The organism is Herbaspirillum sp. NPDC101396 (assembly GCF_044767365.1).
Classification (GTDB): Bacteria; Pseudomonadota; Gammaproteobacteria; order Burkholderiales; family Burkholderiaceae_D; genus Herbaspirillum.
In genome coordinates this window covers 51,412-109,082 of record NZ_JBIWNT010000003.1, presented here as the reverse complement: position 1 = coordinate 109,082, position 57,671 = coordinate 51,412, and the positions used below count along the sequence as shown (strand labels likewise).

Sequence of the window (57,671 nt, the reverse complement as noted above, 5' to 3'; positions counted from 1 at the left end):
CTGCTGGAGCATTTGATGTTCAAGGGCACGCCGCAGCACGGCGCGATTCCGCAAGAGTTCAGCAAGCGCGGCATGAGCTTCAACGGCACCACCTCGCTGGACCGCACCAACTATTACGAATTCTTCCCGGCCGGCGATGAGAACCTGCAATGGGCCATCGCCATGGAAGCCGACCGCATGCTCAACTCCTTCATCGCCCAGAAGGATCTCGACAGCGAAATGACGGTGGTGCGCAACGAGTTCGAAAGTGGTGAAAACTCACCAAGCTCGGTCATGGTCAAGCGCATGCAAAGCGTCGCCTTCGACTGGCACAACTACGGCAACTCGACCATCGGCAACCGCAGCGACATCGAGCACGTGAAGATCGAGAACCTGCAGGCCTTCTATCGCACCTACTACCAGCCCGACAATGCGGTGCTGCTGGTGGCCGGCAAGTTCGATCCGGCCAAGGTGCTGGCATGGGTCGACCGCAGCTTCGGCAAGATGCCGAAACCGGCGCGCGCGCTGCCGACGTTCTGGACGGTGGAACCGACCCAGGACGGCGAGCGCCAGTTCACCATCCGCCGCAGCGGCGACGTGCAGCTGGTCTATGTCGGCTACAAGATACCATCCGGCATCCATATCGACTCCGACGCCGCCGGCGTAGCCGCCGACATCCTGGCCGACACGCCCAACGGCCGTCTGCACAAGCTGCTGGTGGAAACCGGCAAGGCCAGCGCGATCGTGCAATTCCAGTTGAGCGGTTATGCACCCGGACTGCAGATCATCGGCGCGGTCGTCAAGAAGGGCGAGCCGCTGGAGCCGGTGCGCAAAGCGCTGACCGACGCTATCGAATCTTTCGCCACCACACCGCCGACCGACGCCGAAATGGCGCGCGTGCGCGTGTCCAACGCCAACGGCTATGAACGCCTGCTGAGCGACCATCAGCGCATCGGCATTTCGCTGTCGAACGTGCTGGCGCTGGGCGACTGGCGTCTGCTGTTCGCCGGACGCGACCAGGTCGACGCGATGAGCGCACAGCAAGTCGCCGACGCCGCCGCACAATACTTCCGCCGCGACAACCGCACGGTGGGGCTGTTCATTCCTGAAGACCAGCCGCAGCGCAGTGAAATCCCGGTCGCACCGAGCGTGGAAAGCGCACTGCAATCGTATCGCCCGCGCGCCGCGATCGCGACCGGCGAAGCCTTCGATACCTCACCCGCCAACCTGGACCTGCGTACTACGCAATTGCACGTGGGCGGACTCAAGCTGGCGTTGCTGCCCAAAAAGACGCGCGGCCAGACCGTGTCGGTGCGCATCAAACTGGACTGGGGCGATGAAAAAACCTTGTTCGGCAAGAAGACCATCGCCGCCATGACCGGCGAGATGCTGTCGCGCGGCAGCATGTCCATGACGCGCGAACAACTGGCGGATGAATTTGCGCGCCTGAAGATCGCCGGCGGTGTGAACAATTTCCAGACCACGCGCGACAATCTCGATGCCGCGTTGAAGCTGATGGCCGACATCCTGCAACATCCGCGTTTCGATCCGGCCGAGTTCGAGCAATTGCGCAAGCAGATTCTCGTCAGCCTGGAGTCCTCGCGCAATGATCCGACCGAGCGCGCCTCAGAAGCCTTGTCGCTGCACTTCGACCACTACCCCGCCGGCGACTGGCGCGCGGCGCGCACGCTGGACCAGCGTATCGCGGCGGTACAAGCCTTGACGCTGGATGACGTGAAGGCCTTCCATCGCGATTTCTACGGCGCCTCCTCCGGACAGATCGCCATCGTCGGCGACTTCGACCCCGATGCAGCCGCACGCGTGATCCAGCAAAGCCTGGCCGGCTGGAAGAGCGCCACGCCTTATCAACGCGTGCTGCAAGATTATTCCGAGGTCGCCCCGACGCGCCAGTTCATCAACACGCCGGACAAGGAAAACGGCACTTACCTGGCCAAGCTCGGTCTGGATATCCGCGACGAGGACGCCGACTATCCGGCGCTAGTGGTAGCGAATTACCTGATCGGCGGCGCCAGCATGAAGTCGCGCCTGGCCGACCGCGTGCGCCAGCGTGAAGGCCTGTCGTACAGTATCGGCACCTCGCTGTCGGTCGGCGCGCTCAGCAACGCCGGCCAGTTCGGCATCGGCGCCATCGCCGCTCCCCAAAACCTCGGCAAGGTCGACGCCGCCATCCGCGAGGAATTACAGCGCCTGATCACCGAAGGCTTCACAGCGGAAGAACTGGAACGCGCCAAATCCGGCATCCGCCAGCAACGCGAACAGTCGCGCGCGCAGGACGACACCATCAGCAACGGCTGGGTCAACCTGCTCGACCTCGATCGCACCTATGCCTGGGCGGCGCAACTGGATGAGCGCATCGCGGCACTGACGCTGGACCAGCTCAACAGCACGCTGCGCAAGAGGATAGTGCCGGCGAACATGAGCGTGGCGATTGCGCGGGATGAGGGGAAGGCGAAATAGCCCTAGCCTTGAGCACGTAACGACGCCCAAAGAAAAAGCCGCCCGATGAGGGCGGCTTTTTCTTTGGGCGTTCCAATCAAAGGCTGATCAGAACTCCAGTTTCTTCACCCCATCCGGCGTACCCAGCAGGCAAACATCGGCGCCTTGACGCGCGAACAAGCCCACCGTCACGACGCCGACAATGTTGTTGATCGCGGCTTCAATCTCAGCCGGCTCGGTGATGCTCAGTCCCACCGCGTCGAGGATGTAGCAGCCGTTGTCGGTCACCAGCGGCTTGCCGTCCTTCAGGCGCAGCTTCGCCTCGCAACCGAGCGCGGACAATTTGCGCGCGGCCACGCTGCTCGCCATCGGGATCACTTCCACCGGCAGCGGGAACTTGCCCAGCACGTCGACCAGCTTGGAGCCGTCGGCGATGCAGACGAACTTCTGCGCAACGGAGGCTACGATCTTCTCGCGCGTCAATGCCGCACCGCCGCCCTTGATCATCGCGCCCTTGGCATCGATCTCGTCGGCGCCATCGATGTAGACCGGCATGGTTTCGACGTCGTTGAGGTCGAATACCTTGATGCCGTGGCCGCGCAGGCGCTCGGCGGTAGCTTCCGAGGACGCCACGGCGCCCTTGATGCGGTCCTTGATCCTGGCCAGCTCATCGATGAAGAAGTTGGCGGTCGAGCCGGTGCCGACGCCGATGATTTCGCCGTCGACCACGTAGTCGATGGCGGCGCGGGCTACCGCTTGTTTGAGTTCGTCTTGAGTCATGACAATGGGCAATGAATGGTTAAAACAATTAGTGGGAATCTTCAGGCTTCTCGTCCAGCGTTTCGAACAGCGCGATCTGCAGGCGCGAATGCAGCTTGACCAGCTTGCTCCACAACAACCACAGCAGCCCGGCCACGCCCAACAGCACGAAGGCCAGCAGGTTGAGCGGCGGCAAGATGCTGGCGCTCAGGACAAAGATCAGCAACATGATACCGAGAATCGACATCACCGGTATCACTTCGGAAATCACGCGGCGCACACCGGTTGTGTAGGCTCCGGCAAATTCCGGCTTGACCCCGACCTCGGCCAGCAGCATGGCCAACGCCTGCAGCTTGCGATAAGTCGCAATCAGGAACGGCAGCGATAATACCAGAGCGCCGCCCCAGATCACGGCCTTGCGTACTTGTTCATCGCCGATCCAGGTCGACAGCCAGCCGCCGATGCCGTCCACGAAGAAGGCGCCGCACAGGAAGATCGCCACCACCAGCGCGATGTTGACCAGCACCTGCACAAGGATGCGCCGGATGATCTTGCTGATCTCGGCCTTCTCGCCTTGCGGCTGCAGGCTTTCCAGCCAGCTGGCGTACATGCCGAAGATGCCGGAAATCTTTTTCGGCACCAGCTCCACCGCCTTGGCCGACAGCGGATCGGCGGCCTTGATCAGGTAAGGCGTGAGCAGCGCGGTCACGGCCGACACCGCCACCACGATCGGGTACAGGAAATCGCTGGTGACCTTGAGGCTGACGCCGAGCGCGGCGATGATGAAGGAGAACTCGCCGATCTGCGCCAGGCCCATGCCCACGCGCATCGGCGTGCGGCCGCCATGGCCGGCCAGGAACGTGCCGATGCCGCAGCTGAACAGTTTGCCGAACACCACCGCGAAGGTGATGACCGTGATCGGCAGCCAGTATTTGGCCAGTACGTTGGGATCGAACAGCAGACCAATGGCGACGAAGAAGATGGCGCTGAACATGTCGCGGATCGATTCGATGATGCGTTCGATGCGATGGATCTGGCGCGATTCGGCCATTACCGCGCCGACCAGGAAGGCGCCGAGCGCGACGCTGTATTCCAGCTTCATGACCAGCAGGCAGAAGCCGAACAGGATGCCCAGCACCGTCACCAGCAGCATCTCGTTGCTCTTGAAGCGGGCGACGTAGTTGAGCAGGCGCGGCACGATCAGGATGCCGACCACCAGCGACACCACCATGAACAGCAGCAGCTTGCCCACCGTGTTGACGACTTCGCCGGAATCGACCGAGCCGCTGGTGGCGATGCCCGACAGCAACGCGATCATGCCGATGGCGAGGATGTCTTCGACGATCAGGATGCCGAAGATGATCTGGGCGAACTTCTCATTCTTCATGCCCAGCTCATTGAGCGCCTTGACGATGATGGTGGTTGACGACACCGCCAGCATGGCGCCGAGGAAGACGGCGTCCATGGTCTTCCAGCCGAAATAGATGCCGATCTCGTAGCCGATCCAGATCATCAGCATGATCTCGGCGACGGCGGCCACGACCGCAGTGGCGCCGACCTTGGCCAGCTTCTTGAGGCTGAATTCCAGGCCCAGCGAAAACAACAGGAAGATCACGCCGAGCTCGGACAGGATGTGGACGGTCTTGTCGTCCTGGATCAGGTTGAACGGCGGCGTGTGGGGGCCGATGATGACGCCGGCCACGATATAGCCCAGCACCACCGGCTGCTTGAAACGGTTGAACACGACGGTGACGACGCCGGCGATCAGCATGATCACAGCAAGGTCCTGGATAAACAGTTCAACAGCATGCATGCGTACGATTCCCCTTCAGGTCTGCCGCCAGGCGGCATGGTGGATGATGTGCGGCTGGCTTTTAGCAGATGCCTGGCCAGTTTTCGGATTGGACGCACCCTGCTTGCCGTCTGTGCGGCAATGCGTCGAAGCGTCGATGACTCAATTGGATTTGCGCCTTGACCGGGCCAGCGCAAGGCTGAATCCCGACCGGGTTCGCGGATATGGTTCGCCGGTGACAACGGAGCTGCAGTTTGTTTCGGCTTGTTCGACTTAGTCAGACTAGCTGCAGTCGATAGTGAATGCGACGATTGGATTTGGTGCACCGAACAAAGTTGCTGCACCGTATCGTCGCTGGCAGGCGCAAAGTTAGCACAGACGAGGAGCGCTCTGCAAATTTTATCGAGATGCGGGCAGTCAATATCGGCGCGGGTCGGCGCATTTCCTGCCGAGGGAGCGCCGCATAAAAACGGCGCAGGCACAGAAAGTGCTAAGAAGTTGGCTTTGCTGCTGCGCCCTACTCCGGCACACGCACCTGAATTTCGGCAGCTTTTTCGTCAAACGCGATCCGTGTGGCGAACTTGGCTCGCTTCATCGGGAAACGCGACTGGAAGTGGCGTACATTTCCGGAACCGGAAATGACGCGGCGCACGAACTGATAGTACGCGTCCATATCGATCACATGCACCGCCAGAAAATAGTCATATTCGCCCGACACGAAGTAGCACTGCATCACTTCGGCCTCCTTGGCCATGCGCTGCTCGAACTCCTGCATATGCTCGTCGGACTGGTTATTGAGCGAAATCTCAAGGAAAGCCAGCATGCCGTAGCCCAGCGCAAACGGATCCACCATCGCCACTTCGGCGTTGATGATGCCGGCTTCGCGCAGCTCGCGGATGCGCCGCAGGCAGGTCGGTTGCGATATATGCAATTTCTCCGCCAAGATACGAGTCGGAATCTGATTGTCCTTTTGCAGCAGGTTCAGGAGCTTGCGATCAACCTTGTCAAGCGTATGGTATTTAGGCATAAAAACGAAAGTTCAATTTTTTTCAATTCGGCACTCAAAAAACCTTTGCAAGCCGTTTCTTATGTTGTACCGTCTGCATTATTCGGAAACCGACGTTGAATAGTACAGGGTGTTTTGTATCTGCGAAACGTCTCTGAATAAGCAAAAAAGAGGCTGTTGCAAAATCAGGAACATCGGCCGCTTCGGAGGAAGACATCGAAGGATGCGAGCCGGAAGAGATTTTCAGCAGTCCTGAGCAAGCGTAGTTTATTTCAATCTACAGAGGGAATTTATGAAACTCAAGAGCACAATTATTCCATTGACCGGCGCCATTGCACTCGCTTTTGCCGGCGCAGCTTATTCACAGGAAGTCATCAAGATCGCTCACGTCGGTCCACTCTCCGGCCCGAACGCCCACATGGGCAAGGACAATGAAAACGGCGCCCGCATGGCGATTGACGAACTGAACGCCAAGGGTTTCACCATCGGCGGCAAGAAAGTCAAATTCGAACTGGTCGGTGAAGACGACGCATCGGATCCGAAGCAAGCGACTGCCGTCGCTACCAAGCTGGTCGACCAGAAGGTCGCCGCAGTTATCGGTCACTTGAATTCCGGCACCACCATCCCGGCTTCGAAGATCTACAACGACGCAGGCATCCCGCAAGTGTCGCCATCGGCTACCAATCCCAAGTACACGCAACAAGGCTTCAAGACCGCCTTCCGCGTAGTCGCCAACGATGCGCAACTGGGCGCCGTGCTGGGTAAATACGCCGTCACCGCACTGAAGACCAAGAACGTCGCGGTCATCGATGACCGTACTGCGTACGGTCAAGGCGTTGCTGAAGAATTCGCCAAGGGTGCACAAGGCGCGGGCGCAACTATCGTCGGCAAGCAATTCACCAACGACAAGGCGACCGACTTCAATGCGATCCTGACTTCGATCAAGGCCAAGAAGCCTGAAGTCGTGTTCTTCGGCGGCATGGACGCTGTCGGCGGCCCGATGCTGCGTCAGATGAAGCAACTGGGCATCACTGCCAAGTTCATGGGTGGTGACGGTATCTGTACCGGTTCCCTGCCAGGTCTGGCCGGCGATGGCCTGATCGACGACCAGGTCGTCTGCGCTGAAGCAGGCGGTGTGGATGAGTCCGGCAAGAAGGGCATGGACGACTTCCGCGCAGCTTACAAGAAGAAGTTCGGCATCGACGTGGTCTACAACGCTGCCTACGCTTACGATGCAACCCTGACTGTCGCCGATGCGATGAAGAAGGCAAACTCGGCCGATCCGGCCAAGTACCTGCCTGAACTGGCAAAGATCAGCCACAAGGGCGTGACAGGCACTATCGCCTTCGACGCCAAGGGCGACATCAAGAACGGCTCGCTGACGCTGTACACATACAAGAAGGGTGAACGCACCCTGCTGGCTGTGGTCAAGTAAGCTTCCGCTTCTGTAGCTTTTGCATGAAGAACGCGCCTGATGAAAGTCAGGCGCGTTTTTTTGTTGCCTGAACGATTTGCCGTCAATGGCAGCGGGCAATAAAAAAGCGCCCTTGCGGACGCTTTCGATACGGCTTGCTTCAGTGTTTACTTCAGGCTCAGCACCCATTTCACCAGCGTGCGCGCTTCAGCTTCCGACACTTGCGCGTTGGCCGGCATCGGGATTGCACCCCACACGCCGGAACCGCCCTTGAGCACTTTTTGCGTCAGCTTGTCTTCGGCATCCTTCTGACCGGCGTACTTCTTCGCCACGTCCTTGAAGGCCGGACCGACGATCTTGGTCTGGATCGAATGACAGGCCATGCAGTTCTTTGCCTTGGCCAGGTCGGCATTGGCGGAAGCCTGGGCGGAGACACCAAATGCCAGCACAGCTGATGCGATGAATAGAAGCTTTTTCATTATTACCCTCCAAGAAGTTCTGCGTATTCTACAACCGATTGGAATGGCAACTGTATGCGCGAGCGCATATAAACATCATGTTTTTTGATGCGCATCAAACAGATAAAAACGAGATGCATTTACCTATGAAGGACGCGTTAAAAAAGCCGGATCGTTCCGGCTTTTTTAATTGCTTGCGGTCTACGTCAGAAGAACGCCATCACCCCGTGACGGCGCCCTTGCTGGCAGTCGACGCCAAGGTCGCATATTTGGCCAGTACGCCGCGCGTATAACGCGGCGCCGGCTGCTTCCAGTGGCTGCGGCGGCGTTCGATTTCGGCGTCGTCGACGTTGAGCTGGATCAGCAGCTGGCGCGCATCGATAGTGACCGAGTCGCCCTCTTCCACCAGGCCGATGACGCCGCCGACAAATGCTTCCGGCGCGACGTGACCGACCACCATGCCCCAGGTGCCGCCGGAGAAACGGCCGTCGGTGATCAGGCCGACCGATTCGCCCAGACCCTTGCCGATCAGCGCGGAAGTCGGTGCCAGCATTTCCGGCATGCCGGGGCCGCCCTTCGGTCCGAGGTAGCGCATCACGAGCACGTCGCCGGGCTTGATCTTGTCGGCCAGGATGGCGTCCATGGCGCTGTATTCATCATCGAACACGCGCGCGGGGCCGGTGATGACCGGGTTCTTGAGGCCGGTGATCTTGGCCACGCAGCCTTCCGGCGCCAGGTTGCCCTTGAGGATGGCCAGGTGGCCTTGCTTGTACAGCGCTTTGTCGATCGGACGGATGACGTCCTGGTCGGCGCGCAGCGCAGGGATGCTTTCCAGTTCTTCGGCCAGGGTCTTGCCGGTGATGGTCAGGCAGTCGCCGTGCAGCATGCCGGCTTCGTGCAGCACCTTCAGCACGGCCGGGATGCCGCCGGCCTTGTGCAGGTCGGTGGCGACGTATTTGCCGGACGGCTTGAGGTCGCAGATGACCGGGACTTTCTGGCGCACGCGCTCGAAGTCGTCGATGGTCCATTCGACTTCCGCTGCGTGGGCGATGGCCAGGAAATGCAGCACCGCGTTGGTCGAGCCGCCGGTGGCCATGATCAGGCTGACGGCGTTCTCGATCGACTTGCGCGTGATGATGTCGCGCGGCTTGATGTCCTTCTTGACGGCTTCGACCAGCACGCGCGCCGACTCGGCGGCGGAGCCGGTCTTTTCGTCGTCGGGGTTGGCCATGGTCGAGGAATAGAACAGGCCCATGCCCAGCGCTTCGAACGCCGACGACATGGTATTGGCGGTGTACATGCCGCCGCAGGAGCCGGACGACGGACAGGCGTTGCGCTCGATGCCGTCGAAGTCTTCCTGCGACATGCGGCCGGCGGAGAACTCGCCGACGGCTTCGAAAGCCGAGACGATGGTCAGGTCCTTGCCCTTCCAGTTGCCCGGCTTGATGGTGCCGCCGTAGACATAGATGCCCGGCACGTTGGTGCGCGCCAGCGCGATCATGCCGCCCGGCATGTTCTTGTCGCAGCCGCCGATGACGACGACGCCGTCCATCCACTGGCCGTTGACGGCGGTCTCGATGCAGTCGGCGATGACTTCGCGCGAAATCAGCGAATACTTCATGCCTTCCGTGCCCATCGACATGCCGTCGGAAATGGTCGGCGTGCCGAACACCTGCGGATTGGCGCCGGCCTGCTTGATGGCGGAAATCGCAACGTCCGCCAGCTTTTGCAGGCCCGAATTGCACGGCGTGATGGTGGAATGGCCGTTGGCGATGCCGATCATCGGCTTGTCGAAGTCTTCCTTTTCGTAGCCGAGGGCGTAATACATCGAGCGATTGGGGCTACGCGAAACGCCTTGCGTAATGTTCTTTGAGCGGCGGTTGAATGACATGCTGGTCTCCTGGTTGATACGAATTGCCGACGGAACCCTTGCGGTCCACACCAGAAGCCAAACTGGCGCGAACCTGTCCGATTGTTCGATTGTTCGATGATGGCGCGGACGCGGTTCTGGCTGCCGCTTAGATTGCCTTGCGCAATGCCCGCTGTCAAATATATGATTCATTGCCGATAAATATGAATTAGATATTACCAACCGCATGAACACCGAATCCCGCCTGGAGCTGCGCCAACTGCGCTATTTCGTCGCCGTTGCCGAGGAAAAACACTTCGGCCGCGCCGCCGTGCGATTGCACATGACCCAGCCGCCGCTGTCCCAGACCATACAGGCGCTGGAGGAAATGCTGGGTACGCCTCTGTTCGCGCGCACCAAGCGCAGCGTCGCGTTGACGCCTGCGGGACTGGCGCTGTTGCCCGAAGCGCAGCGCATCCTGCAACAGGCGAACGCCCTGCCCGACCTGGCGCGGCGCGCAGCCAGCGGCGCTTCCGGACTGCTGTCGCTGTCATTCATTTCGACCGCCGACTACAGCATCCTGCCGCCGCTGCTGCAACGCTTCCGCGCGCGCTATCCGCAGGTGCAGATCGACCTGCGCGAAGCCACCACCGACATCCAGCTGGAAGACCTGATGCAGGGCAAGATCGACGCCGGCCTGCTGTTACCGCCGCTGCCGGAAAAATCCCAAGCCGCGCTCGATTACCTGCCGCTGCTGTCGGAACCGCTGGTGGCGGCCGTGCCAAGCGGCGTGGTGCGCAGCAAGAACGCCGTGACGCTCAAAAGCCTGCGCGAGCTGCCGCTGATCATTTTCCCGCGCCGTATTTCGCCGGCCTTCCACGACACCATCCTGAGCTGCTTCCGCGACGCCGGCGTGACGCCGCATATCGGCCAGGAAGCCATCCAGATGCAGACCATCGTCGGCTTGGTGTCGGCTGGCATGGGCATGGCACTTGTGCCACAATCCGTGTCTAACCTGCAGCGTCCCGGCGTGGATTACCGCCCGCTCAGCGGCAAGACGCCGCTGATCGAAACCGGACTGGCCTGGCGGCGCGACAGTGCGTCGCCGGTGCTGCGCGCGTTTCTTGACATGGTGGCGACACCGCCGGCATAGACCGGTCTGTCCCGACATCATCACCCCAATTGTTCTGAAAGAGTTTCCATGCTGATCCACCCGATGCCCGACCCCATCGCCTTTTCCATCGGCCCGCTGCAGGTGCACTGGTACGGCCTGATGTACCTGCTGGCGTTCGCCCAGTTCATCGCGCTCGGCCGCCTGCGCATCAAGCAACCGCACATCGCCGCAGTCGGCTGGAAGAAGGAAGACCTCGACGACATGCTGTTCTACGGCGTGCTGGGCGTGGTCATCGGCGGGCGTCTCGGCGAAGTCCTGTTCTACAACCCCAGCTACTACTTCGCCAATCCGGCCGACATCATCGCGGTATGGAAAGGCGGCATGTCCTTCCACGGCGGCTTCCTCGGCGTGCTGATCGCGATGTACATCTGGGGTCGCAAGCGCGGACGCCATCTGATGGACATCATGGACTTCATCGCGCCGATGGTGCCGCTCGGATATGCGGCCGGCCGCCTGGGCAACTTCATCAACGCCGAACTGCCGGGTCGCGTCGCCGATGCGTCCTTGCCGTGGGCCATGATCTGGCCCAACGTCGACAACCTGCCGCGCCATCCTTCGCCGATTTACCAGATGCTGGTCGACGGCATTCTGCTGTTCATCATCCTGTGGTTGTTCGCGCGCAAACCGCGTCCGCGCATGGCGGTGGCCGGGATGTTCTCGCTGCTGTACGGCTGCGCGCGCTTCTTCACCGAATACTTCCGCACGCCGGACTACAACGTCAGCTTCGGCGGCATCACGATCTCGGCAGGACAGATGCTGTCGGTGCCAATGATTATTCTTGGCATCGTCCTGCTGGTGGTCGCATACCGAAAGAAGAGCGCGGCGGTGTCACCGGCCTGACGTCTGCTGAACATCCGCTGCCGCAAACGACAACGCCCTTGCTGGAATCAGCAAGGGCGTTGTGCATTGTGGCGCCGTGTTATCACAACGGCGCCACCGGGATTACATCAGGATTACGGACGCAATGCGCTGGCCGCCTTGGCCAGTGCAGTGATCTTGTGCCAGTCGCCGATTTCGATGGCGTTCTTCGGCGTCAGCCAGGAACCGCCGACACAGGCCACGTTCTTCAGGGCCAGGAATTGCGACGCGGTCTCTTGCGAGATCCCGCCGGTCGGGCAGAACGTGATGTCGCCCAGCGGACCGGCAATCGCGTTGAGCATGCCGATGCCGCCCGCCTGCATCGCCGGGAACAGCTTCAGCTGGCGGAAACCGGCTTCGCGCGCGGCCATCACTTCCGACGGCGTCATCACGCCCGGCAGCAAAGGCAGGCCGCTGGACTTGGCGGCGGCGATCAGCGCTGCCGTCAGGCCGGGGGAGACGCCGAACACGGCGCCGGCATCACGCGAGGCGGCGAATTCTTCCGGGCTGGTCAGGGTGCCGACGCCGACGATGGCCTCCGGCACTTGTTCCGCGATGGCGCGGATCGCCGGCAGGCCGTGTTCGGTGCGCAGGGTCACTTCCAGCACGCGGATGCCGCCTGCCACCAGCGCCTTGGCCAGCGGCACGGCGTGTTCCAGTTTGTCGATGGCGATCACCGGGATGACCGCCGAAGTACGCATGATTTCCAGGATATTCATACTGTCACTTTCTCATTTTCGAGGATTGGGGGCAGACCAAAGCTGGTACCGCCCTCTTCTGCCGCGCTCACGTTGGCGCGGAAGACACTGAACAATTCACGGCCCATGCCGGTCTGGTTGCCTGCCAGGTTGGCGGTATCCGAGGTGCGTGCAGCCCATTCGGTTTCCGACACCAGCGCTTCCAGGATGCCGGCTTCGGCGTCCAGACGAATCATATCGCCAGTCCGCACAAAACCCAACGGTCCGCCGGCCAATACTTCCGGCGTCACGTGGATCGCCGCCGGCACTTTGCCCGACGCGCCCGACATGCGGCCGTCGGTGACCAGCGCCACGTGGCGCCCCTTGTCCTGCAGGATGCCCAGCGCCGGCGTCAGCGCATGCAGCTCCGGCATGCCGTTAGCGCGCGGGCCTTGAAACGTCAGGACGGCGACGAAATCCTTGTCGAGTTCACCGGCCTTGAAGGCCTTCATGAAGGCTTCCTGCGAATGGAACACGATGGCCGGCGCCTGCACGGCGCGGTGTTCGTGCTTGACCGCCGAGACCTTGATGACCGAACGGCCGAGATTGCCTTGCAACAGCTTGAGGCCGCCGTCTGCGGAAAACGGGTTGGTCGCGGGACGCAATACGGTGTCGTCGCCGCTGTCTTTCGGCGTCGCCTTCCAGGTGACCTTGCCGGCGTCGTCGAACAAGGGCTCGGTGGCGTGGGCGCGCAGACCCTGGCCGAGGATGGTCATGACGTCATCATGCATCAGACCGGCGTCGATCAGCTCGCGCAACACGAAACCGGTGCCGCCGGCCGCGTGGAAATGATTGACGTCGGCAGTGCCGTTCGGGTAGATGCGCGTAACCAGCGGCACGACCGAGGACAGCTTCGAGAAATCGTCCCAGTCGATCACCAGGCCGGCCGCCTTGGCGATGGCGACCAGATGCAGCGTATGGTTGGTGGAGCCGCCCGTCGCCAGCAGCGCGACGATGGCGTTGACGATGGACTTCTCGTCGACCAGGCGGCCGACCGGCGTGTATTGCTGGCCCTGCGCGGTGATCTTCAGCGCCTGTTTGGCGGCGGCGGCAGTCAGCGCGTCGCGCATCGGCGTATTCGGCGTGATGAAGGCGGCGCCCGGCAGATGCAGGCCCATCGCTTCCATCAGCATCTGGTTGCTGTTGGCGGTGCCGTAGAAAGTGCAGGTGCCGGCATCGTGGTACGACTTCGATTCGGCCTCGAGCAATTCGGCTCGACCGATCTTGCCTTCGGTGTACAGCTGGCGGATCTTGACCTTTTCGCTGTTGGTCATGCCGCTGGTCATCGGACCGGCGGGAACAAATACCGCCGGGATGTGGCCGAAGTGCAGTGCGCCAATCAGCAGGCCCGGCACGATCTTGTCGCAGACGCCCAGATACAACGCCGCGTCGAACATGTTGTGCGACAGCGCGACCGCGGTGCCCATGGCGATGGCGTCGCGCGAGAACAGCGACAGCTCCATGCCGGTCTGGCCTTGCGTGATGCCGTCGCACATGGCCGGCACGCCGCCGGCGAACTGCGCCACGCCGCCGTCTTCACGGACCGCGTCGCGGATGATTTGCGGATAACGTTCAAAAGGTTGATGCGCCGACAACATGTCGTTGTACGACGAAACGATGGCCACGGAAGGCGCCCGATCCTGCTTCAGCTTGAGCTTGTCGTTGGCGGGGAAAGCAGCAAAGCCGTGCGCCAGGTTGGTACATGACAGCGCCCCGCGCTGCACGCCCTCATGACGCGCAGCGTCAAGGCGGGCGAGATAGGCGGTGCGATAAGGCCGACTACGTTCGGCGATGCGTCGCGTGACGCTGGCTAAGGTAGCGTTAAGAGACATGTTGGGTTCCTGATAGCGTTAACAAATGTAATTTTACTACAAAATTTTAAATAAAACTTCTTCTTTCGCTTGTTTTACCTGACTACATTTAATTGAAACCATTTTGCATTTCCAACCACTAACGACTGTAAACAGGCGCTGTACGAGATACTGCCGGCATTGCACAACAATCAATATTGTAGTGAAATTACCATAAAAGTAGTAAATCCTGTATAGTAAAGATTCTTCCCGACCCCTCACTTCAGCCAAGATTGCAGAACATGCCGCATACAGCACTTACCGCGACCGCAGCCTTCCAAGCACTTTTGTCTCACCATGCCGAGGTCCGCGACCGGCACATGCGCGACCTCTTCGCCGCCGACGCCAAACGCTTCGACCACATGACCGTCAAGGCCGCCGGCATTTTGTTCGATTACTCCAAAAACCGTGTCGACCATACTACGCTCAAGTTGCTGTTCGAGCTGGCGCGCGAACGCGGCGTGGAGCGGCAGCGCGCCGCCATGTTCAGCGGCGAGAAGATCAATTTCACCGAACACCGCGCGGTTCTGCACACGGCCCTGCGCGCACCGCGCGGCCAGGCGCTGCAAGTTGATGGACAGCACATCGGCGAGGACGTTCATGCCGTATTGGATCGCATCCACGGCTTTACCGAGCGCGTGCGCGAAGGCCAGTGGCTGGGCCTGAGCGGCAAGCCGATCACCGACATCGTCAACATCGGCATCGGCGGCTCGCATCTGGGCCCGCAAATGGCCTGCACGGCGCTGCGCACTTTCGCCCATCCGCGTCTGACGATGCACTTCGTCTCCAACGTCGACGGCCATGATCTGCACGACGTTCTGCAGCGTGTTGATGTTGAGACAACCCTGTTCATCGTCGCCTCCAAGACCTTCACCACGCAGGAAACCATGATGAACGCCGGTTCGGCGCGTGACTGGTTCCTGCAGCGCGCCGATCAGGCCGAGTTGGCGAAACATTTCGTCGCGGTGTCGACCAATACCGAAGCCGTACGTGCTTTCGGCATCGACACCGACAACATGTTCCCATTCTGGGACTGGGTCGGCGGACGCTATTCGATGTGGTCGTCGATCGGACTGTCGATCGCGCTGGCGATCGGATTCAAGAATTTCAGTGAACTGCTGGCCGGCGCCCATGCGATGGACAAGCATTTCTGCGAAGCGCCGCTGGAACAGAACATGCCGATCATCCAGGCGCTGATCGGCATCTGGAACCGCAACTGCTTCAACAGCGAATCGCTGTCGATCGCGCCTTACCATCACGACCTGCGCCACTTCCCCGCTTACCTGCAACAGCTGGAAATGGAAAGCAACGGCAAGCGCATCACGCGCGACGGCAGCGCCGTCGGTGTGGCGACCTGTCCATTCATCTGGGGCGATGTCGGCACCAACGGCCAGCACGCGTTCTTCCAGCTGCTGCACCAGGGCACCGACATCACGCCGATCGACTTCATCGCCGTATTGCACGCGACGCACGACTTGCCCGGCCATCATGCGGTGCTGCTGGCCAACTGTTTTGCGCAGTCGGAAGCCTTCATGCGCGGCAAGCAAGCCGAGGAAGTGCGCGACGACCTGAAGAAGCTGGGCGTCGACGACGACGAAGTCAATTTCCTGCTGCCGCACAAGACCTTCAACGGCAATCGTCCGAGCAACACGCTGCTGCTCGATGCGTTGACGCCGGCCACGCTGGGCGCCCTGATCGCGCTGTACGAACACAAGACCTTCGTGCAAGGTACGATCTGGGGCATCAACAGCTTCGACCAATGGGGCGTGGAACTGGGCAAGGTGTTGGCCAAGACCATCCAGTCCGAACTGTCCGGTGAAGCGGTGCCGGCGCGCCATGACTGCTCGACCAACGCGCTGATAGCACTGGCGAAGAAGGCCTTGTCCGATACCCAGGATTGATGCGCGAACTGACGTTTACCCGAACAACAAACCAACAAGAAGACTGCTATGGCTATTTCCGATTTTGACCTGGTTCTATTCGGCGGCACCGGCGACCTGGCGATGCGCAAGCTGTTGCCGGCGCTGTACGCCCGCGACCGCGCCCGCGACCTGGTGCCGAGCGCGCGCATCATCTGTATCGGCCGCGACAACAAGAGCAATGAAGACTTCCTGCAGATCGTCGAGAAGAATTCCAAACCGCACGTCAGCAGCGCCACCATGGATGCCGAGGTCTGGCAGCGCTTCTGCGGTCGCATACAGTACGTCTCGCTGAACGCCAAGGAACCGGCGACCTACCAGAACCTGGTGGCCGCCATGCGCGACGCCCCGGAGATTTCGCGCGTGTTTTACCTGGCCACCCCACCGACGCTGTTCTCGATGATCTGCGACAACCTGTCGCAAGCCGGCCTGGCCACGCCGAACGCCCGCGTGGTGCTGGAAAAGCCGCTCGGCCACGATCTCGAAAGCGCCAAGGACATCAACAAGCAGGTCGGCCGCTATTTCAACGAATCGCAGATCTTCCGTATCGACCACTACCTCGGCAAGGAGGCGGTGCAGAACCTGCTGGCGCTGCGCTTCGGCAACGTGCTGTTCGAGCCGCTGTGGCGCCGCGAATGGATTTCCGACGTGCAGATCACCATCGCCGAAGAACTCGGCGTGGGCGGTCGCTTCGATTATTACGACACCTCGGGCGCGCTGCGCGACATGCTGCAGAACCATCTGTTGCAGCTGCTCTGTATCGTCGCCATGGAGCCGCCGGTATCGAATTCGGCCGACTCCGTGCGCGATGAAAAACTCAAGGTGCTGCGTTCGCTCAAACGTTTCACGCCAAGCACGCTGGCCATGAACGTGGTGCGCGGCCAGTATCGCGCCGGCCACGTCAACGGCGTCGCGGTGCCGGGCTATCGCAAGGAAGAAGACGCCAATCCCGATTCGCGCACCGAGACCTTCGTCGCGGTCAAGGCCGAGATCGACACCTGGCGCTGGGCCGGCGTACCGTTCTACCTGCGCACCGGCAAGCGCATGGCCGACAGCCTGGCCGAAATCGTGGTGCGCTTCAAAAGCGTGCCGCATTCGATCTTCGCGCAAAACAGCCGCAGCACGCCGAACTGCCTGGTGATCCGCCTGCAGCCGGATGAAGGCCTGCACATGAACCTCATGGCCAAGACGCCGGGCGACGGCATGCGCCTGAAGCCGGTGGAACTGGAACTGGATTTCCGCGAAAAATTCAAGACGCCTCGCATGGAAGCCTACGAGCGCCTGCTGCTCGACGTGCTGCGCGGCCAGCTCACGCTGTTCATGCGCAGCGACGAACTGGAAGCGGCGTGGGAATGGGTCGAGCCGATCCTGGAACACTGGGACCAGGAAGAAAGCGACCCGATCCCCTACAGCGCCGGCACCTGGGGTCCGGCCGCAGCCAGCGCGCTGATCGGTCGCGACGGCCTGCAGTGGCGTGAAGAAGCGCTGCCGGAAGTTTAAGTTTCAATCAAGCTGCGGGACAACGACATTGTCCCGCAGCGTTCCACATCAGAGGCCCGACCACGTCCATGCTACTCGACTCCATCCGCACGCACATCAACTCGCTCTCCAAGTCGGAGAAGAAGGTAGCGGCTGCGATCCTCGCCAATCCGCAACTGGCGCTGCAGGAAAACCTGACCGCGCTGGCCAAGAACGCCGAGGTGTCGGAGCCGACCGTGATCCGCTTCTGCCGTGCCATCGGTTATGAAGGCTGGCACGACTTCAAACTGAAGCTGGCGCAAAGCCTGGCGCTGGCCCTGCCCGGCGCGGACGAGTCGCTGGCCCAGGACGACCTCGCGGTGGACCTGGTCAACAAGATCTGCAGCCGCTCGATCAACACGCTGCTGGACCTGCGCAATCATCTCAATCCGGACGCCATCCAGCTGGCGCTGGACGTGCTGGCGCGCGCCAGCAAGATCGAGTTCTACGGCCAGGGCACCTCGGGCATCGTGGCCAACGACGCGCAACACAAGTTCTTCCGTTCGGGCGTGCCGACCGTGGCCTACTCCGATCCGCACATCCACAGCATTGCAGCCTCGCTGCTCAAACCCGGCGACGCGGTGGTGGCGATCTCGCAGCGCGGCGGCAACGCAGCGCTGCTGCGCAGCGTGCAACTGGCGCGCAAGGGCGGCGCCGACATCATCGTACTGGGACCGAGCGGCACGCCGCTGGCCGAATTGGCGACCGTGCTGGTGCCGATCGACCTCAGTTTCAACATCGACCCGTATACGCCGATTTCGGCGCGCCTGGCGCATCTGGTGGTGATCGACATCCTCGCGGTAGGACTGGCGCTGCGGCGCGGTCCAGAATTCCGCAAGAAGATGCAGAACGCCCAGAAGTCGCTGCAAAAATTCGACATGCAATTCGATTCGTTCTTCCGCTGATTTTTTGACCTGATCCTCAAGCTGACTTTTACGCCGAGCTTTTTTCATGAATTCGACTACGACGCCAACTACTCCTTTCCGCACCCCCGCCTTCCTGCACGAGCGCCTGCAACGCGACATCGGCTTCTTCACGCAACATGCGTTCGACCCGGCCGGCGGTTTCTTCCATTACCTCAACGACGACGGCAGCGTCTACGACAACAGCCGCCACCTCGTCAACAGCACGCGCATGGTGTTCTGCCACGCGCTGGCCTACCGTTTCAACGGCAAGGAAGAACACCGCGACGCCGTGCGCCACGGCCTCGAATTCCTGCAAGAGCAGCACTGGCAGCCGAGCTACGGCGGCTACGCCTGGGTGCTCAAGGACGGCGCACCGGTCGACCGCACCCAGCATTGCTATGGCCTGGCCTTCGTGCTGCTGGCGTATGCCCATGCGCTGGAGATCGGCATAGAAGAAGCGCGTACACACATCGACGCCACCTTCAACCATATGGAAAAGCTGTTCTGGTCCGAACAGCATGGCCTCTACGCCGATGAAGCGACACCCGAAGGCGTAGTGTCCGACTACCGCGGCCAGAACGCCAACATGCATAGCTGCGAAGCCTTGCTGGCCGTCTTCGAGGCGACCGGCGAACCGCGCTTCCTGCATCGCGCCGAACGCATCGCACGCAACATCACGGTCCGTCAGGCGGCGCTGGCCAACGGCTGGATCTGGGAACACTACAGCGCCGACTGGAAGATCGACTGGGAATACAACCGCCACGACAACACCAACATGTTCCGCCCCTGGGGCTATCAACCGGGCCACATGACCGAATGGTCCAAGCTGCTGCTGATCCTCGAGCGCCACGCCGAGCACTTGCAAGACGACGCAAGCTGGCTGGCGCCGCGCGCGCGCGCGCTGTTCGACGCCACCATTCCGGTGGCCTGGGACGAAGAACACGGCGGCCTGTTCTACGGCATCGCGCCCGACAACAGCGTCTGCGACGGCGACAAGTATTTCTGGGTGCAGGCCGAGTCGCTGGCCACCGCCGCCTTGCTGGCGCAGCGCACCGGTGAAGGTATTTATTGGGAAGTCTATGACCAACTCTGGCAGTACAGCATGCAGCACCTGATCGATCAGGAACGCGGCGGCTGGTATCGCATCCTGCAGCGCGACAACACACGCTACGGCCCCGAGAAGCCGCCGCACGGCAAGACCGACTTCTACCATCCGCTGGGTGCGTATCTGGAGTCGCTCAATGCTATTGGTGCGCCGCTGCCGAAAAAACGGTGAGACCAACGTCCCACGTTAGAATGTCATTTAATTCATCACATCGAGATTGATTGCCATGACTCAGCTAGACCAACTCAAGCAATACACCACCATCGTGGCCGACACCGGCGACTTCCAGGCGATGAAGGCATTCGCGCCGCAAGATGCGACGACAAATCCCTCGCTGATCCTCAAGGCTGTGCAAAAGGACGAGTACAAGCCGCTGCTGGAAAAGATCGTGCGCGAGCATGGCAAGCTGAGCACCGACGGCATCATCGATCAGTTGCTGGTGGCCTTCGGCCTGGAGATTCTGAAATTGATCCCCGGCCGCGTCTCCACCGAAACCGATGCGCGCCTGTCATTCGACACTGAAGGCACTATCGCCAAGGGCCGTGCGCTGATCAAGCTGTACGAAGCAGCCGGCATCAAGCGCGAGCGCATCCTGATCAAGATTGCCTCGACCTGGGAAGGCATCCGTGCGGCGGAAGTATTGGAAAAGGAAGGCATCCGCTGCAACCTGACGCTGCTGTTCTCGCTGCCGCAAGCAATCGCCTGCGCCGAAGCCAAGGTCCAGCTGATATCGCCGTTCGTCGGCCGCATCTATGACTGGTTCAAGAAATCGTCCGGCCAGGAATATACCGGTGCCGACGATCCGGGCGTGCAATCGGTGCGCAGCATCTACACCTACTACCGCAAGTTCGGCTACACCACCGAAGTCATGGGTGCGAGCTTCCGCAATACCTCGCAGATCGTCGAGCTGGCCGGTTGCGACCTGCTGACCATCAGCCCGGACCTGCTGCAAAAGCTGGCGGAAAGCGATGCGCCGGTGGAGCGCAAGCTGAGCAAGGAAGCCGCACAATCGGCCGACCTCAAGAAAATCTCGCTGGACGAGAAGAGCTTCCGCCTGGCGCTCAACGACGACGCCATGGCCTCCGAAAAGCTGTCCGAGGGCATCCGCCAGTTCTGCGCCGATGCGGTCAAGCTGGACAAGATCGTGGATGGTTTGCGCTGATCTTGCTATTGCAGACAAAAAAAGGGACGCATTTGCGTCCCTTTTTTATTGGCTACGGTCGATTGCAGTCTCCCTCCCGGCTTCCATTTCAGCCCTGCAGTTCGGCCGGCACCTTGCCGCCGTTCTCGGCGAACCTGGTCATGACCTGTTTGTGCAACCAGATGTTCATCGCGGCCGAATCGCCAACATCACCTTGATAGGCAAGTTCGGTAGCCAGTTCCTTGCGTGCGGCCAGGCTGCTGTCGAGATCGAGCAATTTCATCAGGTCGACGATCGAGCTGCTCCAATCGAGCTTTTGCGGGTTCTTTGCAGCCATCCCGTCGAGGATCGCGGCGACATCCACCAACGGCATCGTCTGGCCAGGGAGCGCTCCGGAATTGGGTGCGGTGGTGTTGGGAGCATCGTTTTGCGCGGGATGGGAAGAAGGAAAAATCTTGCTGAAAATAGTGCTCAGAATACCCATGCTGTTCTCCTGAATTGGTTGAAAGAACGTTGCTTTTAAGACGAGGTAATGCAAGCAACGGCCAGTTCTGAGAACCCTCGCCGGGCGAAGTTCCTGAGCCTTTTGCGAGACGCCGACAAGTGTCCGGCTTTCAAAAGATATTCGAGAAGTACAACGATTTTTCTGCTGCTAAAAATAAAAAGAGGCGGAATCTCCGCCTCTTTTTTTCCATGTCGGCCAGCGCCGACCATGCTGCGCCGATTACATTTTCTCGGTCTCACCTGATTTCGGCTGCCACTTCATCAGGCGCTTCTCAATCACGCCCACGGCCACATCGAGCACCAGCGCAAACGCCGTCAGCACGACGATGCCGGCGAACACGGTATTGATGTCGAAGCTGCCCTCGGCCTGCAGGATCAGATAGCCGACGCCGCGCGCCGAGCCCAGGTATTCACCCACCACGGCGCCGACGAAGGCCAGGCCGATAGATGTGTGCAGACTCGAAAACACCCACGAGGTCGCCGACGGCAGGTACACCGTCCGCAGCAATTGCCGTGCGTTGGCGCCGAGCATTCGGGCGTTGGCCAGCACCACAGGGCTGACTTCCTTGACCCCCTGGTAGACGTTGAAGAACACGATGAAGAACACCAGCGTCACCGCCAGCGCCACCTTGGACCAGATGCCGAGGCCGAACCACATCGCGAAGATCGGCGCGAGAATCACGCGCGGCATCGAGTTGGCGGCCTTGACATAAGGATCCAGGATCGCCGAGGCCAGCGGCGACAGCGCCAGCCACAGACCGATGCCCAGGCCCAGCACGGTGCCGATGCCGAAGGCCAGAACGGTTTCTGTCAGCGTGACCAGCAGGTGCGAATAGATTTCCGCCGGGAAGTTCAGCGTGAAAAAAGTAGTGTCGCCGAAACCGACTTCCAGCGAGCCGCTGCCGACGGTGAACCACTGCCAGATGCGCACGGCGACCTTGAGCGGCTCGCCGAAGAAGAACGCGGTCTGTTCGTTGCGCGTGGCGATGTGCCATACCGCAAGGACCACGACCAGCACCAGCAATTGCCAGAAGCGCAGGTTTTTATGACTAGGTTTGAGGAGTTTCCACATGATGTTTCTTTGCCCGAATTTTTATAGGTGCCGGCCGCCGTTGGCTTAAATCTAAGCCGCGGTCTTCTGTTGTTGATATCCCTTGAGCACTTCATCGCGCAGGACCGACCAGATCTGCTGGTGCAGTTCGACGAAGCGCGGATGCGTGCGGATCTCGGCGACGTCACGCGGACGCGGCAGGTCGATCGTGAATTCGCCGATGGGATGCGTCGCAGGACCGGCCGACAGCACCACCACGCGGTCCGACATGGCGATCGCTTCGTCAAGGTCATGGGTGATGAAGAGCACGGCCTTTTTCTTGGCGTTCCACAGGTCGAGCACTTCGTTTTCCATCAGCTGGCGAGTCTGGATGTCGAGCGCCGAGAACGGTTCATCCATCAGGATGATGTCCGGATCCATGATCAGCGTCTGCGCCAGCGCCACGCGCTTGCGCATGCCGCCGGACAGCTGATGCGGATAACGGTCGCCGAAGCCCTTGAGACCGACGCGCGCCAGCCATTGTTCGCCGAGCGCCTTGGCTTCACCGTCTTCCAGGCCGCGGTATTGCAGGCCGGCGATGACGTTTTGCAGCGCGCTGCGCCACGGCATCAGCGCTTCGGCCTGGAACATGTAGCCGGCACGCTGGTTGATGCCGACCAGTTCTTCGCCGAACACCTTGATGCTGCCCGAGGATGGTTGCAGCAGGCCGGCGCCGACGTTGAGCAGAGTTGACTTGCCGCAGCCGGTAGGACCGACCACCGAGACAAACTCGCCCGGCGCGATCGCCAGCGTGGTGTTGGCGACGGCGGTATAGCGCTGGTTGCGATCGTCCTTGGAAACGAAGGTGCAGGTAATGTCGTCGAGGAAAAGTGCTGGCGTCATAGCGAGGAGTCTCCGGCCAGGCCGAATTCTTGTATGTTGAAAAAAGATATCGAGAGCGACATCGGATGGTGCATCGGTTTGGACATCGTCATGGCAAAAAATACGGTACTGAAAATTGCAGACGGGCACCCGAAGGCGCCCGTGTGTTTTGCCTTATGTTCAACGCTTACTTGTGCTTGGCGTTGGCCTTCTTGGCGAACTCGTTGGTGTAAGTCTTGGACAGATCGATCTTCTTGCTGGCCAGGTCAGGCTCGAACGCTTGCAGCGTCCGCAGCGCGGTGGCAGGACCGGCGTCCGGGAAGATGCCGTCCGGTGACATCGCTTCACGCACTTTCAGGAAGGCCGAGATGTACAACGCGCGGTCGCCCAGCAGATAGCTCTCCGGCACCGCCTTGATGATGTCGGAAGGACCGGCTTGCTGGATCCACTTGAGCGCGCGCACCATGGCGTTGGTCAGCGCCTGGGTGGTGTTCGGATACTTCTTGATGAAGGCTTCCGGTGCGTACAGCGTGGCAGCCGGCATCGGGCCGCCGAATACGGCGTCGGTGTCCTTCAGCGTACGTGTGTCGGCGACGGTCTTGATCTCGTTCTTTTGTTCCAGCATGGAGATGACCGGATCCAGGTTGGCGATCGCATCGATCTGACCCGAACGCAATGCCGACAACGCTCCTGCTGCGGCGCCAACGCCGATGAAGGACACGTCCGTCGGCTTCAGTCCGGCCTTGGCCAAGACGAAGCTGGCCATGATGCTGGTCGAGGAGCCCGGCGCGGTGACGCCGATCTTCTTGCCCTTCAGGTCAGCCACGCTCTTGTAGTTCGGCATGGTCTTGTTGCTGACAGCCAGCACGATCTGCGGCGCGCGGCCTTGCAGCACGAAGGCGACGATGGGCTGGTTCTTGGCCTGCATGTTGATGGTGTGCTCGTAAGCGCCGGACACCACGTCCGCGCTGCCGCCGACCATGGCCTGCAGCGCCTTGGCGCCGCCGGCGAAGTCGGAGATCTCGACTTGCAGGCCTTCATCCTTGAAGTAGCCGAGTTGCTCGGCCACCGTCAGTGGCAGGTAATAGAACAGGTTCTTGCCGCCGACGGCGATGGAAACCTTCGGCTTTTCCAGCGCCTGAGCGAACAGGTTGGTGTTGAATGTCAGGTAGCCGGCCAAGAACAGCGCCAGCGCAATGGCGAATTGCTTCAGGTTGAATTTCATGTGGTCTCCTCCTATGAACTTTGCAATATCAGGGCAGTTTTTCACTGCCTTCAAATGACCTTGTCTTGGCGCAACTGCGCAATTTGTGCGTCATCATACCCCAGCGAACGCAAGATTTCAGCGTTATGCTGGCCAAGCTCCGGGCCGATCCATTTGGTGCCGCCCGGCGTCTCCGACAACTTCGGGGTCACCGCAGGCAATTTGATCGGCGTACCATCGGCAAATGCATGCTGTTCGAACATGTTGCGCGCCAGGAATTGTGGATCGCTCATCATGTCGCGCACCGAATAGATCTTGCCGACCGGTACGTCGGCCGCCTGCAGAATCGCCAGCGCATCATCGATGGTTTTGCCGCTGCACCACGCCTGGATGGCGCGGTCGATTTCTTCCGTGCGCGGCACGCGGCCGTCGTTGCGCTCCAGTTGCGGGTCATTGGCCATGTCCGCACGGTCGATGGCCAGCATCAGGCGCTTGAAGATGGCGTCGCCGTTGCCGGCGATCACGACGTTCTTGCCATCGGCGGTGGTGTAGGTGTTGGACGGCACGATGCCGGGCAAGGCGCCGCCGGTGCGCTCGCGCACCACGCCGGCCTGGTCGAATTCGGGCACCAGCGATTCCATCAGGTTGAAGACCGATTCGTACAGCGCGACGTCGACCATCTGGCCCTGCCCTGCCACCCGCAACTCGCCATCCTTGCCGTTCCAGCGACCGCCGGTAACGTCCCGGTGGCGCAGCGCCATCATCGCGCCGATGACGCCATGCAAGGCGGCAACCGAGTCGCCGATGGAAATGCCGATGCGCACCGGCGGGCGGTCCTGATGGCCGGATACATAGCGGATGCCGCCCATCGATTCGCCGATCGCGCCAAAGCCCGGCAAGTCCTTCAGCGGCCCGGTCTGGCCGTAGCCGGACAGGCGTACCATGATGATGGCGGGATTGAGTTTCTTCAGGTCTTCGTAGCCCAGATTCCACTTCTCCAGCACGCCGGGGCGATAGTTTTCGATGATGATGTCAGCTTCCAGCGCCAGCTTGCGAGCAATGTCCTGGGCCTTCGGATCCTTCATGTTGAGCGTCAGGCTTTTCTTGTTGCGTGCCTGCACCGACCACCACAGCGAGGTGCCGTCCTTGAGCACACGCCACTGGCGCAGCGGGTCGCCGACGCCGGGCGCTTCGACCTTGATCACGTCGGCGCCGAATTCGGCCAGCATGCGCGAGCAGAACGGCCCGGCGATCAGCGTGCCGAGTTCGAGTACTTTGATGCCGGCCAGCGGGCCGGGGGATGATGTCGTGGTTGTCATGAATGAGGTGTGGCAGGTTATTTCATCAATCCGTTCTTGTCCATCCAGGCCTGCACAAGTGCAGCGACCTGGTCGGAGTTGCGGTCCATCATCAGCATGTGGGAGTTGCCCTTGATGCCTTGCTGCGGCAGGTCGAGCCGGTCGGCCACGCCGCCTTGTGCGCGCAGCGCCCGCTGAAATTTGTTCGGCGCTACGGTGTATTGCTTCCAGGACGTATTCTGATCGATGAAATCGCCCCACACAAACAGGAAGGGAATATTTTTCAGCGCCGAGATATCGACCTTGTCGGGATCGGGCGCGCCGGATCCTTCGACCGCCACGATGGCCTTGATCTTGTCCGGTGCATGCAGCGCGGCATTGATGGCGAAGTTGCCGCCCTGGCTGTGCACCACGATCACGCAGGGACAGACCTGTTGCACCAGCGCATCGTAAGCGGCCTGTGTGGCGACGTCGTTGGTGGCCCAGCGCGGGATGCCCTGTTTGGAAAACTGGTCGTAGGCGGCAACCGGAAACTGCGTGCCGGCATAGGCGAGGCGTTTGGCAGGATCGCTGTCGTAGGACCCTGCAGCACCGATGCGGAACAGCTCCCAGCCTTCCTGCTTGGTGCGGAAGAACGGCTCGGTTTTATAGACTTCGGGATAGCGCGACCAGGAGGCGCGGCCGCGCTCCACGGCATCGGTAACGTAGACGGTGTGCCCCTGCGTCAGGAAGAACTGCTGCCAGCCGGGTGAGCCGTCCGGCTTGGTTTCCCAGGTCGTGCCGGCAAGACCGCCGCCGTGCCACATGAGCAGCGGATAACGGGCACGGGGATTTTTCAGCCGGACGTATTGGGCGTACATCTGGCCGGTTTCAAAGTCGCCGTTGGGATCGACCTTGCGCGGTGCGGCGCCTTCGGTAAACACGATCTCGCGCGACGGCAATCCTGCCAGCGTCACTTGCCCGCCGCCGACATGGAAGCTGCCGACTTCCGCGACCTCATAGCTGCGCTGTGTCGACGAGGCAGCACAGCCGGCCAGGATCGAGGCGGCCGTCAGCAAGGACGCCAGCAAGCTCAAGCGGGTGGTTCGACGTGGAAGAAATTGCATGTTTGTCTCCTGCATGGATTTGATCATCACTGGCGTCTGCTCTGTGGCAGATCGTCCATCATGATGCGCTGATCAACGCGGCGTCAGATGATCAGGTGGTACGTCGGTCCAGCATGGCGCGCGCGATGGTGCCTGCGTCCACGTATTCCAGTTCGCCGCCGACCGGCACGCCGCGCGCCAGGCGGCTGACCTTGAGGCCGCGCGCCTTGAGCGTCTCGCTGATGTAATGCGCGGTGGCTTCGCCTTCGTTGGTGAAATTGGTGGCCAGCACAACTTCGGCGACCACGCCGTCGGTGGCGCGCGTGATCAGCTTTTCAATGTGGATGTCCTTGGGGCCGACGCCGTCCAGCGGCGACAGGCGTCCCATCAGTACGAAGTACAAACCCTTGAAGGTCAGTGTCTGCTCGATCATCAACTGGTCGCTCGGCGTTTCCACCACGCACAGGGTCGTGGCGTCGCGCTCGCCGTCCTGGCAAGTGTCGCAGATAACCTGTTCGGTGAAGGTGTTGCACAGCGCGCAGTGACGGATCGTCTCGGCCGCCTGAGCCAGCGCGCGACTCAGTTGCAGGGCGCCGTCGCGGTCGTGCTGCAGCAGGTGATATGCCATGCGCTGCGCCGATTTGGGACCGATGCCCGGAAGGGTGCGCAGGGATTCCGTGAGCTGGGTGAGACTGGACGGGGTTTTCAATTTCGGTCTGAGGTATGCCGGAAGACGGACAGCGCTTCGGCCGTCATGGATGGAACAAATTCGGTGATTTCATATTCGGCGACGCCGCCGATGTAGAACGGATCGGTTTCGATGATTGCTTCTACTTCAGCACGGTCGGCAGCATCGGCGATGATGATGCCACCGCTGCGCGGGACTTTGCGGCCGGACATCAGGAATACACCGTCGGCATACTGCTCGTTCAGGAATTGCTTATGCGCGGTCAGCAGCGCATCGATTTCGCTCGCCGACTTGGTATAGGTAATCGAGATCACGAACATGATGCCTCCTCATGAAAGCAGCCTGCAAAATCGTCGCGACTTCGCTGTCGCGTCAGAACGGCATCTTGAAGCCCGGCGGCAAAGGCATGCCGGAGGTCATGCCAGCCATCTTTTCCTGCGAGGTTGCTTCAGCCTTGCGTACGGCGTCATTGAAGGCAGCGGCGACCAGGTCTTCCAGCATGTCCTTGTCGTCGGCCAGCAGCGACGGATCGATCGAGACACGCTTGACGTCATTCTTACAGGTCATCACGACTTTGACCAGCCCTGCGCCGGACTGTCCTTCGACTTCGATCAATGCAAGCTGGTCCTGCATTTTCTTCATGTTGTCCTGCATCGCTTGAGCCTGCTTCATCAAGCCTGCCAGTTGGCCTTTCATCATGGTCATACTCCTTGGTAACTAAGTTGATTCATCTTGGTTCAGCCGTGGCGGAAATGGAACATTCGGCACAGTCACTACATTCCCCGTTTCCTGCCCGGCAATCTGCTTTTTACAACGGCCGGATCGATCCCGGCACGATGGAGGCGTCGAATTCACGCATCATGACTTGCACGAACGGATCGTTGTGCACGGTCTGCTCGGCTTCGCGTTGCCGCTCGGCGCGATCGGCTTGCGCCCTGGCGTTGGCCGTGAGCGCCACCGCACCGATCTCGGTTTCGATGCGCACGCTCTTGTTGAACCGCTCACCGAGAACCGCCGTCAGTTTTTCAATATTTCCCGAGGCACGCAGAGTTTCCACCGGGATGCGCAAATGAAAAACCACGCTGTTGCCGCTTTGTTCGCAGCGCACCAGTTCGCTCTGCTGCGCCATCTGCGCAACCATGCCGCGCAACGACAGATCGGCGGCCAGTTGCGGCCAGTTGCCGTCCCAGCCAAGTTCGGCGGCGATCTTGGCGGTCTGCGCCGCCATCTCGGGCGTTACCGTGCTGGCCGGTGCCGCTGCGACGATAATGGCCTCGTCTGCGGCAAGTGCAGCCGGCGCAACAGCTGCCATCCCGGCTACGGCGTTGCTTGCTGAATATTGCTCAGTTTTTTTTTGAGCAGCGGCTGCTGCCGGCTCTTCATCCCACGGTGGCGGGGCCCGTTCGTCCAGAGCTGCCGGAACCGCAGATGCGGCAGGTGCCGGCGCGGCGACTGCCGGTGCGGGTGCAACAGGCTGCGCCGCCGGACGCGGCGAACTCTTGCCGGAGGCGGCGCGAGCTGCTTCCAGTGCAGCGGCGCGCGCGGAGTTGGCAGGCCCCGCCGGAGCAACTGCGGCAGGACGCGCAACCGGCGTGCTGGCGGTGGCAACTTGCGGCGCTGCGCTCAAAGGCGCGACGGCGGGATTCTGACGCGAAGGCGCTGCGGCCTGAGGCCGTGCCGCCGCTGTCGGTGCGGGCGCACTACCCGCAGCTGCCGCATTGGCAGCCACCGGACGGAACGCCAGCATGCGCAACAAGGTCATGCTGAAACCGGCATATTCGTCCGGCGCGAGGCCGAGTTCGTTGCGGCCATGCACCACGATTTGATAGAACAATTGCGCCTCCTCAGCGCTGAATTGCGACGCCAGACGCACGATGTCTTCTCGCTGCGGCAGATCTTCAGCCAACGCCGCCGGCACGGTCTGCGCCAGTGCGATCTGGTGCAACAACGTCGCCAGGTCTTGCAATGCGGCGTTGTAGGACAGGCTGCGCGTGGCCATCTCGTCGGCCACGGCGAGCAAGCCGCTTCCATCTTGTGCAGCCAGCGCATCAAGCACACGGATCAGATATGACTGATCGAGCGCGCCAAGCATGCCCTGCACTGCCTCCAGCGTCACTTTGCCGGCTGCGTAGGCGATCGCCTGGTCGGTCAACGACAGCGCATCGCGCATCGAGCCGTGCGCGCCTTGCGCCAGCAGGCGCAGCGCCGGGGCTTCGAATTCAATGTTTTCCTGTCCGAGGATATTGTCCAGGTGGCTGATGATGTGGCCCGGCGGCATCTGCTTCAGGTTGAACTGCAGGCAGCGCGACAGCACGGTCACGGGAATTTTTTGCGGGTCGGTCGTCGCCAGGATGAACTTGACGTGCTCCGGCGGCTCCTCCAGCGTCTTCAGCATGGAGTTGAAGGCATGGTTGGTGAGCATGTGGACTTCGTCGATCATGTAGACCTTGAAGCGCGCATTGGACGGCGCATAGACCGCCTGCTCCAGCAATTGCGCCATCTCGTCGACGCCGCGATTGGAGGCCGCATCCATTTCGATGTAATCAACGAAGCGGCCGGCGTCGATCGCCACGCAGGCATCGCAGACGCCGCACGGTTGAGCCGTGATGCCGCCATTGCCGTCCGGCCCCTGGCAATTCAGCGATTTGGCCAGAATGCGCGACAAGGTCGTCTTGCCGACGCCGCGGGTGCCGGTGAACAGGTAGGCGTGATGCAGCCGTTGCTGTTCCAGCGCATGCGTCAGCGCCCGCACGACGTGCTCCTGCCCGACCAGCGTGTCGAAGCTGCGGGGGCGGTATTTACGGGCGAGGACTTGGTAGGACATAAACGTGAGTTACCTGCGTTGGTTCAGACGGGCATTTTATTCTATTTCGCGCCCGTCTTTGCCGACTATCGCCGAATTGCCCTGATTCCCCCGCCTGAACAGGACGAGACCGGCTTACTTGCGGCCGTAAGTATCGTCGAAGCGCACGATATCGTCTTCGCCGAGATAGCTGCCGGATTGCACTTCTATCATTTCCAGCGGGAATTTTCCGGGGTTCTCCAGCCGGTGCGTCACGCCCAGAGGGATGTAGGTCGACTGGTTCTCGGACAGCAGGAACACCTCGTCGCCGCGCGTAATGCGCGCCGTGCCCTTGACGATGATCCAATGCTCGGCGCGATGATGGTGCATCTGCAGGCTCAATGCGCACCCGGGATTGACGACGATGCGTTTCACCTGAAAGCGCTCGCCGCCGTCAATCGAGTCGTACCAGCCCCAGGGGCGATGAATCTTGCGGTGCGTCAGCGCCTCGTCGCGCCGCTGGGTCTTGAGGCGGGCAACAATACTCTTGACCTCCTGCATCTTGTCCTTGTCGGCCACCAGCACCGCGTCCGGCGTTTCGACCACGACCATGTTGTCGATGCCGACGCACGCGACCAGTCGCCCTTGAGCGAACACCAGATTGTCCGACGCTTGCTCCAGCATGACGTCGCCCCGCGTCACGTTGCCGGCGCCGTCCTTTTCGGACACTTGCCACAAGGCGTCCCAGGCGCCGACATCGGACCAGCCGGCCGACAGCGGAATGATGCGGCCCTCGATGCCCAGATCCGGCGTATCGACCAGCTTCTCCATCACGGCGTAGTCGATCGAGTCGGCTGGACAGGCCTCAAACGCCGCTTTGTCGATGCGATAGAAATCGTTGTCCTGCTTGCCGCCGTCGAAAGCAGCGCGGCAGGCCTTGCCCATCGCGGGCTGCAGACGCTCGATGGCGCGCAGCCAGACGCTGGCGCGCACCATGAACAAGCCGCTGTTCCACAAGTAGTCGCCGGAGTCGATATAAGTCTGCGCGGTGGCCGCGTCGGGCTTTTCCACGAAACGGGCGATCGCATGCGCACCGTCGACTGGCGCGCCGCGCTGGATGTAGCCGTAACCGGTTTCGGGACGATCGGCGACGATGCCGAACGTCACCATGGCACCGGCCGCGGCATGCGGCACGGCCTGCCGGATCGCGGCCTGGAAGGCGCCGACGTCGCGAATGACGTGATCGGCCGGCATCACCAGCAGCACCGGATCGATATCTCCCTGCGCCGCCAGCAAGGCAGCCAGAGTCAGTGCCGGCGCGGTATTGCGACCGACCGGTTCAAGCATGATGTGCTGTGTGGATTTTCCTGCGGCGCGCAGCTGTTCTGCGGTAATGAAGCGATATTCCTCATTGCAGACCACCACCGGCATCGACGCCAGCGCGTAGTCCTTGCCGCCATCCTGAATGCGCAGCGCGGTCGCCTGCAACATGGTCTCGGTGCCGATCAGCGGCAATAGTTGCTTCGGATGCTGCTCTCGCGACAGCGGCCATAAGCGGGTGCCGGAACCGCCCGAGAGAATTACCGGTTGCAGATGGATCATCAGGTCAGTCGCTGTAGTCAATATTCAGTCCGCCAGGTGCGTGCTGTCACGCAGGCAGGCTAGGGAGCTTCGCGGCGACGTTTCTTCTGTTGATACATCAAGGCGTCGGCGCTGCTCATCAGATCGCCAATCGTATCATGTACGACCGCATCATATTCAATCGCGCCGACACTGTACAAGAGATCGTAGCCACGCTTGTTGGTCTGGTTGTGCAAGCCTATCGCCTGCTCGAAATGCCCGAGTACGGTGGCCGTTTCCTGCGCGCTGGTGTTGGTGAGGAATACCGCAAACTCGTCGCCGCCCAGACGCCCGATCACGTCCGATTCGCGGAAATTGGCAGCCAAAATATTGCTGAAGGCCACCAGCGCGCGATCACCTTCGGCATGACCGAAACGATCATTGATCTGCTTGAACAGATCGAGATCAAAGTACAGCAGCGAGGCTGGCTTGCCGAGCCGCTTGCACATGCTCAGCGCATGCTGGGACAGCGATTCGAAACCGCGCCGGTTGGACAGCTTGGTCAGTTCATCCATGGTGGCCAGATGCACCGCGACCATTTCCTGCTCGACCATGCGCGCCAGATCGCTCAACAATGCCTGGTCGTCGGCGTCGAACCGGCGTGGAATGGTGTCGAGCAGACACAGCGTGCCCAGCTTGTGGCCATGCGGACTACGAATCGGGCAACCGGCATAGAAGCGGATGAACGGCTCCCCCACTACCAGCGGATTGTCCCTGAAACGTTCATCGTCCAGCGCATTGGGTACGACCATCACATCGTCGCGCAGAATGGCGTGGGAACAGAAGGAAACGTCGCGCCCGGTTTCACAGGCATCGACCCCGACACGCGCCTTGAACCACTGGCGTTTGGTGTCGACCAGGCTGACCACGGCCATCGGCACCGAAAAAAGCCGGCGCGCCAGCCTGGTCAGACGGTCAAAGCGTTCTTCCGGTGGCGTATCGAGAATCTGCAGCCCATGCAGGTCGGCTACGCGCGCTTGTTCATCGACGGGAATATCAGCGATTTTCATCGGTGTCTGTGCCCAGTTATTGATTGAAATTCAGCCCGCAGACGCGTGCGATGCAAGTGAGTCCTGCCTGCCGAAAACCATGTAGATACAAGTACCCCGGCCATGTCATGGCTGCTGCCCCATCTTGCACGCAAAACCAACATTGCCAGCCAAACAATTTATCGGTGCGTTATTAGTTATTTTTCTATCTGTGACTTTAATGCCGATCACGCGTCTCCGCAAGCATCCGGCTCACCCATATGCAGGAGTAAACAAAAAACCCCGCGACAGCGGGGTTTTTCGATAGCACGGCAATGCGTTGCGGCATCAGCCTTTTGCGGCCGCCGGTTTGTCCATTGCGGCGTCTTCCTTGCCTTCCTTGCTCTTCTTGCCGAACGGCTTGCCCGCTGACTTGACCGGCGCCACAGCCGATTTTCCGCGCGCCTGGCCGTTGACGGTCAGGCCGGCATCCGACAGCTTGACGGCACTCTTCTCGCCTACGCCCTTGACGCGCGTCTCGAAGTCGGACCAGTCCTTGAATTCACCTTTTTTGCGCTCGTCGAGGATGCGCTTGGACATCGCCGGGCCGATGCCCTTGATGCCGTCCAGCGCAGCCTGATCGGCCTTGTTGACGTCGGCTTGGGCAAATGCCAGGCCGGCGCTGAGGATGAAAGCGAAAACGGCGGCAATGAGTTTCTTCAACATGGGTATTGTTCCTTTAATGGGTCATCGTTACATCGTGGAAAGGGGAATCTCAGCTGGCGAATTTCGGCTGGCTGAGAAATTTAACGATTCCCTGGAACAACAGTTGACAAAATGAAAACTAAATTGCGCTCGTATTAATTCTTCGTGCCTGCGCCCGATTTTCGGAATGCGGGCACAATGCCTGAGAAAACCGGCTCAGAGCGCCAGTTCTTCGCGCGTGACGGTCGCCGTGCCGAGCTTGCCGACCACGATGCCGCCGGCCAGGTTGGCGATGCGGACCGCTTCCTTCAACCCGACGCCGTTGCCGAGCATGACCGCCAGCGTGGCTATCACGGTGTCGCCGGCACCAGAGACGTCGAACACTTCGCGCGCCACTGCGGGGAAGTTCACGACCTCGTTGTCCTGATACAGCGTCATGCCCTCTTCCGAACGCGTCAGCAGCAGCGCTTCCAGATCGAGCGAACGACGCAGGTTTTGCGCCTTCGTCGTGAGTTCTTCTTCCGACTTCCAATTGCCGATGATGCGGATCAGCTCGGAACGGTTCGGCGTCAGGATGGACGCGCCCTTGTAACGCGCAAAATCGTCGCCCTTGGGATCGACCAGAATACGCTTGCCGAGCTTCTTGCCGACGCTGATCATGTCGGCGACGTTCACCAGACTACCCTTGGCGTAGTCGGACAGAATGATGACGTCGTACTTGTCGATCAGTGCATTGAACTGCGTGAGCTTGTCGCGCAGTACGGTATCGGTCGGCGCATCTTCAAAATCCACGCGCACCAGTTGCTGCTGGCGGCCGATCACGCGCAACTTGATGATGGTCGAGATGGCGGGGTCGCGATTGAGGTAGCTGCTGATGCCGAGGTCCGTCAGCAGGCCTTCGACCACCGCACCCGCCTCGTCTTGCCCGATCACGCCGAGCAAGCCGGTCTGTGCACCCAGCGTGGCGGCGTTGCGGGCTACGTTGGCGGCGCCGCCCAGACGTTCTTCACGGCGCTCGACACGCACCACCGGCACGGGCGCTTCCGGCGAAATGCGGTTGACTTCGCCGAACCAGTAACGATCCAGCATGACGTCGCCAACGATCAGGATGCGCGCATCGCTCAGGCTAGCGAGGGAGTTCAGGGAATTCGGAATTGTCATCAGTTTAGCTCTTGGTGAGGATGGAGCGGCCGATACCGTGGTATTCGATACCGGCGTCCGCCATGATCTGCGGCTCGAACAGATTGCGGCCGTCGAAGATCACCGGCGCTTTCAGTTTGCTCTTGAGCTGGTCGAAATCGGGGCTGCGGAAGGCCTTCCATTCGGTCACGATGGCCAGCGCGTCGGCGTCTTGCAGCGCGTCCATCGGGCTTTCGCTGAAACGGATGCGGCTCAGAATACTTTCGTCGTCATTGAAGTCCAGCGCCAATACGCGTCTGGCTTCCTTCATGGCGACCGGATCGAACACCGCCACCGTTGCGCCGCGCGCGATCAGCTCTCCGAGCAGTACGCGCGACGATGCTTCCCGCATGTCATCGGTATTGGGCTTGAAGGCCAGCCCCCAGATCGCGAAATGGCGACCTTGCAAATTCTCGCCGAAGCGGGCCACGATCTTCTTGCCGAGCACGTGCTTCTGATTGTTGTTGACCTGCTCGACGGCGCGCAGGATATGCAGTTCCTGGCCGTACGCGCGCGCCGTGCGTTCCAGCGCCTGCACATCCTTGGGAAAACAGGAGCCGCCATAGCCGCAACCGGCATACAGGAAACTGTGGCCGATACGCGGATCGGAACCGATGCCGTGGCGCACGGCCTCAATGTCGGCGCCGACCTGATCCGCCAGATTGGCCAGCTCATTCATGAACGAGATGCGTGTCGCCAGCATGGCGTTGGCAGCGTATTTCGTGAATTCGGCGGAACGAACATCCATCCAGTAGGTACGTTCATGGTTGCGGTTGAACGGCGCATACAGCTTCTTCATGGCGGCGTATGCCTGCATGCCTTCGGCCGTATTGTCATGGCCGATCACGATGCGGTCGGGGCGCATGAAGTCTTCGACAGCGGCGCCTTCCTTGAGGAACTCGGGATTCGATACCACCGAGAATTTGGCTTCAGTGTTGCCGCGCTGCTGCAGCTCCCCTGCAATTGCGGCGCTGACCTTGCCGGCGGTGCCGACCGGGACGGTCGACTTGTCGACGATCACCTTGAAACCGGTCATGTGCTTGCCGATGTTGCGCGCAGCTGCCAGCACGTATTGCAGATCGGCCGAACCGTCTTCATCGGGCGGTGTACCGACTGCGATGAATTGCACGTCGCCGTGTGCCACGCTGGCGGCGACATCGGTGGAAAACTTCAGGCGCCCGGCGGCACGATTGCGTGCCACCACATCTTCCAGGCCCGGCTCATGGATGGGAATGCCGCCGTTGTTGAGGATGTCGACCTTGCTCTGGTCGACGTCGAGGCAAAATACATCGTTGCCCAGTTCAGCCAGGCAGGCGCCTGTAACGAGACCGACGTAGCCGGTGCCAATGATGGTGATTTTCATAATATTCCTACAGATGTGAGTGCGTCAGCACTCTAGTTCATCACGTTCAATTCTTCGGTGCGGCGCGGCGGATAGGTTTCCCAATGGTTGCAGCCAGGGCAATGCCAATAGAACTGGCGCGCCTTGAAGCCGCAATGCGTGCATTGGTAACGCGCCAGCTTTTGCGTGTAGCTGTGCACCAGCGTTTTCACCACGGCGAGTTCCGGACGTATTTCCGCAGGCGCGTTCAGCATGCGCGCCTCAAGGAATTTGTCGAGGCCGAGCAAGGTCGGCGTGCGGCGCAACTCGTCGCTCACCAGTTGGTTGGCCGCTTCCACGCCTTCCAGTTCCAGCACCGCCTTGAACACCACTTCCAGCAAATCGATCGAGGGCGCTTCGGCCAGATACGAGCGCAGCAGATTCAGGCCTTCTTGCATGCGCCCCACCGCCTGGTAACCGTCGAGCAATCGCTGCGCCACCAGCGCGGCATGCGGAACGCTTTGGTGTTCGACCCGGCGCCAGGCCAGCAAGGCGGCTTCGATATCGCCCTTGGCGCGGTAAACGTCGCCCAGCAGCATGGTCGCGCGCACGCTCTTGCGATCCGTCGCCAAGGCTTTTTCCAACAGGCTCATGGCGGCGTCGGGATGCGTGTGCACCAACTCGTCTTCAGCCAATTCACAATAGAACTGGGCGATCTCTTTTTGCCGGCCACCGGCGCCGGCAGATTGCAGGGTTTCCGCGGCCTTGATGGCGCGCGCCCATTCTTTTTCACGCTGGTAGATTTCCAGCAGCGCGCGCCCGGCCTGAGCGCCATATTGCGTGTCGTTGAGCAGATGGAAGGTCTCTTCGGCGCGATCCAGCAGACCGGCCTTGAGATAATCCTGACCGAGCTCGTACTGGGCGTGCGCCTTGTGCTCGGCCGGCAGATCGGGACGCGCCAGCAGGTTCTGATGGACCCGGATGGCGCGTTCGGTTTCGCCGCGGCGGCGGAACAGATTGCCAAGGGCAAAATGCAGTTCCACCGTTTCAGGATCAAGTTTGACGATTTCGATGAAAGCGTCGATGGCCTTGTCGGGTTGCTCGTTGAGCAGGAAATTCAAGCCCTTGAAATAGCCGCGCGGCAGCGTGCGCGACTCGGACAACAATTGATTGATGTCGACGCGGGCCGCGATCCACCCCAGTCCGAAAAAGACCGGAATGCCCAACAGCCACCAGAATTCAAATTCCATATAAAACCGCGATCAGATGAGGTGCTGCGGTGGAACTACGCTGTCCGGCTGCGGCGGCTGAGTCTGGGCCAGCAACTGGGCTTCGCGTTCCTTCTGCAGCACGGAAAGACTCTTCCTTTGTTTCGACGCTTCGCGACGATGGCGGAACACCAGCGGCGTCATCGCCAGCACGCCGAGAATGGCGCCGCCGACGAAGCACACCAGCAGCACCAGTACCAGAGGATCGGTGCGCTCATAGCCGAGGAAGAAATGCAGCGTGATTTCCTGCGTGTTCTTCAACGCGAAGAAAAAGAAAAGAATAAAGAGGACCGCCGCAATCAGTCTTGAAATTATCTTCATGGCGCAAATCCTTTTTCGATGTATTGGCCGGCCGGGCAGGCACGGCGACAGGGTACTGCCTGACCGCTCGCGCGGGAGGCGCGGCAGATATGAAATTGTACGTGAAAAAAAACGGCATCCAAAGATGCCGTTCATTTTGTTAAGCGCTATTTACACTCTTACATGCATGGCGCCCAACTGCTTCGCCAATACAGCGACGAAGCGTCAACTTAGTCTTCCTTGATGGGTTGCCCCACCATGGCGTCGACACGCTCCCGCAATTCCTTGCCGGGCTTGAAGTGAGGTACGCGCTTTTCCGGCACCATCACTTTGTCGCCCGACTTGGGATTGCGACCGATGCGAGGCGGCCTGCGATTCAACGCAAAGCTGCCAAAACCACGGATCTCGATGCGCTGGCCGGTCGCTAATGCGTCGACCATGGCATCGAGGATGGTTTTGACCGCGTAATCCGCATCCTTGGCGACAAGTTGCGGATAACGCTCAGCCAGGCGAGCGATCAGCTCAGACTTGGTCATTGTGCTCGACTAATCAGTTCTTGTTGTCGAGCTTTGCCTTCAGCAGTGCACCCAGGCTGGTGGTACCGGAAGCGGCGCTGGAGTCCGAAGACATCTTTTGCATTGCTTCCTGAGTCTCAGCGTTGTCCTTTGCCTTGATGGACAATTGGATGCTGCGTGCCTTGCGGTCGATATTGATGACCAGCGCTTCAACGCTGTCGCCGACCTTCAGGTGTGTACCGGCATCTTCAACGCGGTCGCGCGAGATTTCGGATGCACGCAGGTAGCCTTCGACTTCTTCCGACAACTGGATCACTGCGCCCTTAGGCTCGACCGACTTAACCGTACCGTTGACCAGTGCGCCCTTGTCGTTCATTGCTGCGAAGTTGTTGAACGGATCGCCTTCCAGCTGCTTGACGCCCAGGGAAACGCGCTCGCGCTCGACGTCGATTGCCAGAACAACTGCTTCCAGTTCGTCGCCCTTCTTGAACTTGCGCACGGCTTCTTCGCCGGTTTCAGTCCAGGACAGGTCGGACAGGTGAACCAGGCCGTCGATGTTGCCGGTCAGGCCGATGAACACGCCGAAGTCGGTGATCGACTTGATTGCGCCCTTGACCTTGTCGCCCTTCTTGTGGCTGATCGCGAAGTCGTCCCATGGGTTCGGCTTGCATTGCTTCATGCCCAGGCTGATACGGCGACGCTCTTCGTCGATTTCCAGAACCATGACTTCAACTTCGTCGCCCAGTTGAACAACCTTATTAGGCGCGACGTTCTTGTTGGTCCAGTCCATTTCGGAAACGTGCACCAGGCCTTCGATACCTTGCTCGACTTCGACGAATGCGCCGTAGTCTGTCAGGTTGGTGACCTTGCCGAACAGGCGTGTGCCTTGTGGGTAACGACGGGACAGACCTGTCCATGGGTCGTCGCCCAGTTGCTTGACGCCCAGCGAAACGCGGTTCTTCTCTTGATCGTACTTGAGGACCTTGGCAGTGATCTCTTGACCGACTGTGAGCACTTCCGACGGGTGACGCACACGACGCCATGCCAGATCGGTGATGTGCAGCAGGCCGTCGATGCCACCCAGATCCACGAACGCGCCGTAGTCGGTGATGTTCTTGACGACGCCGGTAACCACGGTGCCTTCTTTCAGGGTTTCCATCAGCTTCTGACGCTCTTCGCCCATCGACGCTTCGATGACGGCGCGACGCGACAACACGACGTTGTTGCGCTTGCGATCCAGCTTGATGACCTTGAATTCCAGGGTCTTGCCTTCGAAAGGCGTTGTGTCCTTGACTGGACGTGTATCCACCAGCGAGCCTGGCAGGAAGGCACGGATGCCGTTGGTCAGAACGGTCAGGCCGCCCTTGACCTTGCCATTGACAGTACCAACGACGATCTCGCCGGACTCCATCGCTTTTTCGAGCGAGAGCCACGATGCCAGACGCTTGGCCTTGTCACGCGACAGGATAGTGTCGCCGAAACCGTTTTCCAGCGATTCGATCGCGACGGAGATGAAATCACCGACGTTGACTTCGAGTTCGCCGTTGTCATTTTTGAATTCTTCGATAGGAATGAAGGCTTCGGACTTCAGGCCGGCGTTGACGATAACGAAGTTATGGTCGAGGCGGACGACTTCAGCCGAAATGACTTCACCAGAACGCATGTCTTGACGTGACAGCGATTCTTCAAACAGCGCTGCAAATGCATCAGCGCCAGCGGCTCCAGGAGCCAGGACAGTAGTGGTAGACATAGAATTTAAGAAAGGTGTTGGCCAGTATCCGGTCGCAACTTGCATAAATCAGACTGCTGGAGATGCATGCAAAAGGCGATGAATAATGGGTTTAGGTTTATCAACACTCGCCGGACTTTGCATCAGGCGAGCACCAATGGCGTTACAGAAACAACAGATAAAGCTGCAATAAAACTTATAAAGCCGCGTACCAACTGAGTACCTGCCTGACCGCCTCATCGGCCGTCATGTCGGAAGTATCCAGTAAATGCGCACCCTCCGCCGGCTTGAGCGGCGCCGACGCACGATTCATATCGCGCGCATCGCGTTCCCGCAAGTCCTTGGAGAGGTCTTCCATATTAGCAGGAAAACCCTTGTCAATCAATTGCTTATAGCGTCTTTGCGCCCTCGCCTCGACGCTGGCGGTCAAAAAGACCTTCAACGGTGCATGCGGGAAGATCACCGTGCCCATGTCGCGACCATCCGCGACCAGGCCTGGTGCTTTGCGAAAACTGAGTTGCAGGCCGTACAACGCATGACGCACCGTTGCCAAAACAGCAATCTTCGAGGCTGTATTTCCCACTTCTTCCGCCCGGATGGCCTGGGAAACATCTTCGTTGGCAAGGAAAATATGGCCGCCGTCGAAATGGCAGTTAAGATGCTCGGCGCTCTTGGCCAGGCCGTGTTCGTCATTCATTTCGACGCCGCGGCGGATCGCCGACAGTGCCGTCAGGCGGTACAAGGCGCCTGAGTCGAGATAGTGGAAGCCCAGTTGCTGAGCCACTCGTTGCGCCACCGTACCCTTGCCCGATGCAGTCGGGCCGTCAATGGCGATGACGGGAATATTTGCCGTGTTCATGGGAATCCCCGCTTGTTGGTTAAGTCTGGATAAGTCAAATCAATGTCTGTTCGGCAATGTGCTGGAACACCCGGAAATAATCCGGAAAAGTCTTGGCCACGCATTTCGGATCATTGATGCGCACCTGCGTCCCGCGACGCGCAGCGCCATCCAGCGATGCCAGCGAGAAACACATCGCCATGCGATGGTCGTCGTAGGTGTCTATGGTGGCCGGCGTCAGTTGTTGCGGCGGCGTCACGCTCAGGTAATCCTCCCCCTCTTCCACGGTCGCACCGAGCTTGCGCAACTCGGTCGCCATCGCGGCCAGGCGGTCGGTTTCCTTGACGCGCCAGCTGGCGATATTGCGCAGCACGCTGGTGCCATCAGCATACAAAGCCGCCACCGCGATGGTCATGGCGGCATCGGGAATGTGGTTGAAATCGGTGTCAATGGCCTTGAGCACCCCATTCGACGCCGCCTCGATCCAGTTGTCGCCCATGGTGATGGTCACGCCCATCTGGCGCAGCGCTTCTACAAAGCGCACGTCGCCCTGTATGCTGTCCTTGCCGACGCCTTCCACGCGGATCGGACCGCCGGCGATAGCGCCGGCCGCCAGGAAATACGAGGCCGACGAAGCGTCACCTTCGACGTGAATGACGTCCGGGCCTTGATAATGCTGACCGGCTGCGATCGTGAAGGACTGCCAGCCGTCGCGCTGGACGTCCACACCGAAGCGGCGCATCAGGTTCAGCGTGATCTCGATGTAAGGCTTGGAAATCAGCTCGCCGCTCACCTCGATGGTCATCGGCTCATCCTTGGCCATCAACGGCGCCGCCATCAGCAAGGCCGTCAGGAACTGACTGGAGACATTGCCGCGCACTTTCATGCGATGCGCATTGAGCATGCCGCGACGGATATGCAGCGGCGGATAGCCGGGATTGCCCGTGTACTCGATGCGCATGCCGACGTCGTTGAGTGCATCGACCAGATCACCGATTGGCCGTTCGTGCATGCGCGGCACGCCATGCAGTGTGTAATCGCCGCCGATCACTGCCAGCGCAGCCGTCAACGGACGGATCGCGGTGCCGGCGTTGCCCATGAACAGATCGGCCTGGTGCACCGGCAATGCGCCGTCGACACCGTGCACGATGTAATCCTGGGTGCCTTCGACCTGCTCCCATTTGACGCCGAGTTGCTGCAAGGCCATCAGCATCACGAGCGTGTCGTCGGAGGCCAGCAAGTCCATGATCTTGGTGGTGCCGCGTGACAACGCCGCCAGCAGCAGGATGCGGTTGGAGATGCTTTTGGAGCCGGGCAGTTTGACCGTGCCCTGGACATGCGCCACGGGATTGAGGTCGATATGGCGAGGATAGGAAGCTGGCTTCATCGGGAATAGTTGTCGTGATGGTTCTGTGGGTAGTTCAGCGGCTTGTTCCGAAAATCCGGTGGACAGACGTACTCAGTCGCCGCCCTCTTTGCTCTGCCGCTCGGCGGTTTCGATCGCGGCAGTCCAATTGTGACGCGCCTGCTGGGCATTGGCGTAAATTTTTTCCAGGCCGTCGCTGTCGCGCTCGACCAGCATCTTGCGCATGCGGATCAGTTGCACCAGATACGCATCCAGCTCATGCAGCAAGGCGGCGCGATTGGCCAGCGAAATATCGCGCCACATTTCAGGCGACGAACCGGCAATGCGCGTGAAGTCGCGGAAACCGCTGGCAGCGTACTGAAACAGGATGGGCGCATGCGGTTTGGTAGCGATGTCATCCACCAGCGCGTAGGCCAGCAGGTGTGGCAAGTGGCTGACCGAAGCGAACACCGCGTCATGCTCTTGCGGGCTGAGGCGATGGATGGTCGCGCCACAGGCTTGCCAGGCTTGCGCCACGCGTTCGACGTCTTGTTCGATATTTTCATCGAGCGCCGTGATGACGGTCTTCTTGCCGACGTACAAATCGGCCAACGCTGCATCAGGGCCGTTTTGCTCGCGCCCGGCAATCGGATGGCCGGGCACGAATTGCCCGATCTTGTCGCCCAGCGCAGCGCGCGCCGCCGCCACCACATCAGCCTTGGTACTGCCGGCATCCGTCACTACGGTGCCGGACCGCAAATGCGGCTCGATGCTCGCCAGGATTGCGCCGGTCTGCGCCACCGGCGCCGCCAGCAGGATCAGATCCGCATCCTTCACCGCATCGGCAACCGAGGTGCAGGCCTCGTCAATGATGCCCAGTTCTTTCGCACGCAACAGCGATGCCTCGCTGCGGCCGACGCCAACCACATGCGCGACCGCACCGGCTTTTTTCAGCGCCAGGGCAAACGAACCGCCGATCAGGCCGACGCCGAAGACAACAATTTTCTTCACTGTGTGCCGCCTCAACCCAGGATGGTTTTCAGCGCGGCGATGAAGGCTGCGTTTTCTTCCGGCAGGCCGACGGTGATGCGCAACCATTGCGGCAAACCGTAGTTGCCGACCGGACGCACGATGATGCCCTGCTTGAGCAGCGCCAGATTGACGCGCGCGCCGGCGCCGTCATCGTCACCGACCTTGACCAGCACGAAATTGCCGTAAGACGGCACATAGGTCAGGCCGAGTTCATCGAAGGCCTGGACCAATTGCTTGTAACCCTGCGCGTTGACCTCGGCGCTTTTTTGCAGGAAAGCCTTGTCGGTGAGCGCGGCAACCGCAGCGGCCTGCGCCAGCGAATTGACATTGAACGGCTGACGAATGCGGTTGAGCAGATCGGTCACGCCCGGCTGCCCGATCGCGAAACCGACGCGCAGGCCGGCCAGGCCATAGGCTTTGGACATGGTGCGCGAGACAATCAGATTCGGGAAAGTACGCACCCATTCGGTCGATTCGTATTGCAGGTCAGCCGACAGATATTCGTTATAAGCCTCGTCGATGACCACCACCACGTGCTGCGGCACGGCCTTGAGGAATGCCTCCAGCTCGGCCGCCGGCAGGAAGGTCCCGGTCGGATTGTTCGGGTTGGCGATGAACACCAGGCGCGTATCGTCGGCAATCGCCGCCGCCATGGCTTGCAGGTCATGGCCGAAGTTCTTGGCCTTGACTTCGATGGCGCGCGCGCCGACCGCTTGCGTCGCCAGGGCGTAGACCAGGAAGCCGTATTGCGCATACACCACCGATTGCTTCGGCTGCACGAAAGCGTGCGCCGCCAGTTCGAGGATGTCGTTGCTGCCGTTGCCCAGCGTGACCCAGTCCTGCGGCACGCCGTACTTGGCGCTGATCGCGGCTTTCAGGTCGAAACCGTTGGCGTCCGGATAGCGGCCGATGTCGGCCACGGCCTGCTGCATCGCCAGCCGTGCCGACTCCGGCATGCCAAGCGGATTTTCATTGGACGCCAGCTTGATGATCTTGTTCTCGTCGAGCCCGAATTCGCGGGCGACTTCAGCGATCGGTTTGCCTGCCTGGTAAGGCGCCAGCGCGCGCACGTATTCCGGACCAAATGGTGTGGACATGATGAACCTTCGAATGATTTATACGGTAAAGGGGTAAGAACCGAGCAGCTTGAAGAACGCGGCGTTCTCCTTGAGCTCAGCCAGCGCCTTGGCGACTTTTTCGTCCTGCTCGTGACCTTCGAGGTCGACGTAGAAATAATATTCCCACGCGCCCATGCGCGCCGGGCGCGATTCAAAACGCGTCATCGATACGCCATGCTTCGCCAACGGCGCCAACAGGTTGTAGACCGCGCCGGCCTTGTTCGGCACGGACAGCACGATGGAAGTCTGATCACGACCGGACGGCGCCGTCTGCAGGCGGCCGATGACGGCGAAACGCGTGCGGTTGTGCGGGTCGTCCTGGATGTGCGCATTGACGGTTTGCAGGTTGTATTTCTGCCCGGCGATTTCACCGGCGATCGCGGCCACGCTAGTATCTTCGCCGGCCATGCGCGCCGCTTCGGCGTTGGACGCCACGGCCTGGCGCTCGACGCCGGGATAATTCTGGTTGAGCCATGCGTTGCATTGCGCCAGCGCCTGCGAATGCGCGCAAATGCGCGTCACGCCTTGCATGCCGCCCGCTTTGGTCATCAGGCTGTGGTGCACCGGGATCGAAATCTCGCCGCTGATGCGCAGCGTGGTTTGCAACAGCAGATCGAGAGTGCGGTTGATCACGCCTTCGGATGAATTCTCGATCGGCACCACGCCGAAATCGGCGGTGCCGGCTTCCGCATCGCGGAACACCTCGTCGATCGACACGCACGGCAGGCCTTCGACGGCGTGGCCGAACTGCTGGTACACGGCTTGTTCGCTGAAGGTGCCTTCGGGACCGAGATAGGCCACCACAACGCGCTTCTCCAGCGCGCGGCAAGCCGACATGACTTCACGGAAAATGGTCTGGATATCGGTACCCAGCAGCGGCCCCGGATTGCGCTCGGCGGCCTTGCGCAGCACTTGCGCTTCGCGCTCGGGACGGAATACCGGCGCATTGGTCTCGGCCTTGACGTGCCCGACTTCCTGCGCGACGCGTGCGCGCTGGTTCAGCAAATCAAGGATTTGCGCGTCGATGGCGTCAATCTTCTGACGCAAGGGCAAGAGTTTGTCTTCACTCATTGTTGTGGTCTTTCTTGTTCAATCCGTTCCGGCCGCCAGCAAATAAATGCAGTCAGCCCAACCCTCAGAGAGCGGCTGGCAAAACGCCGGTGGCAAGGCGCGCCGACGCAGACAGTACGCTAGTACGGCAACGAGGTGCAACGCCGCCAGCGGTGTTTTTGCAGTCGCTCTCAGCCGCGTGTACGTTCGAAGTGGCGGAGGTACTCCACCAATGCTTCAACGCCTTCTATCGGCATCGCGTTGTAGATCGATGCGCGCATGCCGCCGACCGACTTGTGGCCTTTCAGCTGCAGCAGGCCGCGCTCTTTGGCGCCGGCCAGGAATGTCTCGTTCAATGTTTCGTCATGCAGGAAAAATGGCGCGTTCATGCGTGAACGGCAGTCTTTCGCAATCCGTGTTGTATAAAACTCGGTGCTGTCGAGGTAGCCATACAGCAGGTCGGCCTTGGCGATATTGCGGCGCTCCATTTCGGCCACGCCACCTTGGCGCTTAAGCCACTGGAACACCAAGCCGGCGATGTAGATGGCATAGGTCGGCGGCGTGTTGTACATCGAGTCGTTGTCGGCGACGATTTTCCAGTCGAAGGCCGAGGGACAGATCGGCAAGGCGTGGCCGAGCAGGTCTTCGCGCACGATGACGATGGTCAGGCCGGCCGGGCCGATGTTCTTTTGCGCGCCGCCGTAGATGACGCCGTATTTGGACACATCGACCGCGCGCGACAGGATGTGCGACGACATGTCGGCCACGATGGGCGCATTGTCGGTGTCGGCTGCGACGTCGGGCGTGAACTGGTATTCGACGCCATCGATGGTTTCGTTGGTGCACAGATGCACGTAGGCGGCGTTGCGGGAGAGCTTCCAGGTGTCGCGCGCCGGGATGCGGGCGAATTTTTCAGCTTCGGACGAGGCGGCGACGTTGACTTCGCAATAGCGCCGCGCTTCCTTGATCGACTTGGTCGACCACGAGCCGGTGTTGACGTAGTCCGCCACGCCCGCGCCTTTGCCGCGCAGACCGGCGAGGTTCATCGGGATGATGGCGTTCTCGGCGATGGCGCCGCCTTGCAGGAACAGGATCTTGTAGTTGGCCGGCACCGCGAACAGCTCGCGCATGTCGCGCAAGGCCGTCTCGATGATCGACATGTATTCCTTGCCGCGATGACTCATTTCCATCACGGACATGCCGCTGCCGTGCCAGTCCAGCATTTCGTCGGCAGCTTGCTGCAATACTTCTTTCGGTAGTACGGCCGGACCGGCGGAAAAATTGTAGACCATGATCTAGGTAAAAAATAAAGAAAAGACGAAGCAACGATACAAGAACAAGGCCAGGAAGGACAGCAACAGACGACCGCACAAACAAACGCAACAGGATGAAAATGACCGGCCATCAGCCGGTCATTTTCTGTTCAACCCGAATTATTCGGCAGTGGCGTCGCCTTCACCGGCGACGGCATCACCGTTGCCTTCGGCATCAACCGCGCCTTCGACATCGCCTTCAACCTTGTCTTCCTCGGCGTCGGATTCCACCACGCGTTGCAGGCCGCTCAGCTTGGTGCCGTCTTCCACGGCAATCAGCGTCACGCCTTGCGTTGCCCGGCCCATTTCGCGGATTTCCGCGACGCGGGTGCGGATCAGCACGCCGCCGGTGGTGATCAGCATGATTTCATCGCTAGCCTCCACCAATGTTGCCGCAACCACCTTGCCGTTGCGTTCGCTGGTCTGGATCGCGATCATGCCCTTGGTGCCGCGGCCGTGGCGCGTGTACTCGGTGATCGGGGTACGTTTGCCGAAGCCGTTTTCAGTGGCCGTCAGGACCGACTGCTGTTCGTTTTCAGCGACCAGCAGCGCAATGACTTGCTGACCTTCTTCCAGGTTCATGCCGCGGACGCCGCGGGCGGTGCGGCCCATCGGACGCACGTCGTTTTCGTCGAAACGCACGGCCTTGCCGGAATCAGAGAACAGCATGACATCGTGCTGACCGTCGGTCAGCGCAGCACCGATCAGGAAGTCGCCCTCATCGAGGTCGACCGCGATGATGCCGGCCTTGCGCGGATTGCTGAAGTCGGACAACGGTGTCTTCTTGACGGTGCCGAGGCTGGTCGACATGAAGACGTACCGGTCTTCCGGGAAGACGCGGTTTTCGCCCGACAACGGCAGGACCACGGTGATCTTTTCGCCATCCTGCAGCGGGAACATGTTGACGATAGGCTTGCCGCGCGAATTGCGCGAACCCTGCGGCACTTCCCATACCTTCAGCCAATACAGGCGGCCGCGGTTGGAGAAGCACAGGATGTAGTCGTGCGTGTTGGCGATGAACAGTTGGTCGATCCAGTCGTCGTCCTTGGTCGCCATGGCTTGCTTGCCGCGGCCGCCGCGTTTTTGCGCACGATATTCGGAAACCGGCTGCGACTTCATGTAACCCGAGTGCGACAGCGTCACGACCAGGTCTTGCGGCGTGATCAGATCTTCGGTGCCGAGATCAGTGGCGTTATGCTCGATGGTCGAACGACGCTCGTCCTTGACGCCGATGCCGAAGTCGTTCTTCGCAGCCGTCAGTTCGTCGGTGATGATGGCGGTCACGCGCGCCGGCTTGGACAGGATGTCCAGCAGGTCGGCGATCTGCTCCATCACTTCCTTGTACTCATTGACGATCTTGTCTTGTTCCAGACCGGTCAGGCGTTGCAGACGCATTTGCAGGATTTCCTGCGCCTGGTCGTCGGACAGCTTGTACAGGCCGTCGGTCTGGATGCCGTAATGCGCCGGCAGGTTTTCCGGACGGAAGGCTTCGATGCCGCTGCTGTTTTCCGCACCGGTGCGGGACAACATTTCGCGCACCATGGACGAATCCCAGGCGCGCGCCATCAGTTCGGATTTCGCGATCGGCGGCGTCGGGGCCGCACGGATGATCGCGATGAAGTCGTCGATATTGGCCAGCGCAACCGCCAGACCTTCCAGCACGTGGCCGCGTTCGCGGGCCTTGCGCAGTTCGAAGATCGTGCGGCGCGTCACCACTTCGCGGCGATGCGACAGGAAGCATTCCAGCATCTGCTTCAGGTTCAGCAGTTTCGGCTGGCGGTCGACCAGCGCCACCATGTTCATGCCGAAGGTATCCTGCAACTGAGTCTGCTTGTACAGATTGTTGAGCACCACTTCAGGCACTTCACCGCGCTTGAGTTCGATCACCACGCGCATGCCCGACTTGTCGGACTCGTCGCGCAGGTCGGAGATGCCTTCCAGCTTCTTGTCGCGCACCAGCTCGGCGATACGTTCAAGCAAGGCCTTCTTGTTGACCTGGTACGGCAGCTCGTCGACGATGATCGCCGTGCGGCCTTCGCGACCGAATTCTTCAAAATGGGTCTTGGCGCGCATCACCACGCGGCCGCGGCCGGTACGGTAACCATCGCGCACGCCGGACACGCCGTAGATGATGCCGCCGGTCGGAAAATCAGGCGCCGGGATCAGTTCGATCAGTTCGTCGATCGTGCAGTCGGCATTCGACAGCACGTGCAGTGCGCCGTTGATGACTTCGGTGATGTTGTGCGGAGGAATGTTGGTGGCCATACCCACCGCGATGCCGGACGAACCGTTGATCAGCAGGTTGGGGATGCGAGTCGGCAGCACCGACGGCTCTTTTTCCTTGCCGTCGTAGTTGGGGTCGAAATCGACGGTCTCCTTCTCGATGTCGGCCAGCAATTCGTTGGCGATCTTATCCAGGCGGCACTCGGTATAACGCATCGCCGCGGCGCCGTCGCCGTCGATCGAGCCGAAATTGCCCTGGCCGTCCACCAGCATGTAGCGCAGCGAAAAGTCCTGCGCCATGCGCACCAGCGTGTCGTAAATCGACGCGTCGCCGTGCGGGTGGTACTTACCCATGACTTCACCGACCACGCGCGCACACTTCACGAACGGGCGGTTCCAGACGTTGTTCATTTCATGCATCGCAAACAGCACGCGGCGGTGTACCGGCTTGAGGCCGTCACGCACGTCCGGCAGAGCACGTCCGACGATCACGCTCATGGCGTAATCGAGGTAGCTCTTGCGCATCTCTTCTTCAAGGGAAATGGGGATGGTTTCTTTAGCGAATTGATCCATTGGCGAGTCGAGAGGTATTGATTTGAGTGGTTAAATCAGGCCCGAAACCTGTTCATTGCGGGCAGCGACTACAAACGAAGCATTCTAGCACGCCGCGCCTTTGCAGGACCGGTTTTAGCTCCCCGGCAATATGCATCGGCAAGCACAAACAAATACGGGCAAACGCGCCAATTGTGATTAAAATGCGAGCCTTCCGAAGAAAATGAGGCATCACGGAAATCGCGGCATGCACCGCGTTTCCACCAGGCAAACCGCGATGTTGCAGGCTGCCCCGTCGATGTCATCGCAACCAGCTAACTAATATGTCTTATAAATTTTCCGGTCTGCTTTGTCTGTTGCTGGGCATCGCCCTTTCCGCTCACGCCCAGAGCGCCCCTGATGTCGCAGCAACGCCGACGGCAGCCTACGGCCAGGATAACCAGGGCAGCGTCGCACGTAGTCAATATGGCCTGTGCTGGCGCACCGGCTATTGGACACCCGCGGACTCCCTCAGCGGCTGCGACGGCGAACTGGCGCCGCCCATCGCCAATCCCATCGCGCCCGCCCTGGTGAGCAATCCGGCCGCAATCACCACGAATGCCTTGGCATCCGTCAGCAGCAGCACTTGCGACTTCAGCGTCACGCTAAGCGACAGTCAGACATTCGGCTCCGGCAAGACGGTGCTGAACAAAGCGGCGCAGCAGCGCATCCAGGAACAAATTGTCGACCGACTGCCGGTTTGCGGTGGAATCGACGCAATTGTTGTCACCGGCCACGCCGACCGGCTTGGCTCCCGGAAACATAATGAAGAAATCGCCGTCAAACGAGCGGAAGCCGTTGCCGCATTTCTGAAGAGCAAGAATGTTGTCGCACCGATTCAAATCGTCGGCGCCGGTAGCAATGAACCCATCGCGCAGTGCGGACAAAACCTTCCCGCCAAGAAATTGGCAGGCTGCCTATCACCCGATCGCCGTGTGGTTATTCGCGTGCAAGGGCATGAAAAATAAGGTTTTTTAGCCAAAATTTGGCTTTTTTGGCAACGGAGTGCAGCACTTTGCGAAGGTAAACGTCTTGTTACCAAAAAACAACAGAGTGCTAAAAACGTTGATTGGACTATTTGGCAACGTTCGCTGATTGCACCAGCCTGTGGCAGAATGGCGGCTAAGTTCATTGCACGCCCTCCTGCAAAGTGGGGCATGTAACGACCTGAACACATGATATTATTCGTTTTTTTGATGTCGTAATTTTGTAGCGCAGTTTATCTGCGGATATCTCACCCGAGAGGAGAAACATGAACAAATTAGCAAAACTCGTCTTCGCTGCTGCGTCCGCAGCCATCGCTCTGTCTGCGACCGCACAGGAAATCAAGGACATCAAGGTCCGTCCAAACAGCCTGTACCTGCAAGACAGCCGTGACGTCGTTACCCGCAGCGGCTTCGGTCTGTGCTGGCAAACAGCGTTTGTCAACGGCCCATGCGAAGAAGCTCCTGCTCAAGCTGCTGCTCCAGCCGCTGCCCCAGCTGCTCCAGCTGCCGCTGCAGCAGCCGCTCCGACATCGGAAAAAGTTACTTACGCTGCTGACGCATTCTTTGACTTCGACAAGGCAGTTCTGAAGCCAGCCGGCAAGTCCAAACTGGACGAACTGGTTGCAAACCTGAACGGTCTGAACCTGGAAGTCATCATCGCTGTCGGCCACACTGACTCCGTCGGTTCCGTTGCCTACAACCAAAAACTGTCCGTCCGCCGCGCTGAATCGGTTAAGGCATACTTGGTTTCCAAGGGTGTTGAAGCTAACCGCGTCTACACTGAAGGCAAGGGCAAATCGCAACCAGTCGCTGACAACAAGTCCGCAGCTGGCCGCGCCAAGAACCGCCGCGTTGAAATCGAAGTCGTTGGTACACGTAACAAGTAATACCAACAGTCGATTTTCAATCGAAAAAAACCCCGCTTCGGCGGGGTTTTTTTATGGAAATTTGCTTTGCAGCGAACAGCATCAAGCGGGTTCGGCTATCATTCAGCCTATGAATGCCGATCCTCAAGAACTGCAAAAATTTAGCGATCTCGCCCATCGTTGGTGGGACCCAACATCCGAATTTCGTCCTTTGCACGAAATCAATCCGCTCCGGCTGGAATGGATCAACGCCCGCGCCGCACTATCCGGCAAGAGCGTGGTCGATGTCGGCTGCGGCGGCGGCATCCTGGCCGAATCGATGGCGCGCAAAGGCGCCAGGGTAACCGGCATCGATCTTTCCGAAAAAGCGCTCAAGGTCGCCGACCTGCATGGCATGGAGTCCGGCGTCCAGGTTCGCTACGAAAAGATCGCCGCAGAAGACCTGGCGGCGCGTGAACCAGGCCAATTCGACGTCGTCACCTGCATGGAAATGCTGGAACACGTCCCTGACCCCGCCTCCATCGTGCACGCCTGCACAGCAATGGTGAAACCGGGTGGCCACGTGTTCTTTTCCACACTGAATCGCAATCCCAAGGCTTACCTGTTCGCCATCATCGGCGCCGAGTATTTATTGCGCATGCTGCCCCGAGGCACGCACGATTACGCCAAGTTCATCACGCCGGCCGAACTGGCGCGCTTCATCCGCGAAGCCGGCCTGGAACTCGATGGATTCAAGGGACTGTCCTACAATCCACTGACCAAGCTGTACTCGATCAACCAGGACACCAGCGTCAATTACATGGTGGCGTGCCGCAAGCCGCTGGCCTGATCACATACTCAATACGCAATAGCCGGCGACGTCCCGCAGCGGATATCGCCGGCAAATCGCAGCAGCTTCCGCTGTTGCCCCAACCGTCTTCACCGTAACGACCATGCCATTGAAAACACCCCGCGCCATCCTGTTCGACCTCGACGGCACGCTCGCCGACACGGCTCCCGACCTGGCCGAAGCCGTCAACCAGTTGCGCGCCGAACGCGGCCTGGAACCGACACCGTATGAACAATTGCGTCCGGTGGCATCCGCCGGCGCGCGTGGCCTGATCGGCGCAGCCTTCGGCGTCAAGCCTGACGACGCTGAATATGAGGACCTGCGCGTACGCTTCCTCAACAATTACGAAGCAAAGCTGGTCGTCAAAAGCAAACTCTTCGACGGCGTCGCCGCTCTGCTCACGCAATTGGAAGCGCGCGGACTCGCCTGGGGCATCGTCACCAACAAGGCATCACGCTTTACCGACCCGCTGGTGCCGCAAATCGGCCTGGGCCATGCGGGATGCGTGGTCTCCGGTGACACCACACCGCACACCAAACCCCATCCGGCGCCGCTGTATGAAGCAGCAAGCCGGTTGCAACTGAACCCGGCCGACTGCTGGTACGTCGGCGACGACCTGCGCGACATCCAGGCCGGACGTGCCGCCGGCATGCCCACCATCGCGGCCGCCTGGGGCTATTGTGGCCATGTCGAACCCGAATCATGGGAAGCCGACGTCTTGCTGCACGATCCGCTGCAGTTGCTGGAACTGATCAAAACGCAATAACCGTTACCGTCGTTGCCGTAGTTGAGTTACCGCCGACGCCTTTCCGGCGCCGGCCATACAATTAAACGAAGGCGCACGCCGCTGGCGCATGCGACCTTCCTCACGAGGAAAGATCATGGCCAATCATCCCCGTCCTGCCTGGCAGCTGCGCACCTTGCGCTGGTCCGCATACACCATCGTTTTCCTGCTATTGCTGGCGCTGGTCAGCTGGCTCGCCCTGCCGTCGCTGGTCAAGAAGGTCGCGATCGAACAGACGCAGGAAAAAATCGGCCGCAAGCTCGATATCGGCGAACTCAGTTTCAATCCATTCCTGCTTGCGTTGCGCGTGCATGACGTCACGCTGTATGAGCCGGACCAGAAGACTGCCGCCTTCAGCGCCAAGGAACTGGTGGTCAACGCGTCCTCCACTTCCGCGCTGCGCCTGGCCGCCATCCTCGACGAAATCCAGCTGGTCGAACCCAAGGTCCATATCGTTCGCCTGAGCGACGAAGGTATCGGTCGCTACAATTTCTCCGACATCATCGACCGCGTGCTGGCGATGCCCAAGAGCGAGGGCCAAACGCTGTTTTCGCTGGCCAACGTCCAATTGCAGAATGGCGCCATCCTGTTCGACGACAAGGTCAGCGGCAAGACCATCGACGTCCGTGCGCTGAACATCGGCGTACCTTTCGTCTCCAACCTGCCGCGCAACATCGACACTTTCGTGCAACCGGTGCTGTCGATGACCGTCAACGGCACGCCGTTCTCGCTCAAGGGTCGCAGCAAACTCTTCGCCAGTTCGCTCGACACCACGCTGGCGATCGATATCGACAAGCTGGACGTCGCCAGCTATCTGCCCTTCTCGCCCGTTGCGCTGCCGGTCAAACTGGAAAGCGCGAAGCTCTCCACGCGACTGGACCTGACTTTCAGCCGCGACAAGGACAAACCGCAGATCGGCCTCGATGGTGACTTCACACTGGCCGACATTTCGGTGCAGGAGAAGAATGCCGCGCCACTCATCAAGATCGGCTCGGTGTCCGCCAAGATCGACAAGCTCGATCTGCTCAAGCTGAGCGGCGTAATTGACCAGATTGCCATCGACAAGCCGCAAATCTGGGCCGACATGAATGCCCGCGGAGAAATCAACTGGACTCGCATCGGCAAGAACGACTCCCGGGCCAAACCCGCGGCATCTGCCAAGAAACCAGCAACCACCGCATCCGCGCCTGCAACCGCACCGAAGACCGAAGCGAAAGACGCAACGGCACCCGCCATCACTATCCGCAAACTGCTGGTGCGCGACGGCAGCGTGCAATGGACCGATGACGCCAACGCATCGCCGCGCCAGACTGTTCATCTGGACAAGATCACGGTCGACGCCGAAGAAGTCTCCACGCTGGCCGACGCCAAGCCGGCCAAACTTGCGCTGTCACTCACCGAAAACGGCAAGGGCGAAATTGGCTTCACCGGCGCATTGGCGCCGCTCAAAGGTGAAGTCAACGGCACCGCGACCCTGAAGGCGATCCAGCTGAGCGGCTATCAGAACTATCTCAATCGCTCGCTCAACGGTGCGCTCAGCGGCCAGGTTTCAGGCAGCACCGAGGTGCAGGTTACCGGCGGTCAGGTCAAGCTCGGCAAACTGGGCGTCGAAATCACCGACCTCAAACTGTCGCCCAAGATCAAGTCCGCCGCCGGCGTCATCGGTGCCAAAACCATCGCGCTCGACAACGCCACCATCGACTTGCTGGGCCGCAAAGCCGACGCGGACGCCTTCCGCATCGTCGGCCTCAATGGCGATCTGCGCCGCGACGCCAAGGGCGCGTTGAACCTGCAAGAGTTGCTGGCGGCGCCGGGAAGCAAACCCGCGACAGTCAACGTCAGCGAGCCTGCCAAAGAACCAGCCGTCGCATCCGCTGCCCCCGCAAAGAAACCAAGCGCCAATACCGCCGCCACCGCCTGGCAAGCACGTCTGCGCAGCCTGTCGATCAGCAACAGCAATATTTCCTACGAAGACAGCGGCGTGACGCCGACACAGAAGCTGCGCATCGAAGCTCTCGACCTCAAGGTCGACAACCTCTCCAGCCAACTCGACCAGACCAGCAAGCTGTCGCTGCAGGCCACGCTGAACAAGAACGGCAAGCTGTCCGTGACCGGCCAGGCGGCGCCGCAACTCAAGACCGTGGATCTTGCGCTGGATGCGCAGAACCTGCCGATCGCACCGTTCCAGACCTATTTCACCGACTACCTCAACGTCACGCTGACCAGCGGCACGCTCAGCACCAAGGGCAAGCTGGCGCTGACGCCGCCGGTCAACAAACAGGCGCTGGCGCTGCAATACAACGGCTCGGCCAGCCTCAATAATTTCCGCGTGCTGGACAAGCTGTCTTCGAGCGACTTCCTGCGCTGGCGCACGCTGAACCTGCAAGGCATCAACGCCAAAATCGGCGGCAAACCCTTGGTCACGCTGGAAAAAATCGCGCTGTCCGATTTCTATGCGCGCGCCATCCTGTCCGACCAGGGCAAGCTCAACCTGCAGGACATCGTGGTCTCCAAGGAAGCGCCGCGCAGCTCGGTCACTTCGCCCGAAACCAGCCCTGACAAGCCGTCGACGACCGTTGCCAAGACCACCACCTCGACCGCGCCGGTCACGCCCGCCGCGCCCGATCCCAACGCACCGGTGATCCGCATCGGCCAGACCGTCCTGCAGAGCGGCAACATCAACTTTACCGACAACTTCGTCAAGCCGAACTACACGGTCAATATGACCGGCATGGGCGGCACCATCGGCAGCATCGCCTCCGACAAGCCTCAACCGGCCACCATCGATTTGCGCGGCAAGGTCGACAACGATGCGCCGCTGCAGATATCGGGTTCGCTCAATCCCCTGTTCAAACCGATGTTCCTCGACATCAAGGCCAGCGCCAACGGCGTCCAGCTGCCGCGCCTGACGCCCTATTCGGCAAAATATGCCGGCTACCCGATCACCAAGGGCAAGCTGTCGATGGACGTGCAATACAAGATCGAGAACGACAAGCTGGTGGCGCAGAACGACGTGCGCATTGAACAGTTAACCTTCGGCGACCATGTCGACGGCCCCAACGTCACCAAGCTGCCGGTGATGCTGGCGGTGTCGCTGCTCAAGGACCGTGACGGCACCATCAATCTGAACCTGCCGATTTCCGGCTCGCTGTCTGATCCGCAATTCTCGATCGGCGGCATCATCATGCGCGTCTTCGTCAACCTGATCGTCAAGGCCGTCACGTCGCCGTTCGCGCTGATCAGTTCGATGTTCGGCAGCGGCGGCGGCGACGCCGAGCTCAGCTACATCGAATTCGAGCCGGGCTCTTCCGAGATCACTGCCGACATCCGCAAGAAGCTCGACACCCTCGGCTACGCCCTGCACCAGCGCCCGGCGTTGAAGATCGACGTCATGGGCCGTGCCGATCCAGCAGTCGACGACGCCGGCCTGCGCCAGGAAGTCCTCAACCGCAAGATGCGCGCACTGAAGCGCAAGGACGTCATCGAGAAGGAAGGCCAGCCGGCCGGCAAGGACAACAGTCTCAGCGACGCTGATCGCACCAAGTACATGGAAAAGGTCTACAAGGACGAGAAATTCAAGAAGCCGCGTAACGTCGTCGGCCTTGCAAAATCCCTGCCGCCCGAAGAGATGCAGAAGCTGATCGTCGACAACACGCCGGTCACCGAAGACGACCTGCGCAACCTGGCCCAGCGCCGTGCGGACGTGGTGCGCAATTATCTGCAGGACCAGAGCATCATCTCGGCCGACCGCATCTTCCTGATCGCTCCCAAGCTCACGGCCGAAGGCATCAAGGACAAGGGACAGGGCAGCCGGGTCGACCTGAGCCTGCAGCAGTAAGGCAACACCAGCGGGAGCGGCGCGCCTTGGCTCTTGATAATCGGGCGGGCCGCCCCCACACTGAGTTATAATGCAAGTCTGCATGGGGCCGACTTGGTTTCGACGTGGGTTGCAAAGCAGCGCAGGGCATACCGAGGACTGACTACCTCGTAAATACAATCAGACAAGATATAACTGCAAACGATAACTCGTACGCACAAGCGGCTTAATACCCGCTTGCTCTACACTACTTCTTCCTTGGGGTAGGCTGGTAAAACAGCAGTAGAGTCATTTACAAGGAATCGCTTTGAATCGGGTCACTTGATTCAAGGCTAAATCTAAGGTGACTCGCCTTAACGAAGCGTGCGCGTCCGCGTCGTTCGGGTTAAATCAAATGGCAGCGCTAAGTATGTAGAACTGTCTGTAGAGTGCTTGCGGACGCGGGTTCGATTCCCGCCGGCTCCACCACCAATACAAAAGGTCACCCGCAAGGGTGGCCTTTTTTATTGGTAATGCGCAGAGGATCGAATCCGCGTCCGGTACGGGCGCGGGGCGAGTCCGGAGTTGCGTGAAGCACCGCTTCGCGCAGGACGAGCCGGTTTGGCTTGCAAGCCAAACCGCGGGAGATTCCCGCCGGCTCCACCACCAATACAAAAGGTCACCCGCAAGGGTGGCCTTTTTTATTGGTAATGCGCAGAGGATCGAATCCGCGTCCGGCACGGACGCGGGGCGAGTCCGGGGTTGCGTGAAGCACCGCTTCGCGCAGGGCGAGCCGGTTTGGCTGGCAAGCCAAACCGCGGGAGATTCCCGCCGGCTCCACCACCAATACAAAAGGTCACCCGCAAGGGTGGCCTTTTTTATTGGTAATGCGCAGAGGATC

47 protein-coding genes and 1 other RNA gene (1 of these 48 running past the window's edge) are annotated in these 57,671 nt (G+C 60.4%); 15 read left to right on the top strand and 33 right to left on the bottom strand.

The window, feature by feature from the left end:
* A protein-coding gene (locus ACIROY_RS10235; protein WP_402273598.1) for a M16 family metallopeptidase crosses the window boundary here: on the top strand, window positions 1-2,457 show its 3' portion. 276 nt of this gene lie to the left of the window's left edge; only the last 2,457 of its 2,733 coding nucleotides appear in the window; its start codon lies beyond the left edge, outside the window; its stop codon occupies window positions 2,455-2,457.
* An 87-nt stretch (window positions 2,458-2,544) separates the two neighbouring features.
* On the opposite strand, the gene rpiA is transcribed toward ACIROY_RS10235, so the two are convergent.
* The 3 genes from rpiA to ACIROY_RS10220 all read right to left on the bottom strand — a co-directional run bounded on the left by rpiA (window position 2,545) and on the right by ACIROY_RS10220 (window position 6,014).
* The gene (rpiA, locus tag ACIROY_RS10230) at window positions 2,545-3,216 is read right to left on the bottom strand and encodes a ribose-5-phosphate isomerase RpiA (RefSeq protein WP_402273600.1); all 672 of its coding nucleotides are present in this window, start codon (window positions 3,214-3,216) and stop codon (window positions 2,545-2,547) included.
* A gap of 28 nt (window positions 3,217-3,244) precedes the next feature.
* Window positions 3,245-5,008, bottom strand: a complete 1,764-nt coding sequence (locus ACIROY_RS10225; protein ID WP_402341453.1) for a cation:proton antiporter — start codon at window positions 5,006-5,008, stop codon at window positions 3,245-3,247.
* Window positions 5,009-5,504: 496 nt separating this feature from the next.
* Window positions 5,505-6,014: an Lrp/AsnC family transcriptional regulator gene (locus tag ACIROY_RS10220; protein ID WP_016833047.1), complete on the bottom strand. Its 510-nt coding sequence runs from the start codon at window positions 6,012-6,014 to the stop codon at window positions 5,505-5,507.
* A 271-nt stretch (window positions 6,015-6,285) separates the two neighbouring features.
* Between ACIROY_RS10220 and ACIROY_RS10215 the strand changes: the two genes are divergently transcribed.
* Window positions 6,286-7,428, top strand: coding sequence for a branched-chain amino acid ABC transporter substrate-binding protein (locus ACIROY_RS10215; RefSeq protein ID WP_402273606.1), 1,143 nt, complete (start codon window positions 6,286-6,288; stop codon window positions 7,426-7,428).
* Window positions 7,429-7,574: 146 nt separating this feature from the next.
* On the opposite strand, the gene ACIROY_RS10210 is transcribed toward ACIROY_RS10215, so the two are convergent.
* Together ACIROY_RS10210 and ilvD are read right to left on the bottom strand one after the other, a co-directional pair.
* Window positions 7,575-7,886: a c-type cytochrome gene (locus tag ACIROY_RS10210; protein WP_116433745.1), complete on the bottom strand. Its 312-nt coding sequence runs from the start codon at window positions 7,884-7,886 to the stop codon at window positions 7,575-7,577.
* Window positions 7,887-8,085: 199 nt separating this feature from the next.
* Window positions 8,086-9,756 (bottom strand): dihydroxy-acid dehydratase, encoded by a 1,671-nt coding sequence (gene ilvD, locus ACIROY_RS10205; RefSeq protein WP_402341451.1) that lies wholly within the window; start codon window positions 9,754-9,756, stop codon window positions 8,086-8,088.
* Window positions 9,757-9,961: 205 nt separating this feature from the next.
* On the opposite strand from ilvD, the gene ACIROY_RS10200 reads away from it, so the two are divergent.
* Window positions 9,962-10,867: a LysR substrate-binding domain-containing protein gene (locus tag ACIROY_RS10200; RefSeq protein WP_402273611.1), complete on the top strand. Its 906-nt coding sequence runs from the start codon at window positions 9,962-9,964 to the stop codon at window positions 10,865-10,867.
* Window positions 10,868-10,915: 48 nt separating this feature from the next.
* On the top strand, window positions 10,916-11,728 hold the full coding sequence (gene lgt, locus ACIROY_RS10195) for a prolipoprotein diacylglyceryl transferase (protein WP_402273614.1): 813 nt from the start codon (window positions 10,916-10,918) through the stop codon (window positions 11,726-11,728).
* A 113-nt stretch (window positions 11,729-11,841) separates the two neighbouring features.
* Here lgt and ACIROY_RS10190 read toward each other — a convergent pair whose 3' ends face one another.
* Window positions 11,842-12,465 (bottom strand): bifunctional 4-hydroxy-2-oxoglutarate aldolase/2-dehydro-3-deoxy-phosphogluconate aldolase, encoded by a 624-nt coding sequence (locus ACIROY_RS10190; protein ID WP_402273616.1) that lies wholly within the window; start codon window positions 12,463-12,465, stop codon window positions 11,842-11,844.
* Complete coding sequence (edd, locus tag ACIROY_RS10185; protein ID WP_402273618.1) at window positions 12,462-14,315, bottom strand: phosphogluconate dehydratase; 1,854 nt, start codon at window positions 14,313-14,315, stop codon at window positions 12,462-12,464. Before edd ends, ACIROY_RS10190 begins: the two co-directional genes overlap by 4 nt.
* A gap of 260 nt (window positions 14,316-14,575) precedes the next feature.
* On the opposite strand from edd, the gene pgi reads away from it, so the two are divergent.
* From pgi to tal, 5 genes are all read left to right on the top strand, one after another.
* Entirely contained in the window at window positions 14,576-16,234 is a 1,659-nt protein-coding gene (pgi, locus tag ACIROY_RS10180) for a glucose-6-phosphate isomerase (protein ID WP_402273620.1), read from the top strand.
* Window positions 16,235-16,282: 48 nt separating this feature from the next.
* Window positions 16,283-17,752, top strand: a complete 1,470-nt coding sequence (gene zwf / locus ACIROY_RS10175) for a glucose-6-phosphate dehydrogenase (protein WP_402273623.1) — start codon at window positions 16,283-16,285, stop codon at window positions 17,750-17,752.
* A 68-nt stretch (window positions 17,753-17,820) separates the two neighbouring features.
* Window positions 17,821-18,675 (top strand): SIS domain-containing protein, encoded by an 855-nt coding sequence (locus ACIROY_RS10170; RefSeq protein WP_116433752.1) that lies wholly within the window; start codon window positions 17,821-17,823, stop codon window positions 18,673-18,675.
* Between the two features lie 46 nt (window positions 18,676-18,721).
* Window positions 18,722-19,951 (top strand): AGE family epimerase/isomerase, encoded by a 1,230-nt coding sequence (locus ACIROY_RS10165; RefSeq protein ID WP_402341449.1) that lies wholly within the window; start codon window positions 18,722-18,724, stop codon window positions 19,949-19,951.
* Window positions 19,952-20,006: 55 nt separating this feature from the next.
* The gene (gene tal, locus ACIROY_RS10160; protein WP_402273628.1) at window positions 20,007-20,942 is read left to right on the top strand and encodes a transaldolase; all 936 of its coding nucleotides are present in this window, start codon (window positions 20,007-20,009) and stop codon (window positions 20,940-20,942) included.
* An 88-nt stretch (window positions 20,943-21,030) separates the two neighbouring features.
* On the opposite strand, the gene ACIROY_RS10155 is transcribed toward tal, so the two are convergent.
* The 26 genes from ACIROY_RS10155 to gyrA all read right to left on the bottom strand — a co-directional run bounded on the left by ACIROY_RS10155 (window position 21,031) and on the right by gyrA (window position 49,491).
* Entirely contained in the window at window positions 21,031-21,405 is a 375-nt protein-coding gene (locus tag ACIROY_RS10155; protein ID WP_402273630.1) for a DUF3597 domain-containing protein, read from the bottom strand.
* A gap of 240 nt (window positions 21,406-21,645) precedes the next feature.
* Entirely contained in the window at window positions 21,646-22,497 is an 852-nt protein-coding gene (locus ACIROY_RS10150) for an ABC transporter permease (RefSeq protein ID WP_116433756.1), read from the bottom strand.
* A gap of 51 nt (window positions 22,498-22,548) precedes the next feature.
* Window positions 22,549-23,358, bottom strand: a complete 810-nt coding sequence (locus ACIROY_RS10145; protein ID WP_016833060.1) for an ABC transporter ATP-binding protein — start codon at window positions 23,356-23,358, stop codon at window positions 22,549-22,551.
* A gap of 166 nt (window positions 23,359-23,524) precedes the next feature.
* Window positions 23,525-24,562, bottom strand: coding sequence for an ABC transporter substrate-binding protein (locus ACIROY_RS10140; protein ID WP_402273634.1), 1,038 nt, complete (start codon window positions 24,560-24,562; stop codon window positions 23,525-23,527).
* A 50-nt stretch (window positions 24,563-24,612) separates the two neighbouring features.
* A complete protein-coding gene (locus ACIROY_RS10135; protein WP_402273636.1) occupies window positions 24,613-25,860 on the bottom strand; it encodes a CaiB/BaiF CoA transferase family protein in 1,248 nt (415 codons plus the stop codon).
* 17 nt (window positions 25,861-25,877) lie between these two features.
* Complete coding sequence (locus tag ACIROY_RS10130; RefSeq protein ID WP_402341447.1) at window positions 25,878-26,945, bottom strand: esterase; 1,068 nt, start codon at window positions 26,943-26,945, stop codon at window positions 25,878-25,880.
* Between the two features lie 91 nt (window positions 26,946-27,036).
* A complete protein-coding gene (gene recR, locus ACIROY_RS10125) occupies window positions 27,037-27,633 on the bottom strand; it encodes a recombination mediator RecR (protein ID WP_402273640.1) in 597 nt (198 codons plus the stop codon).
* Complete coding sequence (locus tag ACIROY_RS10120; protein WP_116433760.1) at window positions 27,630-27,932, bottom strand: YciI family protein; 303 nt, start codon at window positions 27,930-27,932, stop codon at window positions 27,630-27,632. The genes recR and ACIROY_RS10120 overlap by 4 nt, the downstream gene beginning before the upstream one ends.
* A gap of 52 nt (window positions 27,933-27,984) precedes the next feature.
* Window positions 27,985-28,311 carry a YbaB/EbfC family nucleoid-associated protein gene (locus ACIROY_RS10115; RefSeq protein WP_116433761.1) on the bottom strand — a complete coding sequence of 109 codons (327 nt, stop codon included), beginning with the start codon at window positions 28,309-28,311 and terminating at the stop codon, window positions 27,985-27,987.
* A 109-nt stretch (window positions 28,312-28,420) separates the two neighbouring features.
* Window positions 28,421-30,436, bottom strand: a complete 2,016-nt coding sequence (locus ACIROY_RS10110; protein ID WP_402341445.1) for a DNA polymerase III subunit gamma/tau — start codon at window positions 30,434-30,436, stop codon at window positions 28,421-28,423.
* A gap of 114 nt (window positions 30,437-30,550) precedes the next feature.
* A complete protein-coding gene (locus tag ACIROY_RS10105; protein ID WP_402342004.1) occupies window positions 30,551-31,996 on the bottom strand; it encodes a mannose-1-phosphate guanylyltransferase/mannose-6-phosphate isomerase in 1,446 nt (481 codons plus the stop codon).
* Window positions 31,997-32,055: 59 nt separating this feature from the next.
* Window positions 32,056-33,024, bottom strand: a complete 969-nt coding sequence (locus ACIROY_RS10100; RefSeq protein ID WP_402273647.1) for a diguanylate cyclase — start codon at window positions 33,022-33,024, stop codon at window positions 32,056-32,058.
* A 306-nt stretch (window positions 33,025-33,330) separates the two neighbouring features.
* A complete protein-coding gene (locus ACIROY_RS10095; protein ID WP_402341444.1) occupies window positions 33,331-33,708 on the bottom strand; it encodes a ComEA family DNA-binding protein in 378 nt (125 codons plus the stop codon).
* Between the two features lie 195 nt (window positions 33,709-33,903).
* Entirely contained in the window at window positions 33,904-34,848 is a 945-nt protein-coding gene (gene rfaE1 / locus ACIROY_RS10090) for a D-glycero-beta-D-manno-heptose-7-phosphate kinase (protein ID WP_402341443.1), read from the bottom strand.
* A gap of 4 nt (window positions 34,849-34,852) precedes the next feature.
* Window positions 34,853-36,229 carry a UDP-glucose dehydrogenase family protein gene (locus ACIROY_RS10085; RefSeq protein ID WP_402341441.1) on the bottom strand — a complete coding sequence of 459 codons (1,377 nt, stop codon included), beginning with the start codon at window positions 36,227-36,229 and terminating at the stop codon, window positions 34,853-34,855.
* A 32-nt stretch (window positions 36,230-36,261) separates the two neighbouring features.
* A complete protein-coding gene (lapB, locus tag ACIROY_RS10080) occupies window positions 36,262-37,437 on the bottom strand; it encodes a lipopolysaccharide assembly protein LapB (protein WP_116433767.1) in 1,176 nt (391 codons plus the stop codon).
* Window positions 37,438-37,449: 12 nt separating this feature from the next.
* A complete protein-coding gene (locus ACIROY_RS10075) occupies window positions 37,450-37,776 on the bottom strand; it encodes a lipopolysaccharide assembly LapA domain-containing protein (RefSeq protein WP_402273656.1) in 327 nt (108 codons plus the stop codon).
* Between the two features lie 209 nt (window positions 37,777-37,985).
* A complete protein-coding gene (locus ACIROY_RS10070; protein ID WP_007876341.1) occupies window positions 37,986-38,291 on the bottom strand; it encodes an integration host factor subunit beta in 306 nt (101 codons plus the stop codon).
* A gap of 13 nt (window positions 38,292-38,304) precedes the next feature.
* Entirely contained in the window at window positions 38,305-40,020 is a 1,716-nt protein-coding gene (gene rpsA, locus ACIROY_RS10065) for a 30S ribosomal protein S1 (protein WP_402273658.1), read from the bottom strand.
* 175 nt (window positions 40,021-40,195) lie between these two features.
* Entirely contained in the window at window positions 40,196-40,858 is a 663-nt protein-coding gene (gene cmk, locus ACIROY_RS10060) for a (d)CMP kinase (RefSeq protein WP_402273660.1), read from the bottom strand.
* A gap of 34 nt (window positions 40,859-40,892) precedes the next feature.
* Window positions 40,893-42,224: a 3-phosphoshikimate 1-carboxyvinyltransferase gene (gene aroA, locus ACIROY_RS10055; protein WP_402341439.1), complete on the bottom strand. Its 1,332-nt coding sequence runs from the start codon at window positions 42,222-42,224 to the stop codon at window positions 40,893-40,895.
* Window positions 42,225-42,296: 72 nt separating this feature from the next.
* Window positions 42,297-43,193 (bottom strand): prephenate dehydrogenase, encoded by an 897-nt coding sequence (locus tag ACIROY_RS10050; protein ID WP_402273664.1) that lies wholly within the window; start codon window positions 43,191-43,193, stop codon window positions 42,297-42,299.
* Between the two features lie 11 nt (window positions 43,194-43,204).
* A complete protein-coding gene (gene hisC, locus ACIROY_RS10045; protein WP_402341437.1) occupies window positions 43,205-44,311 on the bottom strand; it encodes a histidinol-phosphate transaminase in 1,107 nt (368 codons plus the stop codon).
* A gap of 18 nt (window positions 44,312-44,329) precedes the next feature.
* The gene (pheA, locus tag ACIROY_RS10040; protein ID WP_402273668.1) at window positions 44,330-45,403 is read right to left on the bottom strand and encodes a prephenate dehydratase; all 1,074 of its coding nucleotides are present in this window, start codon (window positions 45,401-45,403) and stop codon (window positions 44,330-44,332) included.
* A gap of 170 nt (window positions 45,404-45,573) precedes the next feature.
* On the bottom strand, window positions 45,574-46,674 hold the full coding sequence (serC, locus tag ACIROY_RS10035) for a 3-phosphoserine/phosphohydroxythreonine transaminase (RefSeq protein WP_402341436.1): 1,101 nt from the start codon (window positions 46,672-46,674) through the stop codon (window positions 45,574-45,576).
* Window positions 46,675-46,815: 141 nt separating this feature from the next.
* Window positions 46,816-49,491 carry a DNA gyrase subunit A gene (gene gyrA / locus ACIROY_RS10030; protein WP_402341434.1) on the bottom strand — a complete coding sequence of 892 codons (2,676 nt, stop codon included), beginning with the start codon at window positions 49,489-49,491 and terminating at the stop codon, window positions 46,816-46,818.
* Between the two features lie 302 nt (window positions 49,492-49,793).
* On the opposite strand from gyrA, the gene ACIROY_RS10025 reads away from it, so the two are divergent.
* From ACIROY_RS10025 to ssrA, 6 genes are all read left to right on the top strand, one after another.
* The gene (locus tag ACIROY_RS10025; RefSeq protein WP_402273674.1) at window positions 49,794-50,477 is read left to right on the top strand and encodes an OmpA family protein; all 684 of its coding nucleotides are present in this window, start codon (window positions 49,794-49,796) and stop codon (window positions 50,475-50,477) included.
* Window positions 50,478-50,761: 284 nt separating this feature from the next.
* Window positions 50,762-51,382 (top strand): outer membrane protein OmpA, encoded by a 621-nt coding sequence (gene ompA, locus ACIROY_RS10020; RefSeq protein ID WP_116433778.1) that lies wholly within the window; start codon window positions 50,762-50,764, stop codon window positions 51,380-51,382.
* 109 nt (window positions 51,383-51,491) lie between these two features.
* A complete protein-coding gene (gene ubiG / locus ACIROY_RS10015; RefSeq protein ID WP_402273676.1) occupies window positions 51,492-52,190 on the top strand; it encodes a bifunctional 2-polyprenyl-6-hydroxyphenol methylase/3-demethylubiquinol 3-O-methyltransferase UbiG in 699 nt (232 codons plus the stop codon).
* Between the two features lie 103 nt (window positions 52,191-52,293).
* Window positions 52,294-52,956 (top strand): HAD family hydrolase, encoded by a 663-nt coding sequence (locus tag ACIROY_RS10010; RefSeq protein ID WP_402273678.1) that lies wholly within the window; start codon window positions 52,294-52,296, stop codon window positions 52,954-52,956.
* A 115-nt stretch (window positions 52,957-53,071) separates the two neighbouring features.
* Window positions 53,072-56,812, top strand: a complete 3,741-nt coding sequence (locus ACIROY_RS10005; protein WP_402341432.1) for a DUF748 domain-containing protein — start codon at window positions 53,072-53,074, stop codon at window positions 56,810-56,812.
* Window positions 56,813-56,896: 84 nt separating this feature from the next.
* Window positions 56,897-57,259, top strand: a transfer-messenger RNA (tmRNA) gene (gene ssrA, locus ACIROY_RS10000).
* Window positions 57,260-57,671 lie beyond the last annotated feature (412 nt).

What these genes read in the sequence shown, in the direction of transcription:
- rpiA (WP_402273600.1), bottom strand. Translation starts at nt 3,216, where the DNA reads ATGACTCAAGACGAACTCAAACAAGCGGTAGCCCGCGCCGCCATCGAC.
- ACIROY_RS10225 (WP_402341453.1), bottom strand. Translation starts at nt 5,008, where the DNA reads ATGCATGCTGTTGAACTGTTTATCCAGGACCTTGCTGTGATCATGCTG.
- ACIROY_RS10220 (WP_016833047.1), bottom strand. Translation starts at nt 6,014, where the DNA reads ATGCCTAAATACCATACGCTTGACAAGGTTGATCGCAAGCTCCTGAAC.
- ACIROY_RS10215 (WP_402273606.1), top strand. Translation starts at nt 6,286, where the DNA reads ATGAAACTCAAGAGCACAATTATTCCATTGACCGGCGCCATTGCACTC.
- ACIROY_RS10210 (WP_116433745.1), bottom strand. Translation starts at nt 7,886, where the DNA reads ATGAAAAAGCTTCTATTCATCGCATCAGCTGTGCTGGCATTTGGTGTC.
- ilvD (WP_402341451.1), bottom strand. Translation starts at nt 9,756, where the DNA reads ATGTCATTCAACCGCCGCTCAAAGAACATTACGCAAGGCGTTTCGCGT.
- ACIROY_RS10200 (WP_402273611.1), top strand. Translation starts at nt 9,962, where the DNA reads ATGAACACCGAATCCCGCCTGGAGCTGCGCCAACTGCGCTATTTCGTC.
- lgt (WP_402273614.1), top strand. Translation starts at nt 10,916, where the DNA reads ATGCTGATCCACCCGATGCCCGACCCCATCGCCTTTTCCATCGGCCCG.
- ACIROY_RS10190 (WP_402273616.1), bottom strand. Translation starts at nt 12,465, where the DNA reads ATGAATATCCTGGAAATCATGCGTACTTCGGCGGTCATCCCGGTGATC.
- edd (WP_402273618.1), bottom strand. Translation starts at nt 14,315, where the DNA reads ATGTCTCTTAACGCTACCTTAGCCAGCGTCACGCGACGCATCGCCGAA.
- pgi (WP_402273620.1), top strand. Translation starts at nt 14,576, where the DNA reads ATGCCGCATACAGCACTTACCGCGACCGCAGCCTTCCAAGCACTTTTG.
- zwf (WP_402273623.1), top strand. Translation starts at nt 16,283, where the DNA reads ATGGCTATTTCCGATTTTGACCTGGTTCTATTCGGCGGCACCGGCGAC.
- ACIROY_RS10170 (WP_116433752.1), top strand. Translation starts at nt 17,821, where the DNA reads ATGCTACTCGACTCCATCCGCACGCACATCAACTCGCTCTCCAAGTCG.
- ACIROY_RS10165 (WP_402341449.1), top strand. Translation starts at nt 18,722, where the DNA reads ATGAATTCGACTACGACGCCAACTACTCCTTTCCGCACCCCCGCCTTC.
- tal (WP_402273628.1), top strand. Translation starts at nt 20,007, where the DNA reads ATGACTCAGCTAGACCAACTCAAGCAATACACCACCATCGTGGCCGAC.
- ACIROY_RS10155 (WP_402273630.1), bottom strand. Translation starts at nt 21,405, where the DNA reads ATGGGTATTCTGAGCACTATTTTCAGCAAGATTTTTCCTTCTTCCCAT.
- ACIROY_RS10150 (WP_116433756.1), bottom strand. Translation starts at nt 22,497, where the DNA reads ATGTGGAAACTCCTCAAACCTAGTCATAAAAACCTGCGCTTCTGGCAA.
- ACIROY_RS10145 (WP_016833060.1), bottom strand. Translation starts at nt 23,358, where the DNA reads ATGACGCCAGCACTTTTCCTCGACGACATTACCTGCACCTTCGTTTCC.
- ACIROY_RS10140 (WP_402273634.1), bottom strand. Translation starts at nt 24,562, where the DNA reads ATGAAATTCAACCTGAAGCAATTCGCCATTGCGCTGGCGCTGTTCTTG.
- ACIROY_RS10135 (WP_402273636.1), bottom strand. Translation starts at nt 25,860, where the DNA reads ATGACAACCACGACATCATCCCCCGGCCCGCTGGCCGGCATCAAAGTA.
- ACIROY_RS10130 (WP_402341447.1), bottom strand. Translation starts at nt 26,945, where the DNA reads ATGCAATTTCTTCCACGTCGAACCACCCGCTTGAGCTTGCTGGCGTCC.
- ACIROY_RS10120 (WP_116433760.1), bottom strand. Translation starts at nt 27,932, where the DNA reads ATGTTCGTGATCTCGATTACCTATACCAAGTCGGCGAGCGAAATCGAT.
- ACIROY_RS10115 (WP_116433761.1), bottom strand. Translation starts at nt 28,311, where the DNA reads ATGATGAAAGGCCAACTGGCAGGCTTGATGAAGCAGGCTCAAGCGATG.
- ACIROY_RS10110 (WP_402341445.1), bottom strand. Translation starts at nt 30,436, where the DNA reads ATGTCCTACCAAGTCCTCGCCCGTAAATACCGCCCCCGCAGCTTCGAC.
- ACIROY_RS10105 (WP_402342004.1), bottom strand. Translation starts at nt 31,996, where the DNA reads ATGATCCATCTGCAACCGGTAATTCTCTCGGGCGGTTCCGGCACCCGC.
- ACIROY_RS10100 (WP_402273647.1), bottom strand. Translation starts at nt 33,024, where the DNA reads ATGAAAATCGCTGATATTCCCGTCGATGAACAAGCGCGCGTAGCCGAC.
- ACIROY_RS10095 (WP_402341444.1), bottom strand. Translation starts at nt 33,708, where the DNA reads ATGTTGAAGAAACTCATTGCCGCCGTTTTCGCTTTCATCCTCAGCGCC.
- rfaE1 (WP_402341443.1), bottom strand. Translation starts at nt 34,848, where the DNA reads ATGACAATTCCGAATTCCCTGAACTCCCTCGCTAGCCTGAGCGATGCG.
- ACIROY_RS10085 (WP_402341441.1), bottom strand. Translation starts at nt 36,229, where the DNA reads ATGAAAATCACCATCATTGGCACCGGCTACGTCGGTCTCGTTACAGGC.
- lapB (WP_116433767.1), bottom strand. Translation starts at nt 37,437, where the DNA reads ATGGAATTTGAATTCTGGTGGCTGTTGGGCATTCCGGTCTTTTTCGGA.
- ACIROY_RS10075 (WP_402273656.1), bottom strand. Translation starts at nt 37,776, where the DNA reads ATGAAGATAATTTCAAGACTGATTGCGGCGGTCCTCTTTATTCTTTTC.
- ACIROY_RS10070 (WP_007876341.1), bottom strand. Translation starts at nt 38,291, where the DNA reads ATGACCAAGTCTGAGCTGATCGCTCGCCTGGCTGAGCGTTATCCGCAA.
- rpsA (WP_402273658.1), bottom strand. Translation starts at nt 40,020, where the DNA reads ATGTCTACCACTACTGTCCTGGCTCCTGGAGCCGCTGGCGCTGATGCA.
- cmk (WP_402273660.1), bottom strand. Translation starts at nt 40,858, where the DNA reads ATGAACACGGCAAATATTCCCGTCATCGCCATTGACGGCCCGACTGCA.
- aroA (WP_402341439.1), bottom strand. Translation starts at nt 42,224, where the DNA reads ATGAAGCCAGCTTCCTATCCTCGCCATATCGACCTCAATCCCGTGGCG.
- hisC (WP_402341437.1), bottom strand. Translation starts at nt 44,311, where the DNA reads ATGTCCACACCATTTGGTCCGGAATACGTGCGCGCGCTGGCGCCTTAC.
- pheA (WP_402273668.1), bottom strand. Translation starts at nt 45,403, where the DNA reads ATGAGTGAAGACAAACTCTTGCCCTTGCGTCAGAAGATTGACGCCATC.
- serC (WP_402341436.1), bottom strand. Translation starts at nt 46,674, where the DNA reads ATGGTCTACAATTTTTCCGCCGGTCCGGCCGTACTACCGAAAGAAGTA.
- gyrA (WP_402341434.1), bottom strand. Translation starts at nt 49,491, where the DNA reads ATGGATCAATTCGCTAAAGAAACCATCCCCATTTCCCTTGAAGAAGAG.
- ACIROY_RS10025 (WP_402273674.1), top strand. Translation starts at nt 49,794, where the DNA reads ATGTCTTATAAATTTTCCGGTCTGCTTTGTCTGTTGCTGGGCATCGCC.
- ompA (WP_116433778.1), top strand. Translation starts at nt 50,762, where the DNA reads ATGAACAAATTAGCAAAACTCGTCTTCGCTGCTGCGTCCGCAGCCATC.
- ubiG (WP_402273676.1), top strand. Translation starts at nt 51,492, where the DNA reads ATGAATGCCGATCCTCAAGAACTGCAAAAATTTAGCGATCTCGCCCAT.
- ACIROY_RS10010 (WP_402273678.1), top strand. Translation starts at nt 52,294, where the DNA reads ATGCCATTGAAAACACCCCGCGCCATCCTGTTCGACCTCGACGGCACG.
- ACIROY_RS10005 (WP_402341432.1), top strand. Translation starts at nt 53,072, where the DNA reads ATGGCCAATCATCCCCGTCCTGCCTGGCAGCTGCGCACCTTGCGCTGG.